General features: G+C 61.2%; 51 protein-coding genes and 1 other RNA gene (1 of these 52 cut by a window edge). 22 read left to right on the forward strand and 30 right to left on the reverse strand.

The window, feature by feature from the left end:
* From ftsZ to dksA, 16 genes are all read right to left on the reverse strand, one after another.
* Positions 1-1,024 carry the 5' portion of a cell division protein FtsZ gene (gene ftsZ / locus B9Z31_RS05800; protein ID WP_100118604.1) on the reverse strand. 191 nt of this gene lie to the left of the window's left edge, so 1,024 of the gene's 1,215 nt are visible here — the first part of the coding sequence; it begins with the start codon at positions 1,022-1,024; its stop codon lies off the left edge, out of view.
* Between the two features lie 135 nt (positions 1,025-1,159).
* A complete protein-coding gene (ftsA, locus tag B9Z31_RS05805; protein ID WP_100118605.1) occupies positions 1,160-2,389 on the reverse strand; it encodes a cell division protein FtsA in 1,230 nt (409 codons plus the stop codon).
* A gap of 40 nt (positions 2,390-2,429) precedes the next feature.
* Entirely contained in the window at positions 2,430-3,206 is a 777-nt protein-coding gene (locus tag B9Z31_RS05810) for a cell division protein FtsQ/DivIB (RefSeq protein WP_233200772.1), read from the reverse strand.
* An 8-nt stretch (positions 3,207-3,214) separates the two neighbouring features.
* Positions 3,215-4,180: a D-alanine--D-alanine ligase gene (locus B9Z31_RS05815; protein WP_100118607.1), complete on the reverse strand. Its 966-nt coding sequence runs from the start codon at positions 4,178-4,180 to the stop codon at positions 3,215-3,217.
* Positions 4,177-5,586 (reverse strand): UDP-N-acetylmuramate--L-alanine ligase, encoded by a 1,410-nt coding sequence (gene murC / locus B9Z31_RS05820; RefSeq protein ID WP_100118608.1) that lies wholly within the window; start codon positions 5,584-5,586, stop codon positions 4,177-4,179. Before murC ends, B9Z31_RS05815 begins: the two co-directional genes overlap by 4 nt.
* Positions 5,583-6,647, reverse strand: a complete 1,065-nt coding sequence (gene murG, locus B9Z31_RS05825; protein WP_100118609.1) for an undecaprenyldiphospho-muramoylpentapeptide beta-N-acetylglucosaminyltransferase — start codon at positions 6,645-6,647, stop codon at positions 5,583-5,585. The genes murC and murG overlap by 4 nt, the downstream gene beginning before the upstream one ends.
* Positions 6,644-7,894, reverse strand: coding sequence for a putative lipid II flippase FtsW (ftsW, locus tag B9Z31_RS05830; protein WP_100118765.1), 1,251 nt, complete (start codon positions 7,892-7,894; stop codon positions 6,644-6,646). The genes murG and ftsW overlap by 4 nt, the downstream gene beginning before the upstream one ends.
* 47 nt (positions 7,895-7,941) lie before the next feature.
* Positions 7,942-9,636 (reverse strand): UDP-N-acetylmuramoyl-L-alanine--D-glutamate ligase, encoded by a 1,695-nt coding sequence (murD, locus tag B9Z31_RS05835; protein ID WP_100118610.1) that lies wholly within the window; start codon positions 9,634-9,636, stop codon positions 7,942-7,944.
* Positions 9,637-9,639: 3 nt separating this feature from the next.
* The gene (gene mraY / locus B9Z31_RS05840) at positions 9,640-10,818 is read right to left on the reverse strand and encodes a phospho-N-acetylmuramoyl-pentapeptide-transferase (protein WP_100118611.1); all 1,179 of its coding nucleotides are present in this window, start codon (positions 10,816-10,818) and stop codon (positions 9,640-9,642) included.
* Positions 10,808-12,268 carry a UDP-N-acetylmuramoyl-tripeptide--D-alanyl-D-alanine ligase gene (murF, locus tag B9Z31_RS05845; RefSeq protein WP_100118612.1) on the reverse strand — a complete coding sequence of 487 codons (1,461 nt, stop codon included), beginning with the start codon at positions 12,266-12,268 and terminating at the stop codon, positions 10,808-10,810. The genes mraY and murF overlap by 11 nt, the downstream gene beginning before the upstream one ends.
* Positions 12,265-13,818, reverse strand: a complete 1,554-nt coding sequence (locus B9Z31_RS05850) for a UDP-N-acetylmuramoyl-L-alanyl-D-glutamate--2,6-diaminopimelate ligase (RefSeq protein WP_100118613.1) — start codon at positions 13,816-13,818, stop codon at positions 12,265-12,267. Before B9Z31_RS05850 ends, murF begins: the two co-directional genes overlap by 4 nt.
* Positions 13,818-15,551 (reverse strand): penicillin-binding protein 2, encoded by a 1,734-nt coding sequence (locus B9Z31_RS05855; protein WP_100118614.1) that lies wholly within the window; start codon positions 15,549-15,551, stop codon positions 13,818-13,820. Before B9Z31_RS05855 ends, B9Z31_RS05850 begins: the two co-directional genes overlap by 1 nt.
* Entirely contained in the window at positions 15,548-15,844 is a 297-nt protein-coding gene (ftsL, locus tag B9Z31_RS05860; protein ID WP_100118615.1) for a cell division protein FtsL, read from the reverse strand. The genes B9Z31_RS05855 and ftsL overlap by 4 nt, the downstream gene beginning before the upstream one ends.
* Positions 15,841-16,770: a 16S rRNA (cytosine(1402)-N(4))-methyltransferase RsmH gene (gene rsmH, locus B9Z31_RS05865; protein WP_100118616.1), complete on the reverse strand. Its 930-nt coding sequence runs from the start codon at positions 16,768-16,770 to the stop codon at positions 15,841-15,843. The genes ftsL and rsmH overlap by 4 nt, the downstream gene beginning before the upstream one ends.
* Before the next feature lie 5 nt (positions 16,771-16,775).
* Positions 16,776-17,204, reverse strand: a complete 429-nt coding sequence (gene mraZ / locus B9Z31_RS05870) for a division/cell wall cluster transcriptional repressor MraZ (RefSeq protein ID WP_100118766.1) — start codon at positions 17,202-17,204, stop codon at positions 16,776-16,778.
* Positions 17,205-17,552: 348 nt separating this feature from the next.
* On the reverse strand, positions 17,553-18,251 hold the full coding sequence (gene dksA, locus B9Z31_RS05875) for an RNA polymerase-binding protein DksA (RefSeq protein ID WP_100118617.1): 699 nt from the start codon (positions 18,249-18,251) through the stop codon (positions 17,553-17,555).
* 55 nt (positions 18,252-18,306) lie between these two features.
* On the opposite strand from dksA, the gene B9Z31_RS15725 reads away from it, so the two are divergent.
* Positions 18,307-18,729, forward strand: coding sequence for a hypothetical protein (locus B9Z31_RS15725; protein WP_100118618.1), 423 nt, complete (start codon positions 18,307-18,309; stop codon positions 18,727-18,729).
* A gap of 215 nt (positions 18,730-18,944) precedes the next feature.
* Here B9Z31_RS15725 and B9Z31_RS05885 read toward each other — a convergent pair whose 3' ends face one another.
* The 4 genes from B9Z31_RS05885 to dapF form a co-directional block, all read right to left on the reverse strand.
* Positions 18,945-20,042 (reverse strand): GTP-binding protein, encoded by a 1,098-nt coding sequence (locus B9Z31_RS05885; RefSeq protein ID WP_100118619.1) that lies wholly within the window; start codon positions 20,040-20,042, stop codon positions 18,945-18,947.
* Between the two features lie 119 nt (positions 20,043-20,161).
* Positions 20,162-21,151, reverse strand: a complete 990-nt coding sequence (locus B9Z31_RS05890) for a tyrosine recombinase XerC (RefSeq protein ID WP_369804644.1) — start codon at positions 21,149-21,151, stop codon at positions 20,162-20,164.
* Positions 21,152-21,169: 18 nt separating this feature from the next.
* The gene (locus B9Z31_RS05895; RefSeq protein ID WP_100118620.1) at positions 21,170-21,859 is read right to left on the reverse strand and encodes a DUF484 family protein; all 690 of its coding nucleotides are present in this window, start codon (positions 21,857-21,859) and stop codon (positions 21,170-21,172) included.
* Between the two features lie 24 nt (positions 21,860-21,883).
* Positions 21,884-22,753 (reverse strand): diaminopimelate epimerase, encoded by an 870-nt coding sequence (gene dapF / locus B9Z31_RS05900; protein ID WP_100118621.1) that lies wholly within the window; start codon positions 22,751-22,753, stop codon positions 21,884-21,886.
* Between the two features lie 50 nt (positions 22,754-22,803).
* Here dapF and B9Z31_RS05905 point away from each other — a divergent pair, with 50 nt between their 5' ends.
* The 3 genes from B9Z31_RS05905 (at position 22,804) to B9Z31_RS05915 (ending at position 25,865) form a co-directional block, all read left to right on the forward strand.
* Positions 22,804-24,450, forward strand: coding sequence for an MBL fold metallo-hydrolase (locus B9Z31_RS05905; RefSeq protein ID WP_100118622.1), 1,647 nt, complete (start codon positions 22,804-22,806; stop codon positions 24,448-24,450).
* A gap of 16 nt (positions 24,451-24,466) precedes the next feature.
* Positions 24,467-25,174 carry a S4 domain-containing protein gene (locus B9Z31_RS05910; RefSeq protein WP_100118623.1) on the forward strand — a complete coding sequence of 236 codons (708 nt, stop codon included), beginning with the start codon at positions 24,467-24,469 and terminating at the stop codon, positions 25,172-25,174.
* Positions 25,175-25,343: 169 nt separating this feature from the next.
* Complete coding sequence (locus B9Z31_RS05915) at positions 25,344-25,865, forward strand: Rrf2 family transcriptional regulator (protein WP_100118624.1); 522 nt, start codon at positions 25,344-25,346, stop codon at positions 25,863-25,865.
* Between the two features lie 242 nt (positions 25,866-26,107).
* Here the strand turns inward: B9Z31_RS05915 and rnpB are convergent.
* Positions 26,108-26,460: RNase P RNA component class A (rnpB, locus tag B9Z31_RS05920), an RNA gene on the reverse strand.
* A 106-nt stretch (positions 26,461-26,566) separates the two neighbouring features.
* On the opposite strand from rnpB, the gene B9Z31_RS05925 reads away from it, so the two are divergent.
* Both B9Z31_RS05925 and B9Z31_RS05930 read left to right on the forward strand, forming a co-directional pair.
* Positions 26,567-28,384 carry an NAD(P)/FAD-dependent oxidoreductase gene (locus tag B9Z31_RS05925; RefSeq protein ID WP_100118625.1) on the forward strand — a complete coding sequence of 606 codons (1,818 nt, stop codon included), beginning with the start codon at positions 26,567-26,569 and terminating at the stop codon, positions 28,382-28,384.
* A 45-nt stretch (positions 28,385-28,429) separates the two neighbouring features.
* Positions 28,430-28,684, forward strand: a complete 255-nt coding sequence (locus B9Z31_RS05930) for a VF530 family DNA-binding protein (RefSeq protein ID WP_100118626.1) — start codon at positions 28,430-28,432, stop codon at positions 28,682-28,684.
* A 23-nt stretch (positions 28,685-28,707) separates the two neighbouring features.
* On the opposite strand, the gene B9Z31_RS05935 is transcribed toward B9Z31_RS05930, so the two are convergent.
* Complete coding sequence (locus B9Z31_RS05935) at positions 28,708-29,163, reverse strand: SET domain-containing protein (protein ID WP_233200776.1); 456 nt, start codon at positions 29,161-29,163, stop codon at positions 28,708-28,710.
* 137 nt (positions 29,164-29,300) lie between these two features.
* Here B9Z31_RS05935 and B9Z31_RS05940 point away from each other — a divergent pair, with 137 nt between their 5' ends.
* Entirely contained in the window at positions 29,301-30,785 is a 1,485-nt protein-coding gene (locus B9Z31_RS05940; protein ID WP_100118628.1) for an amidase, read from the forward strand.
* A 35-nt stretch (positions 30,786-30,820) separates the two neighbouring features.
* On the opposite strand, the gene glmS is transcribed toward B9Z31_RS05940, so the two are convergent.
* Positions 30,821-32,683 (reverse strand): glutamine--fructose-6-phosphate transaminase (isomerizing), encoded by a 1,863-nt coding sequence (gene glmS, locus B9Z31_RS05945; protein ID WP_100118629.1) that lies wholly within the window; start codon positions 32,681-32,683, stop codon positions 30,821-30,823.
* 137 nt (positions 32,684-32,820) lie between these two features.
* Between glmS and B9Z31_RS05950 the strand changes: the two genes are divergently transcribed.
* Positions 32,821-33,318 carry an Lrp/AsnC family transcriptional regulator gene (locus B9Z31_RS05950; RefSeq protein WP_100118630.1) on the forward strand — a complete coding sequence of 166 codons (498 nt, stop codon included), beginning with the start codon at positions 32,821-32,823 and terminating at the stop codon, positions 33,316-33,318.
* Between the two features lie 605 nt (positions 33,319-33,923).
* Here the strand turns inward: B9Z31_RS05950 and glmU are convergent.
* On the reverse strand, positions 33,924-35,327 hold the full coding sequence (gene glmU, locus B9Z31_RS05955) for a bifunctional UDP-N-acetylglucosamine diphosphorylase/glucosamine-1-phosphate N-acetyltransferase GlmU (RefSeq protein WP_100118631.1): 1,404 nt from the start codon (positions 35,325-35,327) through the stop codon (positions 33,924-33,926).
* Between the two features lie 145 nt (positions 35,328-35,472).
* Between glmU and B9Z31_RS05960 the strand changes: the two genes are divergently transcribed.
* Both B9Z31_RS05960 and ilvA read left to right on the forward strand, forming a co-directional pair.
* Complete coding sequence (locus B9Z31_RS05960) at positions 35,473-36,501, forward strand: DUF6279 family lipoprotein (RefSeq protein ID WP_233200778.1); 1,029 nt, start codon at positions 35,473-35,475, stop codon at positions 36,499-36,501.
* A gap of 257 nt (positions 36,502-36,758) precedes the next feature.
* Positions 36,759-38,306, forward strand: coding sequence for a threonine ammonia-lyase, biosynthetic (gene ilvA / locus B9Z31_RS05965; RefSeq protein ID WP_100118632.1), 1,548 nt, complete (start codon positions 36,759-36,761; stop codon positions 38,304-38,306).
* A 93-nt stretch (positions 38,307-38,399) separates the two neighbouring features.
* On the opposite strand, the gene B9Z31_RS05970 is transcribed toward ilvA, so the two are convergent.
* Positions 38,400-41,258, reverse strand: a complete 2,859-nt coding sequence (locus B9Z31_RS05970) for a hypothetical protein (protein ID WP_143473815.1) — start codon at positions 41,256-41,258, stop codon at positions 38,400-38,402.
* 8 nt (positions 41,259-41,266) lie between these two features.
* On the reverse strand, positions 41,267-41,722 hold the full coding sequence (locus B9Z31_RS05975) for a type II secretion system protein N (RefSeq protein WP_100118634.1): 456 nt from the start codon (positions 41,720-41,722) through the stop codon (positions 41,267-41,269).
* 21 nt (positions 41,723-41,743) lie between these two features.
* Here B9Z31_RS05975 and gspG point away from each other — a divergent pair, with 21 nt between their 5' ends.
* Genes gspG through B9Z31_RS06035 form a run of 12 tightly spaced genes read left to right on the forward strand, consistent with a single transcriptional unit; the run spans position 41,744 to position 53,054 of the window.
* Positions 41,744-42,181, forward strand: a complete 438-nt coding sequence (gene gspG / locus B9Z31_RS05980; protein WP_100118769.1) for a type II secretion system major pseudopilin GspG — start codon at positions 41,744-41,746, stop codon at positions 42,179-42,181.
* On the forward strand, positions 42,156-42,638 hold the full coding sequence (locus tag B9Z31_RS05985) for a prepilin-type N-terminal cleavage/methylation domain-containing protein (RefSeq protein WP_100118635.1): 483 nt from the start codon (positions 42,156-42,158) through the stop codon (positions 42,636-42,638). Before gspG ends, B9Z31_RS05985 begins: the two co-directional genes overlap by 26 nt.
* Positions 42,635-42,988: a type II secretion system minor pseudopilin GspI gene (gene gspI, locus B9Z31_RS05990; protein WP_100118636.1), complete on the forward strand. Its 354-nt coding sequence runs from the start codon at positions 42,635-42,637 to the stop codon at positions 42,986-42,988. Before B9Z31_RS05985 ends, gspI begins: the two co-directional genes overlap by 4 nt.
* Positions 42,988-43,824: a type II secretion system protein J gene (locus tag B9Z31_RS05995; protein WP_233200780.1), complete on the forward strand. Its 837-nt coding sequence runs from the start codon at positions 42,988-42,990 to the stop codon at positions 43,822-43,824. Before gspI ends, B9Z31_RS05995 begins: the two co-directional genes overlap by 1 nt.
* Complete coding sequence (gene gspK, locus B9Z31_RS06000) at positions 43,821-44,819, forward strand: type II secretion system minor pseudopilin GspK (RefSeq protein ID WP_100118637.1); 999 nt, start codon at positions 43,821-43,823, stop codon at positions 44,817-44,819. Before B9Z31_RS05995 ends, gspK begins: the two co-directional genes overlap by 4 nt.
* 7 nt (positions 44,820-44,826) lie before the next feature.
* Entirely contained in the window at positions 44,827-46,089 is a 1,263-nt protein-coding gene (gene gspL, locus B9Z31_RS06005) for a type II secretion system protein GspL (protein ID WP_100118638.1), read from the forward strand.
* Positions 46,086-46,613: a type II secretion system protein GspM gene (gene gspM, locus B9Z31_RS06010; protein ID WP_158235657.1), complete on the forward strand. Its 528-nt coding sequence runs from the start codon at positions 46,086-46,088 to the stop codon at positions 46,611-46,613. The genes gspL and gspM overlap by 4 nt, the downstream gene beginning before the upstream one ends.
* Positions 46,610-47,404, forward strand: coding sequence for a type II secretion system protein N (gene gspN, locus B9Z31_RS06015; protein WP_100118640.1), 795 nt, complete (start codon positions 46,610-46,612; stop codon positions 47,402-47,404). The genes gspM and gspN overlap by 4 nt, the downstream gene beginning before the upstream one ends.
* A 3-nt stretch (positions 47,405-47,407) precedes the next feature.
* Positions 47,408-49,483 (forward strand): type II secretion system secretin GspD, encoded by a 2,076-nt coding sequence (gspD, locus tag B9Z31_RS06020; protein WP_100118641.1) that lies wholly within the window; start codon positions 47,408-47,410, stop codon positions 49,481-49,483.
* An 8-nt stretch (positions 49,484-49,491) separates the two neighbouring features.
* Positions 49,492-50,898, forward strand: a complete 1,407-nt coding sequence (locus B9Z31_RS06025; protein WP_100118642.1) for a GspE/PulE family protein — start codon at positions 49,492-49,494, stop codon at positions 50,896-50,898.
* 5 nt (positions 50,899-50,903) lie between these two features.
* On the forward strand, positions 50,904-52,139 hold the full coding sequence (gspF, locus tag B9Z31_RS06030) for a type II secretion system inner membrane protein GspF (protein ID WP_100118643.1): 1,236 nt from the start codon (positions 50,904-50,906) through the stop codon (positions 52,137-52,139).
* Between the two features lie 15 nt (positions 52,140-52,154).
* Positions 52,155-53,054: a 5'-nucleotidase gene (locus B9Z31_RS06035; protein ID WP_100118644.1), complete on the forward strand. Its 900-nt coding sequence runs from the start codon at positions 52,155-52,157 to the stop codon at positions 53,052-53,054.
* A gap of 261 nt (positions 53,055-53,315) precedes the next feature.
* Here B9Z31_RS06035 and B9Z31_RS06040 read toward each other — a convergent pair whose 3' ends face one another.
* From B9Z31_RS06040 to B9Z31_RS06055, 4 genes are read right to left on the reverse strand one after another with little or no spacing between them, the layout of a single operon-like run.
* Positions 53,316-53,939 carry a DUF3299 domain-containing protein gene (locus B9Z31_RS06040; RefSeq protein ID WP_100118645.1) on the reverse strand — a complete coding sequence of 208 codons (624 nt, stop codon included), beginning with the start codon at positions 53,937-53,939 and terminating at the stop codon, positions 53,316-53,318.
* Positions 53,940-53,955: 16 nt separating this feature from the next.
* Positions 53,956-55,263 carry an ABC transporter permease gene (locus B9Z31_RS06045; protein WP_100118646.1) on the reverse strand — a complete coding sequence of 436 codons (1,308 nt, stop codon included), beginning with the start codon at positions 55,261-55,263 and terminating at the stop codon, positions 53,956-53,958.
* A complete protein-coding gene (locus B9Z31_RS06050) occupies positions 55,260-55,940 on the reverse strand; it encodes an ABC transporter ATP-binding protein (protein ID WP_199174452.1) in 681 nt (226 codons plus the stop codon). The genes B9Z31_RS06045 and B9Z31_RS06050 overlap by 4 nt, the downstream gene beginning before the upstream one ends.
* A 44-nt stretch (positions 55,941-55,984) precedes the next feature.
* Positions 55,985-56,935 (reverse strand): DMT family transporter, encoded by a 951-nt coding sequence (locus B9Z31_RS06055; RefSeq protein ID WP_100118648.1) that lies wholly within the window; start codon positions 56,933-56,935, stop codon positions 55,985-55,987.
* Between the last annotated feature and the right edge of the window lie 202 nt (positions 56,936-57,137).

Raw genomic sequence — 57,137 nt, forward strand, 5'->3', positions numbered from 1 at the left:
AAGGCACGTTGTCCGTGCCGGTGCGCAGCACTTGCAGCGGAGGTGCCGTGCGGCGTGCACCGGCTTTGGACAAGCCTGTGGCCACCACGGTCACGCGGATCTCGTCGCCCAGGCTTTCGTCGTAAGCGGTGCCGTAAATCACGTGGGCATTTTCCGAAGCGTAAGCACGGATGGTGTTCATCGCTTGCTTAGACTCGGACAGCTTGAGCGAGCCCTTGGCGGCGCTGATCAGCACCAGCACGCCCTTGGCACCGGACAGGTCCACGCCTTCGAGCAAGGGGCAAGCCACAGCTTGCTCAGCAGCAATGCGGGCGCGGTCAGGACCGCTGGCTGCCGCTGTACCCATCATGGCTTTGCCGGGCTCACCCATCACAGTGCGCACGTCTTCAAAGTCGACGTTCACATGGCCGGGCACATTGATGATCTCGGCAATGCCACCCACGGCGTTTTTCAGCACGTCGTTGGCGTGGGCAAAGGCCTCGTCTTGGGTCATGTCTTCACCACCGGGCAACTCCAGCAGTTTTTCGTTCAACACCACGATCAGCGAATCCACATTGGCTTCGAGTTCCTGCATGCCCAGGTCGGCGTTGGACATGCGACGGCCGCCTTCAAACTCGAAGGGCTTGGTGACCACACCCACGGTGAGGATGCCCATCTCTTTGGCGATGCGGGCGATCACAGGGGCAGCACCTGTGCCCGTGCCACCGCCCATGCCGGCGGTGATGAACAACATGTGCGCGCCTTCGATGGCGGCGCGGATGTCGGCTTCTGCGCTTTCGGCGGCTTCACGGCCTTTTTCTGGCTTGCTGCCAGCGCCCAAACCCGTTTGACCCAGCTGGATGAATCGGTGAGCTGCGCTGCGGGCCAAGGCCTGCGCGTCGGTGTTGGCACAGACAAATTCCACGCCTTGCACTTGGCGCTCGATCATGTGTTCGACAGCGTTACCGCCGCCACCGCCGACGCCGATCACTTTGATTTGCGTGCCTTGGTTGAATTCTTCTGTCTGGATCATTTCGATGGTCATGGTGCTACTCCTAAAATTTGTTTGCAGTTGCCGGAATTTTTTACAGATACTTTTTGTTGAATGGAAGGTGTCAACATCGACACGGTCGTGAAAAAGGTGGGCTGCTTCGGGCCAAAAATCGTTTTTTCCAGTTCATCAGAAGTTTCCCACAATGAAGTCTTTGAAACGGCCAAAAGCGTTGTTCACAGAACTTTTCTTTTGAGTGACTTTGTAGCCACGCAGACGGGCCATGCGGGCCTCTTCCAAAAGGCCCATCACAGTGGCTGCGCGAGGTTGGCTGACCATGTCGGCCAAACCGCCCGAATATTTGGGCAAGCCACGGCGTACGGGCTTGAGGAAGATGTCTTCGCCCAACTCGACCATGCCCGGCATCACGGCACTGCCGCCGGTGAGCACAATGCCGGACGACAGCACTTCTTCGTAGCCCGATTCACGGATGACTTGGTGCACCAGCGAGAAGATTTCTTCGATGCGCGGCTCGATCACCCCCGCCAAGGCTTGGCGGCTGAGCATGCGTGGGCCGCGATCGCCCAAACCAGGCACCTCCACCTGCGCATCGGGATCGGCCAGCAGCTGCTTGGCATATCCGCTCTCGACCTTGATGTCTTCGGCATCTTTGGTGGGGGTGCGCAAGGCCATGGCGATGTCGCTGGTGATCAGGTCACCGGCGATCGGGATGACGGCGGTGTGGCGGATCGAACCGTTGGCAAAAATGGCCACGTCGGTGGTGCCTGCACCAATGTCCACGCACACCACGCCCAATTCGCGCTCGTCTTCTGACAGCACCGCCAAGCTCGAGGACTGCGGATTGAGCAGCAATTGGTCGACCTCGAGGCCGCAGCGGCGCACACACTTGATGATGTTTTCGGCGGCGCTCTGGGCGCCTGTGACGATGTGCACCTTGGCTTCCAAGCGCATGCCGCTCATGCCAATCGGCTCTTTGACCTCTTGGCCGTCGATCACAAATTCTTGCGGCGCCACCAGCAGCAAACGCTGATCGGTCGAGATGTTGATGGCGCGGGCCGTCTCCATCACGCGGGCCACATCGGCTTGCGTGACTTCCTTGTCCTTGATGGCCACCATGCCGCTGGAGTTGATGCCACGGATGTGGCTGCCGGTGATGCCCACGTTGACGCGGGTGATTTTGCAATCGGCCATCAACTCGGCTTCTTTCAAAGCCTGCTGGATGCTTTGCACGGTGGCATCGATGTTGACGACCACCCCGCGCTTGAGGCCGTTGCCAGGTGCGATGCCCAGACCCGCGATCTTGAGCTCACCATCGGGCATGACCTCGGCCACCACCGCCATGACTTTGGAGGTGCCGATGTCCAAGCCCACCACCAGATCTTTGTACTCTTTTGCCATTTGAATCACCGTTTCCGTTTCGTTTTTTTGCGCTGATCGCTCAGAGCTTGTTCTTACCATCTGTGTCAAGCGTGGTCACACCGCGCAAACGCAGGGCATAACCGTCTTTGTGACGCAAATCCGCACCCGCCAAGGCGGTGGGGGTCCGGCCATAGCGGGCCGTCACTTGCGACAAGGTTTTGAAAAAAATCTGCAGCTGAGCGCTCATCTCTGCTTCGCTTCCACGGCCCAGCTCGAGCAAGGCGCCACGATCGGTCAACACGCGCCAACTGCCGCGTGGCGTCAACTCCAACTGGTCGATGCCCATGTCCATCGTCTGAAAGATCGGCAAGAGGTGGCGGTACATCTGCACCACCGCCGCGGACTGGGCATCGGGGCCCTTCAAGCGAGGCAGCTTGTCAATGTCGACGTCCTCCACATTGGCCTCGAACACGCGGCTTTGCTGGTTCACCATCTTGTTGGCGCCCTCTTCGCCCCACAGTGCCATGGGCTCATGCTCCACCAAGACCGTGCGCAAGCGGTTGGGGAAATCACGGTGCACCACCGCACCCCGGACCCAAGGCACGGCTTCAAATGCTTCTTGGGTGCGGTTCAAATCCATCGTGAAAAAATTGCCCTGCAATTGCGGCACCACATTGGCCCTCAGGGTGATGGCGTTGTTGCGCGTGACGTCACCTTGCACGGTGATCGCCTGGATCGCAAAAAGAGGATGACGCAACAACCACCAAGCGCCGCCGCCCAGCACCAGCAACACAAACACGAGCAGCAACGAGGCGGCGGCCATGTTCATGAGGCGAACGTCCAGTGGCAATGGCATGGCAGCTTTCACCCTTGAGCCTCCTGCACATGGTCCAAGGTGGCCGATGCCAGCAACTGACAGCACAAGGCTTCATAACTGATGCCTGCGGCCTTGGCCGACATGGGCACCAAGGAGTGACCGGTCATGCCAGGCGAGGTGTTGATTTCCAACAAATAGGGCTGACGCGTGGCGGCATCGATCATCACGTCAATGCGCCCCCAGCCTCGGCAACCCAACACCTGGTAGGCCTTGACGATCAGCGCCTCAATGGCCGCTTCTTCGGCTGCGGGCAAACCGCAGGGCACCACATACTGGGTGTCGTCTGTGAAGTACTTGTTTTGGTAGTCGTAATTGCCCTCTGGCGCCACGATCCTGATCACAGGCAATGCGCGGGCCGAAGGGCCTTCGCCCAATACCGGGCAAGTCACCTCGTCACCCACGATGCATTGTTCGCACAGGATGTCGGCATCGCATTGCGCAGCCGCATTCAAAGCGGCCAGCAGATCTTGGACCTGCGTGACTTTGGTCACGCCAATCGATGAGCCTTCACGGGCAGGTTTGACGATCATGGGCAAACCCAGACTCGACACCAAGTCGCTCAAGGACACCGACTGCAACTGCGCACGGCGCACCAGCACATAACGCGGTGTGGGCAGACCCTCGGCCAGCCAGACCCGCTTGGTCATGGTTTTGTCCATGGCGATGCTCGAAGCCATCACGCCCGAGCCCGTGTAGGGCAAACCCATCAACTCCAAGGCTCCTTGCACGGTGCCATCTTCGCCATAACGGCCATGCAACGCAATGAAGCAACGCTCAAACCCCTCGCGCTTGAGTTCGCCCAAGTCGCGCTCTGCGGGGTCAAAGGCGTGCGCATCCACGCCTGAGGCGCGCAGTGCCTGCAAAACGCCTTGTCCGGACATCAAAGACACTTCGCGTTCGGCCGATTGCCCGCCCATGAGAACAGCCACTTTGCCTAAATTCAGCGTGTTCATGCAGCTCCCCCCAACTCGACCACTTGGGCTGGCACCGCACCAATGGAGCCTGCACCCATGCAAATGAGCACATCGCCATCGCGTGCATTGCTCAGCACGGCTTGGGGCATGTCGGCAATCGCATCGACAAAAATGGGCTCGACCTTGCCCGCCACGCGCAGTGCACGTGCCAGCGAACGGCCATCGGCCGCCACAATCGGCGCCTCGCCTGCGGCATACACCTCGGCCAACAACACGCTGTCGCAGCCTTGGCCGATCACTTTCACAAAATCTTCGAAGCAGTCACGGGTTCGGCTGAAGCGGTGCGGCTGGAAAGCCAAGACCAAGCGACGCCCTGGGAATGCGCCACGGGCAGCAGCCAAGGTGGCCGCCATTTCCACAGGGTGGTGGCCATAGTCGTCGATCACCGTAAAGGTACCCGAGCCGCCCTGAATCGCCACTTCGCCGTAGCGCTGAAAGCGCCGTCCCACCCCTTTGAAGTGGGCCAATGCACGCTGCACAGCAGCGTCCTCGACACCCAGCTCCACCGCAACCGCCACGGCGGCCAAGGCGTTCAACACGTTGTGGTGTCCGGGCAAATTCAGCACCAAAGGCAAATCAGGCAAGGTCACACCGTTGCGGCGTTGCACGGTGAAACGCATCTGACCTTGTGCGGCTTGCACATCGACGGCACGCACTTGCGCGCCTTCGTTCAAACCATAGGTGGTCACGGGCCTGGCGATGTCGTTCAGGATGGACTGCACGCCCGGATCGTCAGCGCAGACGATGGCCGTTCCGTAAAAAGGCATGCGGTGCAAAAACTCGACAAATGCGCCCTTGAGTTTGCCCAGGTCATGGCCATAGGTTTCCATGTGGTCCGCGTCGATGTTGGTCACAACAGCCATCACAGGGAGCAAGTTCAGGAACGACGCGTCGGACTCGTCGGCCTCCACCACGATGTAGTCGCCCGTGCCCAGTTTGGCATTGGCCCCGGCGCTGTTCAATCGGCCACCGATCACAAAGGTCGGATCCAGCCCCGCCTCGCCGAGCACACTGGCCACCAAACTGGTCGTGGTGGTTTTGCCATGCGTGCCGGCAATGGCCACGCCTTGCTTCATGCGCATCAACTCTGCCAGCATCACGGCACGGGGCACGATCGGGATATGGCGCTCACGGGCGGCCAACACCTCCGGATTGTCCGCTTTGACGGCGGTCGAAGTGACCACGGCATCGGCGTCTTTCACATGGGCCGCCGAATGCCCCACGTGGGTCGCAATGCCAAGGGCCGCCAAGCGGCCAAGCGTAGCGCTGTCGGACAAGTCTGAGCCCGAAATCTGATAACCCAAATTGAGCAAGACCTCGGCGATACCGCTCATGCCGGAGCCACCGATACCAATGAAGTGGATTTTTCGGATGGCGTGTTTCATGCAGCCAACTCCTCACAAGCCATCACGACCTCCCGAGTCGCATTTGTTTTTTTCTGACCATGTGCCATTTCGGCGGCAAGCAGCAGTTGCTCACGCGACATGCCCATCAAGAAGTTGGCCAAGGCCTGCGCTGACAGATCGGCTTGTGGCATGAGCCAGCCACCGCCTTGCGCCACCAGAAACTGTGCATTGGTGGTTTGGTGGTCATCCACGGCATAGGGGAATGGCACGTAGACGGCAGCCACGCCGACCGCGGCCAACTCGGTCACGGTACTGGCGCCGGCGCGGCAAATGACCAAATCAGCTTGCGCAAATGCCGACGCCGTGTCGTCAATGAAAGGCGTCAACTCGGCCTCAACACCGGCGGCTTGGTAGTTCGCGCGCAATGCGTCGATTTGTTTCGCGCCACTTTGGTGAACCACCACGGGACGGGACGCCATGGGCATCAAGGCCAGGGCCTGGGGCACGGTGTCGTTCAAAGCTTTGGCGCCGAGACTGCCGCCCACCACCAGCACGCGCAAGGGACCTGTGCGGCCCGCAAACCGATCGGCTGGTGCTGCTTGCTCGGTGAAAGCACGGCGCAGCGGATTACCCACCCAGTGCCCTTGCTTGAACACACCCGGAAACGCGGTGAACACGCGGTCGGCCACTTGGGCCAGCACTTTGTTGGCCATCCCGGCCACAGAGTTTTGTTCGTGCAACAGCACGGGCTTGCCGCTCAGCGTCGCCATCATGCCGCCAGGGAAAGTGATGTAACCACCCAAGCCCAGCACCACGTCGGGTTGGACACGGCGCACCACTTGCCAGCTTTGCCAAAAAGCCCGCAGCAGCTTCAAGGGCAAGACGGCCAGCGTTTTCAAACTCTTGCCACGCACGCCACCAAAGCTCACGGGCTCAAAGGCGAAGCCACGCGGCGGCACCAACTCGCTCTCCATGCTGTTGGGCGCACCCAACCAGTGGACGCGCCACCCGGCTTCGCGCAAGGCTTCGGCCACAGCCAGGCCCGGGAAAATGTGTCCCCCTGTTCCGCCGGCCATGACCAGTGCGCATTTGCTGCTCATGAACGGCCTCCGCGCATCATCTGTTTGTTTTCGGCATCGATGCGCAGCACCACCGCAATGGCGATCAGGTTCATCATGATGGCCGAACCGCCGTAACTCATCAATGGCAGCGTCAGACCCTTGGTGGGCAATGCGCCCAAATTCACGCCCATGTTGATGAAGGCTTGAAAACCAATCCAAATCCCCACGCCTTGCGCGACCAAGCCAGAGAACACCTTGTCCAATGCGATGGCCTGCCGACCGATGACCATGATGCGCCGGCTCAGCCACAAGAACAGGCAGATCACCAAAGTCACGCCGACCAAACCAAACTCTTCGCCAATCACGGCCAGCAAGAAGTCGGTGTGCGCTTCAGGCAACCAGTGCAGCTTTTCCACACTGCCGCCCAAGCCCACGCCCCAGACCTCGCCGCGGCCAATGGCGATCAAGGAGTGCGACAACTGGTAACCCTTGCCCAGGGCGTGCTCGGCGCTGAAGGGGTCCAGATAAGCAAAGATGCGGTCACGGCGCCATGGAGAAGCCGCAATCATGGCCACAAAAGCCCCCACCAAGACGGCAAAGATCAGGAAGAACATGCGGGCGTTCACGCCACCCAAAAACAAAATGCCCATGGCGATGATCGCGATCACCATGAATGCGCCCATGTCGGGTTCGGCCAACAAAAACACGCCGGCCAGTGCCACCGCAGCCCCCATGGGCAGCACCGCACGGAAGAAGCGCTCTTTGACCTCCATCTTGCGCACCATGTAATCGGCTGCATAAATGATGGTCGCGAATTTGGCCAACTCAGAGGGTTGGAAGTTCATGATGCCAAATGAAATCCAGCGTCGCGCTCCATTGACGCCTTTGCCAATGAATGGCAGCAGCACCATGGCCAACAAAATCAGCGACACCACAAACAAGGGCCGCGCCACCTTTTCCCAGGTTTCTGTGGGGACTTGGAATGCGAGCAGCGCCATGACGCCACCCACCACCATCGAGATCACATGCCGGGTCAAGAAATGTGTTTGCGAGTAACGGGCAAAACGCGGGTTGTCCGGCATGGCAATCGAGGCCGAATAGACCATGACCATGCCCCACATCATCAAAGCCACGACCACCCAGACCAGCGCTTGGTCGATGCTTTGCAAGCGTGCACCGGAGCCCACACCTTGACGGCTGGCGTCATAGCCACCCAAATTGACCGGCAAACTGGCCGATCCAGCCGCTGTGGCCTGCCAGCCCTGGCCTGAGAGCAATTGGCCCATGCGTGAAATGCCAGCTTGAAGGCGCTGCGAGAAAGTCAGTGCGTCACTCACAGTCCACCCTCCATGGCCACGCCTGCAGCTTCGGCCAATTCGGCCACCGCTTGGCAAAACACCTCAGCCCGATGGCCATAGTTTTCGAACATGTCAAAACTGGCGCAAGCGGGCGACATCAGCACCGCGTCGCCGCTTTGCGCCATCTGGGCCGCTTGCACAACGGCATCGGCCATGTCGGTGGCGTCCAGCAAGGTGACGCGGGTGTCCTGCAGCGCTTCGCGGATCAGCGGGGCATCACGACCGATCAAGACCACAGCACGGGTGTAGCGCGACACCGGGGCTGCCAAAGGCGAGAAATCTTGGCCTTTGCCTTCGCCGCCCAATATGACCACCACTCGCCGATCTGCGCCCAGGCCTTGCAAGGCGGCGACCGTGGCGCCCACGTTGGTGCCCTTGCTGTCGTCAAAAAATTCCACCTCGTTGATGATGGCCACCGGCGCCACGCGATGCGGCTCACCACGGTATTCACGCAGACCGTAGAGCATGGGGCCCAAGGCGCAACCTGCGCTGCTGGCCAATGCCAAAGCCGCCAGCGCATTGACGGCGTTGTGCCGCCCGCGAATGCGCAAGGCGTCAGCAGGGATGAGCCGCTGAAAGTGCAATTCTTCCGCTTCGTCTTTGCGGCGGCGGCGTGTTTCATCGGCTTCGAGCGCGCGCACCAACCATGTCATGCCGTGGGTCACTTCAATGCCGAAGTCGCCTGGATGCTGGGGCATGTCGCCACCAAAGGTCAAACAGGCTCTTTCAATGGGCTTTTGCAGTTTCACCTTGATGGGCGCAGGCCGCATGTTCATGACTTGTGCGTCATCTCGGTTCAACACCATCAAGGCTTGCGTGCCGAAGATGCGTGCTTTGGCTTGGCCGTAGGCGGCCATGTTGCCGTGCCAATCCAAGTGGTCTTGCGACAGGTTGAGGACGGTGGCGGCTGAAGGCTCAAAGCCTTCGCTGCTGTCCAGCTGGAAACTCGACAACTCCAGCACCCAAACCTGCGGCAGGGCTTGTGCCATGGGGTCTACGGGCACGGGAAGCACGGGCGCCAGCACGGCCTTGACGGCTTCTTCCTCGTCCAGAGCTGGCTCGCTTTCCTCTTCGGCATCCACGGCGTGCACCAATGCCTGCGGCGCTTCTGCCGTTTCGGCGCTCTGCGCCTGTTGCGCCTGCAGCTGAACTTGGGCTTGCGCTTGCAGCAGGGCTTGGGCCAAGGTGTCGAGCAAGGTGGGGCCAATGTTGCCGGCCACTTTCACGGTTTTGCCCGCACGCGCCACCAGCTGCCCGGTCAGGGACGTGACCGTGGTCTTGCCATTGGTGCCGGTGATGGCCAAGACCTGCGGGGCGTAGCCAAAGCGGGTTTTCAAATCCTCCAAACCTGCGGCGAACAAACTCAGTTCGCCGCCTTGCCACAAACCCATGGCTTGCGCGGCATCGACCACAGGGGCGACGGCCTCGGGTGTGAGGCCTGGACTGCGGAACACCGCTCGCACCGATGTGCCCTCGACCAGACCGGCCACGAATGCCCCCGGCACAAAGCGCACGGCAGGCCACTCGGCCTGCAAAACGGCCAACTGGGGCGGTGTTTCACGCGTATCCGCCACGGTCACGTCGGCTCCGGCATGCGCGCACCAACGGGCCATCGCCAGGCCCGAAGCACCCAAACCGAGAATCAGAACGTGTTGACCTTGGAGCTGCATGGTTTATCTCAGCTTCAGGGTCGACAAGCCGACCAGACACAGCAGCATGGTGATGATCCAGAAACGCACCACCACCTGCGTTTCCTTCCATCCGCTCTTTTCAAAATGGTGGTGCAAGGGCGCCATCTTCAAGATGCGTCGACCTTCACCGTATTTTTTCTTGGTGTATTTGAAGTAGGTCACTTGCGCCATCACCGACAAGGCTTCCACCACAAAGATGCCGCCCATGATGGCCAACACGATTTCCTGACGAACAATCACGGCAATGGTGCCCAGGGCTGCGCCCAGCGCCAGTGCCCCCACATCGCCCATGAACACCTGTGCTGGATGGGTGTTGAACCACAAGAAGGCCAGGCCTGCGCCCGCCATGGCGGCGCAGAAAATCATCAACTCACCCGAGCCCGGAATGTGGGGGAAGAACAGGTACTTGGAATACACCGAGCTGCCCGTGACATAGGCGAACACACCCAACGCGGAGCCCACCATGACGACCGGCATGATGGCCAGGCCATCCAAACCATCCGTGAGGTTGACCGCGTTGCTCGATCCCACGATCACCAGGTAGGTCAGCAACACAAAGCCCAGAACGCCCAGGGGGTAATTGATTTCCTTGAAGAAAGGCACCTGCAAACCCGCTTTGGGCGGCAGGCTCACATCAAAGCCCGACAGCACCCATTGGGTAAACAGGTCCAGGACGCGCAGGTTGGACACTTCGGAAATGCTGAACACCAAATACAGCGCGGCCAACAAGCCAATGACCGATTGCCAGAAATACTTTTCGCGCGAACGCATGCCCTCAGGGTCTTTGTTGACCACTTTGCGCCAGTCGTCGACCCAGCCAATCGCGCCAAAGCCCAGCGTCACAATCAGCACGATCCAGACAAAACGGTTGGACAGGTCAAACCACAACAGCGTGGAGATGGCGATCGACAACAAAATGAGCACCCCACCCATGGTGGGTGTGCCACTTTTGGACAGGTGCGACGCCATGCCGTAACCACGGATGGGTTGGCCAATTTTGAGCGAGGTCAAGCGGCGAATGACCCAAGGGCCCGCGGCCAAACCGATCAAAAGCGCCGTCATGGCCGCCATCACCGCACGGAAAGTGATGTACTGAAAGACACGCAAAAAGCCCCACTCAGGGGACAAACTTTGCAACCATTGGGCCAGGCTAAGCAGCATGGGGCTCCCCTTTTTTATTGTGGTGTTGTGCGTGGTGGGCAGCGCCAGTGGTCAAAAGGGCTTCGACGATGCGCTCCATCTTCATGAAACGCGAGCCTTTGACCAGCACACTTTGAAACGCCTCCACTTGGGCCGTGGTCACCGTCAAGAGCTTGTCCGTGTCGGAAAAGTGTTGCGCCGCACCAAAGGCCTGAGCCGCGTGCGCACACAAATCACCCACGGTGTAGAGCGCCTCGATCCCACTTTGGGCGGCATAAGCGCCCACTTCGGCGTGAAACTCAGCGCCTTGGTTGCCCACTTCACCCATGTCACCCAAAACCAGCAAACGCGGCGCAGGCAATTCGGCGAGCACATCGATGGCGGCGCGAACCGAATCGGGGTTGGCGTTGTAGGTGTCATCCACCAAAGTGATGTCATGGGCTGAGGTGTGCAACACCAGTGCACGCGAGCGGCCCTTGACAGGTTCAAATGCGATCAAGCCTTGCGCCACTGCGGCCAATGGCACGCCCGCTGCCAGGGCGCAAGCACTGGCGGCCAAGGCATTTTTCACGTTGTGTCGACCGGCAATGTGCAGATGCACCGGGGCGGTTCCCTGTGCTGTTTTGAGGGTGAACTGCCAAGCCCCCGATTGCCAGACCACCACCGCCGATCGGACATCTGCGGGCTTCAAAGCCGCATCTGCGGCCATCGAAAAAGTGCGCTGGACACGTTGATCCGCCAAAGACTGCCAGACAGCGGTGAAGGCGTCATCCGACGGGAACACAGCCACACCGCCTTCAGGCAAGGCTTGCAGCACGGCGCCGTTCTCATGCGCCACCGCCTCGACCGTGCCCATGAACTCCTGGTGTTCACGCTGTGCGTTGTTGACCAGTGCCACTGTCGGTTGGGCCAACTGCGCAAGGTAAGCGATTTCGCCAGGATGGTTCATGCCCAGCTCCACCACAGCCACGCGGTGGTGGGCACGTAAATTGAACAAGGTCAGCGGCACCCCGATGTCATTGTTCAAATTGCCCTGGGTTGACAACGCAGCGTCACCCGCATGGGCGCGCAAGATGCTGGCGATCATTTGCGTCACGGTGGTTTTTCCATTGCTACCGGTCACCGCAATCAAGGGAAGATCGAACTGCGAACGCCAGCCTGCGGCCAACTCGCCCAAAGCGATGCGCGCATCGGGCACCACTAGGGCGGGCAAACCGTGCGCAGCAGCTTGCCCCTCGCCAGACGCTTCGCACACCACCGCCACAGCACCTTGTGCTTTGGCTTGGGCCATGAACTGGTTGCCATCAAACCGCTCACCGCGCAAAGCGACAAACAAATCGCCAGGCTGCACGCTGCGGCTGTCGGTGTGCACGCGGTCGGCGACCACGCCCTGGAGGTTCACGCCTCGGGCTTGGCTGAGCCAGTTCAGGGCCAGCGCCAAGTTCAACCGCATCGACGTTGTGGCGTTCATGCAAGCACCCCTTGATGCTGGGCAGCGCGTTGTTGCAAGGCCATGCGGACATGCGCCTCGTCCGAGAACGGATGCCGCACACCCATGATCTCTTGCGTTGTTTCATGGCCCTTGCCTGCCACCAAGATCACATCTTGATCAGCCGCTTGGGCCAGTGTCTGGGCGATCGCCACAGCCCGGTCAAGCTGGACTTGGGCCTGCTGGGGGTTTCGCAAACCCGCCACCATGGCCGCCACAATGGCTTCGGCTTGCTCTGATCGGGGGTTGTCACTGGTCAACACCACTTGGTCAGCGGCTGCTTCGGCGGCGGCAGCCATCCATGGTCGTTTGCTGCCGTCGCGGTCCCCGCCGCAACCGAACACGCACCACAGACGCCCACCCCGGAGTTGAGCTTGTGAGCGCAAGGCGGCCAAGGCGTGCGCGATGGCATCGGGTGTGTGGGCATAGTCGACCACCACCAAGGGCAAATTCAGTTCTCCCTGTGCGTCCGTATGGGACACGCCAAGGCTCACACGCTGCATGCGTCCAGGCACAGCGCTCAGGTGCGCACAAGCACGGACACTGGCCAACAAATCAAAACCCAGCGCACGCAAACTGCCGATCACACCCAGCAGGTTGTCGATGTTGTACTCACCCATCAAGCGCGTGTGCAGGGTTTGCACCTCATCGCCTTCCATCACTTCAAAAGCCAAGCCATCGGCATGGGGCAAGGCCCGTGCCTGCAAACGCGCCGGTGAATGGCCTGCCGGGTTCTTGGAGCAGGTCCAGACCTGGAGGGGGCCTGCCTGCAGTTGTTGGGCCAACGCGGCCCCTTGCGCATCGTCGATGTTGATGACAGCGGCCTGCAAACCCGCCCAGTCAAACAGGGCCGCTTTGGCAGACCAATAAGTCTCCATGTCGCCGTGGTAATCGAGGTGGTCTTGGGTGAAGTTGGTGAACACCGCCACGCGAATCCGTGTACCGTCCAAGCGGTGCTCGGCCAAGCCGATGGATGAGGCTTCGATGGCGCAATGCGTCACGCCAGCGTCGGCAAAAGTTCGGAATTGCCGCTGCAGCAAAACCGGGTCGGGTGTGGTCATGCCGGTGCTCACCAAATGCGGCAACTGCCCCACACCCAAGGTGCCCACCAAACCACACGCTTGTTGCAAAACAGGCGATGACAGGGCTTGTGCCAACCACCACGCCGTGGAAGTTTTGCCGTTGGTCCCGGTCACGGCCAACACGTTCAAAGCCTGGCTGGGTTGCGCGTAATAAGCATCGGCCACCCAGCCGGTCTGCGCTTTGAGGCCTGTCATGCACGCCAACTTGCCCTCCACTTGGGGAGCTTGCAACCCTGCCAACCAAGGGCTGTGGTCAAGTTCCTCCATCAAACAAGCCGCGGCCCCTTGCGCCAAAGCTTGGGCCAGATAACGACGGCCATCGGTGGCAGCGCCTGGCCAGGCGATGAACCCGTCGCCCTCTTGAACCAAACGGCTGTCGGTGCGCAACTCCCCCTTGACCTGCGTGCGCAGCCAACGGGCGGCTTCAGGGACGTTGTGCAGCACCTGCATCAGAACGACTCCTCGACCGATTTGGCCACGATTTGGGGCTTGACCGCCATGTCGGGCTGCACACCCATCATGCGCAAAGTTTGCTGCACGGTTTGACTGAACACGGGCGCTGCGACGTCACCGCCGTAATAGCGGCCATTGCTGGGCTCGTCGATCATCACGGCCACCACGATGCGCGGCGCTTCGATGGGCGCCATACCGACAAAAAAACCGCGGTATTTTTTACCCGCATAGCCCTTGCCTTCTTGCTTGTGGGCTGTGCCGGTTTTACCGCCCACGGAGTAACCCATGGTTTGCGCTTTTTGTGCCGTACCACCAGGGCCTGCGGCCATTTGCAGCATCTTGCGCATGGATTTGGCGTTCTCTGCGCTGAAGACCCGCACGCCTTGCACCTGCTGCTCGGCCTTCATGAGGGTGGCAGGAACAACTTCACCGTCGCGTGCAAAAACGGTGTACGCCCGCGCCACTTGGAACAAGCTGCCCGAAATGCCGTAGCCGTAGCTCATGGTGGCCTGCTCAATCGGACGCCATGTTTTGTAAGGCCGCAAACGGCCACTCACCACACCCGGGAAAGGCAGCTGCGGTTTTTGCCCAAAGCCCACTTGCGCAAACATTTCCCACATTTCGCGAGGCTGCAACTGCATCGCCATTTTCACGGTGCCCACGTTGCTCGATTTCTGAATCACCTCATTGACCGTCAACACGCCGTGCGGGTGGGCATCGGAAATGGTCGAGCCCGTGATGGTGATGCGACCAGGGGCCGTCTGAATGGGCGTTTCGGGTTTGACCAAGCCTTTTTCCAAAGCCAGCGCCACCGCAAAGGGCTTCATGGTCGAGCCGGGCTCAAAGGTGTCGGTCAAGGCACGGTTACGCAACTGCTCACCGCTCAGGTTGACACGTTTGTCGGGCGAATAGCTGGGGTAATTGGCCAGCGCCAAGACTTCGCCTGACTGGGCGTCCAGCACCACCACGCTGCCCGCCTTGGCCTTGTGTTCCAGGACCGCTTCACGCAATTTTTGGTAAGCAAAGAACTGGACCTTGCTGTCGATGCTCAGTTGCAAGTCTTCACCATCCACGGGCGGCACGGTCTCACCCACGTCTTCAACGACACGGCCCAAACGGTCCTTGATCACACGGCGCGAACCCGCCTTGCCCGACAGTTGTTTTTGAAACACCAACTCCACGCCTTCTTGGCCTTGGTCTTCCACGTTGGTGAAGCCCACAATGTGTGCAGCCGCCTCGCCCTCGGGGTACAAGCGCTTGTACTCCTTGATGTCGTACACGCCCTTGATGCCCAGTGCCAAAATTTGCTTGACCACAGGCTCATCCATTTGCCGGCGCAGCCAGACAAAGGTTTTTTCATCGTCCTTGAGCTTCTTGTCCAGATCGGCGGGCGACATGTCGAGCAAGCGGGCCAATTCACGCAGCTTGGCAGGGTCGCGCTCGATGTCCTCTGGGTTGGCCCAGATGCTGGGCGCAGGCACGCTGGAGGCCAACAACATGCCATTGCGGTCGAGCACACGGCCCCTGTTGGCCGGCAAGGTCAGGGTACGGGCAAAACGCACCTCGCCCTGGCGCAGGAAAAAATCGTTGGCAAACACCTGCACATAGGCCGCGCGGGCGATCAAACCCGTGAAACCCAGGGCAATGGCCGCCACAATGAATTTGCTGCGCCACACGGGCGTCTTGCTGGCCAGCAATGGGCTGGACGAGAGCTGGACGCTGCGGCTCATGGACGCGCCTCCTGCACGGCAGGTGCAGCACCGGGCCGGCTCACGTACTGGGTGATGCCGGGAGAGGCTGGGCGCATTTGCAATTGCTGCCGCGCAATTTGTTCAACCCGCAAAGGCGTGGCCTGTGCGCGCCGCTCGACCTGCAGGCGGTCGTGATCGACTTCCAGCCGTTTGGCTTCTTTGTTGGCCGACTCGAGCGCCATGAACAAACGGCGTGTTTCATACTGGCTGTGCACCAAAGCCAGCGCACTGACCAGCACGGCCAGCAACAAAAAGATGCTCAAGCGGGTCATGCGGGCACCTCGGTGCGCTCGGCCATGCGCATGATGGCGCTGCGCGAGCGGGGGTTGCCTCGGACCTCGGCTTCGCTGGGACGGATGCGGCCATGGGTCTTCAAGCGCATCTTGACCGGCTCGGCAAAAGGCACACGGCGATCGACCACTTCTTTGGAGTGCTTGGCCATGAACTGTTTGACGATGCGGTCCTCCAGCGAATGGAAGCTGATGACCACCAAACGGCCACCCGGCGTCAAGACCTGCAAACTCGCGTCTAACGCTTGTTCGAGCTCCGCAAGCTCTGCGTTGATGAAAATCCGAAAAGCCTGAAATGTCCGCGTTGCAGGGTTCTGGCCCGGCTCGCGAGTTTTGACCGTGTCAGCCACGAGCTGGGCCAAATCGGTGGTGGTTGAAATTGGGCCCCGCTCTTGTCGGCGAGCCACAAGCGCCTTTGCAATCTGAAAAGCAAACCGTTCTTCGCCATAGTCACGTATCACCTCCGTGATTTGATCCACCTCAGCGGTGGCCAGCCAATCGGCCACACTTTGACCGCGCGTGGTGTCCATGCGCATGTCCAGCGGGCCGTCAAAACGAAAAGAAAAACCCCTCTCGGGGCTGTCAATTTGGGGGGAGCTGATGCCCAGATCCATCAAGACACCATCGACACTGCCGGGGGGCAGTTCACCCAGGTTCGAAAAGCCTTCATGGCGGATCGAAAAACGGCTGTCTGCCAGGCGCTCAGCTGCCGCAATCGCCTCGGGGTCTTTGTCAAAAGCTTGCAAGCGCCCTTGGGCCGACAAGCGCGAAAGGATCAGGCGGGAGTGCCCACCGCGGCCAAACGTGGCGTCCACGTAAGTCCCGTCGAGCCCAGCAGATGCTTGCAGCAGTTCGTCCACAGCCTCATTCAAGAGCACGGTGGTGTGGGTCAATACGGCGTCGGTCATGGCATTCAGAACGAAAAGTCCTTGAACACATCGGGCATGTCGCCCTGCATGGCCTGCGCTTCTTGCGCGTCGTAAGTGGCTTTGTCCCACAACTCAAAGTGGTTGCCCATGCCCAGCAGCATGGTGTCTTTGGCAATGCCTGCGGCCTGACGCAACTCCGGGGAAATCAACACACGCCCTGTGCCGTCCATCTCGACATCCATGGCATTGCCCAGAAAGATCCGTTTCCACCACTGCGCAGACATGGGCAGCTGAGCAATGCGCTCACGGAACTTTTCCCACTCGGGGCGGGGGAACACCATCAGGCAGCCGTGGGGGTGCTTGGTGATCGTCAGCTGACCCTGCGCGTTGGCGCTCAGGACGTCACGGTGCCGGGTCGGTACAGACAACCGCCCTTTGGCATCCAGACTCAGCGATGAAGCCCCTTGAAACACAGAAATGACCTTTTTCAGTTGAAAAGCACCAGCAGAGACACTTTTCCCCACTTAATTGCACTTTTTTGCACTGTATCAGGAATTCAGCGCAACTCAACCGGTGTAGATCGTTTTTTTTCAATGAAATCAATGGCTTAGCGTTGAAATTGAAGCCAGCTACAAGCGAATTTTCTTTGTAAATTAGGCACTTACGGAGGGCAATGAAAGTAACCTGTGAAGGATTTAAAAAAACGAAAAATAAGCCATCCAACAAATCTGTCAGCGTTTTTCCGACGCACCCGCCCGTCTGCGGTCGTAAAAAAACCCCTGGGAAGGGGCTTTTTTACGAATGCGCCAACCCGTGTGCACTCAATCACCAAACATTTTCTGCTTCAACTCTCGACGCTGCTGGGCTTCCAGGGACAAGGTGGCGGTGGGACGGGCCAACAAACGGCCGACGCCAATGGGCTCACCCGTCTCGTCGCAATAGCCGTATTCGCCACCGTCAATCAAAGCGATGGATTGCTCGATCTTTTTCAGCAACTTGCGCTCGCGGTCACGGGTGCGCAGTTCAAGCGCATGCTCTTCCTCGATCGTGGCGCGGTCTGCCGGATCGGGCACGACCACCGTGTCTTCTCGCAAATGTTCGGTGGTGGCGCCCGCACTGTTCAAGATGTCCTGCTTCAAAACCGACAGCTTGCGTCGGAAGTAGGCCATCTGAACGTGGTTCATGTACTCATCGTCGGACATGGCCAAGATTTCGGCATCGGTCAATGCCTCCACGGGCTTGTTTTTCCAGTTGTTGGCCAGTTTGGGGTCTTTCTTGATGGGCACGAAAGGCATGGAAACGACGGCCACAGGCGTGGTCGGCATGAAACTGGATTTGGCCGCGGTGGAGGCCACCGCTGGCGGCAAGGAAGGCACCGTGATTTGGGCCAAACGCGCCGAAGGCCGTGTCGCACGGACCAATTGATCGGGCGCTGCGGGAGACGGTGCGGCAGGTGCTGCCATCGTTTCGACCACTGGGGCTGGCGCAGGCGTCGGCGCCGCCACTTTTTTAACTGTCATAGATTTCGCTTCAGGTACGGGGGTCGCCTTTTTAAGAGACGACGCGGGAGCCACCTTGCCCTTGGCGGCAGGTGTTGGCTTGGAGGCTGCAGCAACCGGTTTGGAAGCGGGCGCAGCAGCTTTTGTTTTGGCAGCAGGCAACTTGGAAGTGGCCGCAGATGTCTTGGTTTTGCTTGGGGACTTGGCAGCTGGAGGCGCCGCTTTGGGTTTGGACACCGCGAGAGGCTTTGCTTTGGCCTGGCTCACCGCTTTCACGGCGGGTTTGGCTTTGACAACGACGGGCTTTTTGGCGGGCGCGGCTTTCACAGCCACTGCTTTTTTAGCCGGGGCAGTTTTGGCTGGCGCAGACTTCTTGGCTGGCACAGCCTTCTTGGCTGGCACTGCCTTCTTGGCTGCCGCCGCTTTGGCCGAGGTGTTTTTCACAGGGGCCGCCACTTTTTTCTTCGGGGTCGTCACGTCTTGTCTCCTAGCCGCGTGAAAAGGCAGGCCCAAACCTTTTGAATTGCAATTCAAACCCCTGCGCAGACCTGTTGGGGTTCAGAAACCGCCCGAAAAGGGGGAGGCTTCAGGCGGGCGATTGTAGCGATAAGAACGGTTGAAAAATGCCCCACCCAAGATTAAAGAGGGGATCACTGTGCATGGGCGCACCGAAATGGCCGTGCACACCTTGGCCAGAACAAGACCCGAGCCCGGTCACACCAGGCACTGCTCCAGGCCCTGGAGCAAGATGTCTTTGGGCAAATCGATGCCAATGAACACCATTTTGCTGGTTTTGACTTCGCCATCGGCCCACATGGGGCCCAAATCGCTGCCCATCAGCTGGTGGACGCCCTGGAAAATCACCTTGCGCTCGGTGCCACGCATGTTCAACACCCCTTTGTAGCGCAGCATGCGTGGGCCGTAAATGTTGACGATGGCCCCCAGAAAGTCTTCCAGCTTGGCCGGATCAAAGGCCTTGTCCGAGCGGAACACGAAGCTTTTCACGTCGTCATCGTGGTGATGGTGGTGGCCTTGCCCGTGGGCTGGGTCGTGCTGGTGAGAGGGGTGGTCGCAGTGCTCGCCGTGCGCATGGTCGTGGTCGTGCTGGTGGGACGGGTGGTCGCAGTGCTCGCCGTGGGCATGGTCGTGACCGTCTTCTTTGAGGAAGTCCGGGTCGATGTCCAGCTTGGCATTCAGGTTGAAGCCTTTGAGGTCAAACACCTCAGACAGGGCCACCTCACCGAAATGCACCACTTTTTGCGGGGCACGCGGGTTCATGTGCTTCAAGCGGTGTTGCAGGGCGTCCAGCTCTTGGGGCGAGACCAAGTCGGCCTTGCTGATGAAAATCTGGTCGGCAAAGCCCACCTGACGACGCGCTTCCTGGCGGTCGTTGAGCTGTTGGGCCGCGTGCTTGGCGTCCACCAGGGTCAAAATCGAATCCAGCAGGAAGGTCTCGGCAATCTCATCGTCCATGAAGAAGGTCTGCGCCACCGGGCCGGGGTCGGCCAAGCCGGTGGTCTCGATGACTATGCGGTCAAAGTTGAGCAAACCCTTGCGGCGCTTGGCGGCCAGCAGTTGCAAGGTCACGCGCAGGTCTTCTCGGATGGTGCAGCAGATGCAGCCATTGCTCATCTGGATGATCTGCTCGTCGGTGTCCGAGACCAGGATGTCGTTGTCGATGTTTTCTTCGCCAAACTCGTTCTCGATCACGGCTATTTTTTGGCCGTGGGCTTCGGTCAGCACGCGCTTGAGCAAGGTGGTTTTACCCGAGCCCAGAAAGCCGGTCAGGATGGTGGTGGGGATCAGGGACATGGCGCGGTTCCAGTTCAGGACAAAAAAACAAGAGTTGGGGAGTGTAGCGACGAATTCAAACGCCGAACGCGCTCCACCGTCATGGCCTTACAGCGCGCCCATCGGGCCTGACCGAACGCTCACTTGCGCTTGGCGCGGGGGTGGGCGGCGTCGTAGGTTTTGGCCAGATGCTGAAAATCCAGCCGCGTGTAGACCTGGGTGGTGCTGATGTTGGCGTGGCCCAACAACTCTTGCACGGCCCGCAAGTCGCCACTGGACTGCAACACATGGCTGGCAAAAGAGTGGCGCAGCATGTGGGGGTGCACCGGGGTGGCCAGACCCGCGAGCAGGCTGCGGCGCTTGAGGCGCTGCGCCACACCGCGGGGCGTGAGGCGCGTGCCATGCCGCCCAGGAAAGAGTGCCAAGGCCAAAGGCGATGCCCCTTTGACGGGCTGCGCCAGCATGCCGGTCAACTGCGGGCGCACGGCCAGCCAATGCGTCAGCGCTTCCATGGCCGCACGCCCCAAAGGCACGGTGCGGCGCTTGCTGCCTTTGCCTTGCACCTGCACCTCGGCATTGGGCAAATCGATCCAGCCGCGCCCCGCACGGGCCGCCTCGGTGCTGGCCACCACGTCCAGCCCGGTCAGCTCGGCAATGCGCAGGCCGCAGCCGTAGAGCAACTCGACCATGGCCGAGTCCCGGGCTTCCAGCCAGGGGTCGTCGTTGTCCTCTTCGTGCTCGGCCAATTGCACCGCTTCGTCCACGCCCAGCGCTTTGGGCAGGGGCTTGGCCACGCGCGGGGCACGCACATCGGCCACCGGGTTGTGCGGGACCAGGCCTTCGCGCCCCAGCCAGGTATAAAAGCCACGCCAACCCGACAAGATGAGGGCAATGCCCCGCCCGCTGCGCCCAGCGCTGTGCATCTGCGCCACCCAGCGGCGCACATGGCCACTTTGCACTTGCAGCAAAGGCACTTGGGAGGCCAAAGCCATCTCGGCCAGGCGCATCAAATCGAGCTGGTACAAGGTGCAGGTGCGTTGGGCCAAGCGCTTTTCAAAGCGCACGTGGTCCAGATAACGGGACACCAGCGGGTCGGTGGCCGCCTCATCGGCCATGGCAGCGTTGGACATGGCCGCGTCCGGCACCGTTCAAGCCTGTGGCTTTTGCAGGACCGACAAAGCCGCGCCCGCCAGCTCGGCCAGGCGCTCGAGCAGATCGGTGCCCATTTGGCTGTTGAAGCGCTGCGCATCCGGCGAAGCCAGGACCAGCAAGCCGAAAGCGGGCTGACCGGGTGCCGCACGCAAAGCGAGCAGCGCAACAGAAGCCGCCTGCGTCGGTTGGTCCAGCCACTGCACGGCTTCGTAACCCGAGTTCGGTCCCACATAAGGACGGTCCAGTGAGGTGGCCAGCACCTGCACCGCCTCGGTCACGCCCTGTGCATAAGCCGACTGCGCATGCTCGCCTTGCAGCGACCACAGGCGCAAAGCCACCTGCGGCACCTGAAACAGCTCGCGGATGTTGTCCACAGAGGACGCCGCCAGTTGGTCATGCGGCGTCACCAGCAACTCACAAGACCAGCGGTGCAGCTTGTCGGTGAGGATCATGTTCTCGTTGCCGTGCCGAATCATGTCCATGATGCGGTGCTCCAGGCCCTTGATCTTGTCACGCAACATTTGCGCTTGGCGCTCTTGCAAGCCCACCGTGCGGTGGCTTTGCGGGTGCGTCAGCTGCACCGTGGCCAACAGCGAGGCATGGCGCTCAAAAAAGTCCGGGGTGTTGACCAAATAGTCGGCGATGTCGTCTTCGGTGATCGGGCTCATGGGTTCAGGCGTCGTCATGGGAGGCTCCAGAAATTCAGTGGGTCAAAGTGAGTCAGGCACATCGATGCTGCCCTCAAAAACAGAAGTGGCCGGACCGGTCATCAACACCGAGCTGTCGGCCTGACCCGCCCACTCGATGGTGAGCACGCCGCCGTGGGTCTGCACATCCACAAGTGGCTCAAGCCAGCCCTGACGGATGCCGGCCACGACGGCTGCGCAGGCGCCCGTGCCGCAAGCCAAGGTCTCGCCCGCGCCGCGCTCGAACACCCGCAGCTTGATTTGGCTGGGCGAGACGATCTGCATGAAGCCCGCATTCACCCGGTTGGGGAAAGCGGGGTGATGTTCGATCAACGGCCCTTGGGCCAGCACCGGGAACGTGTCCACGTTGTCCACGCGCTGCACCGCATGCGGGTTGCCCATGGACACCACGCCCACGCGGGCGATGCCCCAATCACCCAAGGCCAAATCGAACACGGGCCAGCCATTGACTTGGTCGCTGATCAGTCCGATGGGGTTGAAAGGCACGCGGTCCCAATCAAACACAGGGGGGCCCATGTCCACCGTGACGCGGCCGTCGGGGTTCATGCGCAGCTCGATCTCGCCATGCTGCACCTTCACGCGCACGGTGTTTTTGTCGGTCAGATTTTTGTCGCGCACATAGCGCACAAAGCAACGGGCCCCGTTGCCGCAGTGCTCCACCTCGCCGCCGTCGGCGTTGTGGATCACGTATTCAAAATCCAGTCCAGGTGCAGGCGAAGGCCGCACGCTCAGGATCTGGTCGGCCCCCACGCCAAAGTGGCGGTCGGCCAAAAAGCGGTACTGGGCTGTGCTCAGGCCCAAGCGGCCGCGCGTCTCGTCGAGCACGACAAAATCGTTGCCGGCGCCTTGCATCTTGGTAAAACGGATGTGCATGTCTGGGATTATCGCCCGGGGATGGGGCGCCAGCCGCCTGATAATGGGGCATGGCACGCACATCCCAACTCCTACACCCCCAACGTGAACCTGCGCCCCTGCGCCCCGCGGCCACCGTGCTGCTGCTGCGCGATGGGCCGCAAGGCATCGAAGTGCTGATGACACGCCGCTCCATGACGGCCAGTTTCGCGCCTGGGGCCTATGTGTTCCCGGGCGGCGGGATCGACCCGGCCGACGCACAGGCGCACAACATGGCCACTCGCCGCCCCAAGCAAAGCGACTTGCACCTGACGCAAGCGATTGCCGCCATCCGCGAGAGCTTTGAAGAACTGGGCATTTTGTTCGCCCGCCATGCCGACGGCCGCTGGGCCAACAACAGCGACATTGCGCACATTGACCGCAAAGCCGCTTTCGCGCCACAGTGCCAGGCCCGGGGTCTGACACTGGCCGCCGATCAGGTCTTCGTGCTGGCCCACTGGATCACCGACCGTGACCTGCCGCGCCGCTTTGATGTGCCCTTTTTGGTGGCCCGCATGCCCGAAGGCCAAACCCCGGTGGCCGACGAGTCCGAACAGTTCGAGCCGGTCTGGGTGCGCCCGGCCGACGCGCTGGCCCGGCACGAAGCGGGAGATTTTTTCATGGTCTACCCGACCATCCGCACGCTCGATCGCCTCAAAGCCTTTGCCAGCGTGGACGCGGTGCTGCAAGCCTGCGCCGTGAACGACGAGCCCCTGTGGACCAGCTGCCCCCGCGCAGGCTGGCTGGCGGGCAACGAAGCGCGTTACATGGAGCACGAAGCCCCGTTTGGCGAGCTGGCCCTGGTCACGCCCGACGGGCAAATCCACCACCACCTGGACTGGCAGACCGACCATCCCGTCCCGTTGCTGAAGAACGTGCAGCGCCTCACCGCCCCCAACCCCGGCGTGATGACGGGCCCCGGCACCAACAGTTATTTGGTGGGCGACCCGGACACGGGTTACATCGCCATCGACCCCGGCCCGGCCGACAACGAGCACCTGCAGCGCCTTTGGCGTGCCGCAGGCGGTCAAATCAAAGCCATTGTCTGCACCCACTCACACCCCGACCACTCCCCCGGCGCCGCCCCGCTGCAGGCGCTGTGCACCCTCAAGCCGCCCATTCTCGGCCTGGCCTCCAAGCCCACGGCCCGCGTCAACAGCCGCTTCACACCGGAGCGCGAGCTGGCCGATGGCGAAAAACTGGTGCTGCAAGGCATGGGGGTGGACGGTGCAATCACCCACACCCTGCGGGTGGTGCACACCCCTGGCCACGCGGCCAACCACCTGTGTTTGGTGCTGGAAGAAGACGGCCTGCTGTTTTCGGGCGACCACGTGCTCAACGGCAGCACCACGGTGATTGACCCACCCGACGGCCACATGGGCGACTATTTGGACTCGCTGGACAAACTGGCATCGGCCTGTGAGGCCGGAAACATCGAGTTCATCTTGCCCGCGCATGGCCATGTGCTGGGCTTTGCGCACCAGGCCATCACGCACCTGAAAGCGCACCGACTCAAGCGCGAGGCCAAAATTGCCGCCGCCATGCAGGCCCTGCCCCAGGGCAGCCTGCAGGAATGGGTGGAAAAAGCCTACGACGACGTGCCCTCCCGGCTTTGGCCCGTCGCGGCCCGATCGCTCCAAGCACATGTGGACCACATCCGCGAACAAGCCATGTCTTGATTCGTTTTGAGATTGAATGAAAGCATTGATGATTTCCTCTGAAGAAGGCATCCGCCTGGCCAAACGCGTGGCCGCGGAGCAAAACTGCTCACGCCGCGAAGCCGAAGCCTTGATCGTGGCGGGTGGCGTGCGCGTGGCCAACCAAGTGGTGACCGATCCGGCCCGGCGTGTCCGCGAAGAACAAACCGTGTTGGTGAACCGCCTGGTCTCCATGGCCGCCCTGGCGCCCATGACCTTGGTGCTGTTCAAACCTGCGCACCGGGTGGCCAACCTGGCCTGGCTGCAAGACACCGCAGGCCTCAAAGCCGCCCAGCCCGGCATGTGGGGGCCTGAACGCTTGGCCAAAATGCAAATGCCTTTGCCATTGGCCAAACCCGCCAGCGGGCTGTGCATCTTCACGGACGATGTGGCCGTGCTGCGCCACTTGGAAGACCGCCGCAGCCCGATGGAACAGGAGTGGATGGCGACGGTGGGCGGTGAAGTGCCCGAGCGCCTGATCAAGGCCCTGAACGGGCCGGGTATCCGCGCCAGCATCAACCGCCAGACAGACACCCTCACGGTGCTGCGCATCGCGGGCAAAGACATTGACGGGCTGGAATTGGGCCGATGGCTGGACGAACAATGCCCACTGCAGGACTTGCGCCGCCAACGGGTGGGCCGTTTGGGCTTGGCGCCCTTGGCGTCTGGCCAGTGGCGGCAGCTGGAAGGCTATGAGCGGTTTTAGTTGATTTCCGACAAAAACACACAGGATTTACCCTTGAAATCCAACGGGCAATCCCCATTTGTGTCAAGACTCTGAGAAAATTACCGTTCAGTCACACTCTTGCGATCGCCGCAAGCCGTGACCAGGGTCATGCCCCAGAGGGCCTGTCCAAAGAAACAAGGAAACCACCATGCGTTTGAGCACCAAAAGCCGATTTGCCGTCACCGCAATGATCGACGTGGCACTGCGCGAAGACCGCGGTCCTGTCTCGCTGGCTGCCATCAGCGTCAGGCATCAAATTTCGCTGTCCTATCTGGAGCAGCTGTTCAGCAAGCTGCGCCAGCATGGCTTGGTCGAAAGCACCCGCGGCCCCGGCGGCGGTTACTCGCTGTCACGGCATGCTGAAAAAATCACCATGGCCGACATTGTGGGCGCTGTCGATGCGCCCTCTGAAGAGGAAGTTGCCGCCGAAGGCGGTTGGATGAACAGCGATCTGTGGGCCAGCCTGAATGAAAAAATGCTGACCCATTTGCAATCGATCAGCCTGCGCCAATTGGTGGCCGAGCAACGCACCAAAGGCGTCACGGTCGAGCCAGCGCCTGCGCCTGCCGTCAAACGCGGCGTGTTTGCCAAACCGAAAAGCACCCTCAAAATCACGGCGCCCAATTCGGTGTTTGCCCTGGGGGCGAGCCTGATGCCATCTCGCGGTTGATGGGCTTTTGAGCCACCCACCCCAAAACCCGCTTCGGCGGGTTTTTTGTGGCCTGAACTCGCTTGCGGTGGAAAGCTGCCCCTGCAGCCGAATGCCTGCAACACTGCCACAGCCACGATTCGCGAGCGGGGGCTCGCTCCCACTTGGACACAAGCATGGCCTGCAGCTGGGCTTTGTGGGAGGCTGCCCCTGCGGGAGAATCTTTGTGGAAGGCTGCCCCTGCAGCCGAATGGGTTTGAAAAGTGTGAAGCTCGCCGATAAGCCGGATTCTGTGCACAGCGGTGACCCGCTGCGTGACCGCCATTACTCTGGGCCGGGGGTCGCCCACCCGGCTCGATGCTACCTACCCGCCAACTCACCCCGCGGAACCACAGGGAGAAGGGATGCGGCGAACCGCGCCCCTTCAGGAAGGCCTACTTGGTATTGCTGCGCGTAGAGATTGCCCGTTTCACCCGAACTCAATCGGCTCGTCTCTGTTGCTCTGATCCTCACCTCACGGTGGAGAGGCGTTGCCTCCTACGCTGTCCTGTGCAGTCCGGACGTTCCTCCAGTGCTTCCTTTCGGAAATTGCACCAGCGACGGTCTGGCGAGCTTCACGCCCCGATTATCGCCCAGCCCATGCTTTTTAGCTCAGAAGGCGCCTGAGCTGCCTGAGATAATGGCGGCTTCTTGCTTGATAACCACAAGCCACAGAGGTAGCCATGATCCGGATTTCAGAACTCAAACTTCCCTTGTCGGCTTTGCCGATGGAAGTGCGCCGCGCCGCCGATGCACCCTCCGAGACCGACGAAGACCGTCTGCCCACGCCACACCCCATCGCAGCCTTGCGCCAATTGGCCGCTCAAGCACTGGGCGTGGCCACCACCGACATCGCCACGCTGCACGTGTTCAAGCGCAGCTTTGACGCCCGCAAAGCCGATTTGCGTGCGGTCTACATCGTGGACCTCTCGCTCTCCGACGCGCAGAGCGAAAAGCGCTTGTTACAACAGTTTGAAAAGCACCCCCACATTCAGCCCACGCCCGACATGGCCTGGCAAGCCCCCTGTCAGGCGCCGGCCCATTTCGGCGCTGCGCAAGGCGAACGCCCAGTGGTGGTGGGCTTTGGGCCGTGCGGCATGTTCGCAGCCCTGGCTTTGGCGCAAATGGGCTTCAAACCCATCGTGCTCGAGCGCGGCAAACCCGTGCGTGAACGCACCCAAGACACCTGGGGCCTGTGGCGCAAGAAAGTGCTCAACCCCGAGAGCAATGTGCAGTTTGGCGAGGGCGGTGCTGGCACTTTTTCTGACGGCAAGCTCTACAGCCAGATCAAGGACCCGCGCCATCTGGGCCGCAAGGTGATGGACGAATTCGTCAAAGCCGGAGCGCCAGCCGACATCCTGTACGCGGCGCACCCGCACATCGGCACCTTCAAGCTGGTCAAAGTGGTGGAGCACATCCGCGAGCAAATCATCGCGCTGGGTGGCGAAATCCGCTTTGAGCAGCGCGTGAGCGATGTGCTGCTCGCGCCCACTGCTGAGGGGCAGCAGCTCACAGGACTGCAGGTGCAAGACCTGCGCACAGGCCAAATCCAGACCCTGCACACGCGTCACGCGGTCATGGCCTTGGGCCACAGTTCGCGCGACACCTTTGTCATGCTGCACCGACGGGGTGTGGCCATGCAAGCCAAAGCGTTTTCGATTGGCGTGCGCATCGAGCACCCCCAAAGCGTGATCGACCAAGCCCGTTGGGGGCGGCACGCGGGTCATCCGCTGCTCGGTGCAGCCGACTACAAACTGGTGCACCACGCCCAAAACGGCCGTGCGGTTTACAGCTTTTGCATGTGTCCTGGCGGGACGGTGGTGGCGGCCACCAGCGAACCAGGCCGTGTGGTCACCAACGGCATGAGCCAGTATTCGCGCAACGAACGCAACGCCAACGCAGGCATGGTGGTGGCCATTGACCCACCCGACTACCCGCTGGACACCACCGCTTGGCAAGCCGCCTTTGGCCCAGCAGAGGGCTTGGCCTTGGCCCAAGAGGCCCAGGCCTTGGCCAAACTGCAGCCGCCCCAAGCACACCCCTTGGCCGGCATCGTGCTGCAGCGCCAACTCGAGACCCGCGCCTTTGAAGTGGGCGGCAGCAACTACGAAGCACCCGGCCAATTGGTGGGCGACTTTTTGGCGCAACGCCCCTCCACCGCCTGGGGCAGCGTGCAGCCGTCCTACAAACCCGGCGTGAAACTCGTCGACTTGGCGCAAGTGTTGCCGGGCTACGCGGTGGCCGCCATGCGCGAAGCACTGCCCGTGTTTGGCCGCAAGATCAAAGGCTACGACATGGCCGATGCCGTCATGACTGGGGTGGAAACACGCACCTCATCGCCCCTGCGCATCCCGCGCGGGCAAGACCACCAAAGCACCAACACCCAAGGACTCTACCCCGCAGGAGAAGGGGCCAGTTACGCAGGCGGCATCTTGTCTGCTGGGGTGGACGGCATCAAGGTGGCCGAGTCTTTGGCCCGCCACATCACCGGCTTGGCCTGAGCCGCCCCAGACCGCGTCTTTCAAGTCCAATCCAACGATCACCTCATGTCCACCACACCGCCACCCAACCCCCAAGCACGCAACCCTCTGCACGGCCTGACCTTGGAGACCATCGTCACCCAACTGGCCGATTTCTATGGTTGGGACGATCTGGGTCAACGCATCCAGATCCGTTGCTTCACCCACGAGCCCAGCGTGGGCTCCAGTCTCAAGTTTTTACGCAAAACCCCTTGGGCCCGTGAGAAGGTCGAAAGCCTTTACCTGTTCATGCTGCGCGAGCAAAAGAGACAAGCCTTGTGAAAGTCAGGGACTGGGCACGCGGCTCAATCCGACAACATCGTGCCCCGACACTTGGGCGCACCACAGCGGCACACATAACGCGCTTTCAGGGCCTCGGTCATGGGCTCGTCGCTGAACAGGCCATAGTCAAACGTCAGCTCTTCGCCTTTGAAAACAGGCCTGCGCGTCTGGATGAAAATTCGCCCTTTTCGCTCATCGGGCACGCAATTGGGCCGGCACGAATGGTTGATCCATTTGGAGTCGTTGCCGCCATACAGCGCATCGATCACCCGACCATCATTGAGGTGAAAGTAAAAGGTGTGGTCCGGGTTGCTGGCGTCATGCGGATGGCGGCGGATCGCCTCCGCCATGCTGATGACCTCGCCCACGTATTCGATCACCCGCTCGCCTGCAGCGATGTGGCGGGTCGCGAACACACCTTTGCCGTGCACGTCTGAAGAATGCACATGGATCGGGCTGGGGGCAGGCAGTGGGCTCAAAGTGACTTGTTTAGCAGGGTTCAATGCGGCAGGGCCTGACTATAAAGTCTTTGCGCAGCATCACGACAGCGACAGGCCCGCCAACGGGGCTCTGCTTTAATTTACCCACAGCGAAGCAAACACAAAGGCAAACAGCGATGTCACTTGTCATGGGTTGGGATGAATGGGCCAGTCACGATGCCGTGGGCCTGGCCGAACGGGTCAAGCGTGGCGAGCTGACGCCCACCGAGTTGGCCCGCCAGACGGCCGAGGGCATCGCCCTCGTCAACCCGACGCTGAGCGCCGTGGTCGAGGTGTTTGACGATCTGGTGAGCGCGCCCACACGCGACGGCATGAACCCCGAGGGGCCGTTTGCAGGCGTGCCCTACCTGATGAAAGATCTGGGCCCCACGCTCAAGGGCCGTTTGCAAGAGATGGGCTCGCGCTTGATGCGCGGCAACCGCTCGAGCGCCGACAGCTACCTGGCCGCTCGCATCAAGCAGGCCGGACTGAACGTGATCGGCCGCACCACCACGCCCGAGTTTGGCGTGTGCAGCTCGGCCGAAAACCCAGCCGTGTATGTGACGCGCAACCCTTGGGATGTGCAGTACACCACCTGTGGCTCGTCGGCAGGCACCGCGGCGGCTGTGGCAGCGGGTGTATTGCCCTTGTCGCACGCCACCGATGGCGGCGGCTCGATCCGCATCCCGGCAGGCTTCAACGGCAACATTGGCCTCAAGGCCTCGCGCGGCGTGTTCTCGATCGCGCCCGCGGCCTCAGACCTCACGGGTTTGGTCTCCACCCAAGGCTGCCACAGCCGCAGCGTGCGCGACACCGCCGCGTTTGTGGACCACTGCCGAGGCGGCGCACCAGGGGAGTTCATGCCTTATTGGTCGCCCGCCGAGCCCTACAGCCAGCTCATCCAGCGCGACCCGGGACGCCTGCGCATCGCCTTGTCACACGAATGGGGACACTACCGCGCCGTGCCGCACTTTGTGGCCGAGCTCGAAAAGGCCGGCCGTTTCTTGGAAAGCCTGGGCCACCACGTCGAATGGGCCCTGCCCCAAGTGGACCTGGAAGCCGCCTTTGCGGCGCAGACCACCTGCTACATCAGCAACTTTGCGCAAACCATCACCCACCTGATCAAGCCCCTGGGGCTGGAGCGGCCACCTGCAGACTTGGTGGAGCCGATCAACATCAAAATCTGGGAGGAAGGCCTCAAAACCAGCTACGCCGAACGCGCCCGCATGCAGGCCGTGTTCAACACCACCTCGCGCGGCTTTGGCGCGTTCTTCGAAAACTGGGACATCATCCTCACGCCCATCACCGCGCTGCCCACGCCCAAGCTGGGCACCACCGAGTACCTGACACTCAGCGACAACCCCTCGGTGTACGACTGGTTTGAGAACCTCTGGCAAAACTTTGCCTACACCCCGCTGTCGAACCTGTGCGGCATCCCCGGCATCTCACTGCCCATGGCCCAGCAGGACAACGGCCTGCCCCTGGGCATTCAGGCCCAAGCGCGGCAAGCCAACGACGGACTGCTGCTGCAACTGGCGGCGCAGATCGAACGGGCACTGGGAGGGAAGTGGAACGATGGGCGCAGACCGGGCGTGCATGTGACGCTGACCAGTCGGCCATAACCACAAGTCAAGCTTGCCCCACTGTCGTGGGCGACTTATTCCACCGTGACCGACTTGGCCAAATTCCTCGGCTTGTCCACATCCGTCCCGCGCGCACACGCAGTGTGGTACGACAACAACTGCAGCGGCACCACATGCAAGATGGGCGAGAGCACGCCGTAGTGCTCGGGCATGCGGATGACATTCACGCCTTCGCTGCTTTCTATTCTTGTGTCACCGTCGGCCAGCACATACAGCACACCGCCACGGGCACGAACTTCCTGCATATTGCTTTTCAGCTTTTCCAGCAGCTGGTCGTTGGGGGCCACCGTCACCACGGGCATGGCACTGGTCACCAGCGCCAGCGGGCCGTGTTTCAACTCACCCGCCGCATAGGCTTCGGCGTGGATGTAGGTGATCTCTTTGAGCTTGAGCGCGCCTTCGAGGGCGATGGGGTAGTGCGTACCCCGGCCGAGGAACAGCGCGTTTTCTTTGCTGGCAAATTCTTGTGACCAAGCGATGATTTGTGGCTCCAGCGCCAGCACGGCTTGCAGCGCGGCGGGCAGGTGGCGCATGGCTTTGATGTGCCCGGCCTCTTCTTCGTCGCTGAGGCGCCCTTTGGTCTGTGCCAGCGCCAGCGTCAGCAAAAACAGTCCGGCCAATTGGGTGGTGAAAGCCTTGGTGGAGGCCACCCCGATCTCGGCCCCGGCGCGGGTCACATACGCGTGTTTGCACTCGCGCACCATGGCGCTGGTGGACACGTTGCAAATGGTGAGCGTGTGCGCCATGCCCAGGCTTTGCGCGTGGCGCAAAGCGGCCAGGGTGTCGGCGGTCTCGCCGCTTTGGGTGATGGTGACGATGAGGGTGTTGGGGTTGGGCACCGATTCGCGGTAGCGGTATTCGCTGGCGATCTCGACCTGGCAGGGCACTTTGGCAATCGCCTCGATCCAGTACTTGGCCACGCAGCCGCTGTAGTAACTGGTGCCGCAAGCCAGGATCAACACGTTGTCAATGGCTTTGAATGTGGAATAAGCACCATCGCCAAACAGCTCGGGCGTGATGCCCTCCACGCCTTCGAGCGTGTCGGCAATCGCACGGGGCTGCTCGAAGATTTCCTTTTGCATGTAATGGCGGTAGGGACCGAGTTCGGCCGCGCCGCTGTGGGCGTGCACGGTCTTCACGGCGCGGGTCACGGCCTTGTGCTCGCGGTCCACCACCCAGTATTTGCCCAGCTGGATGTCAACCACATCGCCCTCTTCCAGGTACACGATCTGGTCGGTCACACCCGCCAATGCCATCGCGTCGCTGGCGAGGAATGTTTCGCCCTGACCCACGCCCAAGATGAGCGGCGAGCCTGCACGCGCACCGATCACGCGCTGCGGCTCGTCCTTGTGGAAGACGGCAATCGCGTAAGCGCCGTGCAACTGCCGGATGGCGGTTTTGACGGCTTCAAACAGGTCGCCGTCGTACACACTGTCGACCAGGTGGGCAATGACTTCGGTGTCGGTTTGGCTCAAAAACACATAGCCCTTGGCTTGCAGGGCGGCGCGCAGTTCTTCGTGGTTTTCGATGATGCCGTTGTGCACCAAGGCCACCTTGCCTGGCTTGGCGTCTGCCGCGCCCGTGCCGTGGCTGAAGTGCGGGTGCGCGTTGTGCACGGCGGGCACGCCGTGTGTGGCCCAGCGGGTGTGGGCAATGCCGGTGCCGCCTTCGATGTGATCGGCGCTGACCTGGTCCATCAGCTCGGCCACCCGCGCGGTGCTGCGGGCGCGCTGCAGGCCACCGGTGCCGCCGCTCAGGCTGGCCGCGTGAACGGCCACACCGCAGGAGTCATAACCCCGGTATTCGAGCCGTTGCAGGCCCTGCACGAGGATGGGAACGATGTTGCGGGAAGAAACTGCGCCGACGATGCCACACATGAGGGGCTCCTTCAAAGGGGGAATGGCGACGATGGTAGGCAAGCCACCAAAAAATATCCGATCAATTTTTTATTTATTGTGGTTTTTTATTTCACAAACCATGCATTGTGGAATTTAATTTCATTAAAATCTGTTTTATGGAATCCAATGAACTCGACGCCATCGACCTGCAGCTGCTGGACAGCCTGCAGCGCGACGCCAGCCTGAGCAATGTGGCGCTGGCCGAGAAAGTCAATGTCTCCCCCCCCACCTGCCTGCGCCGCGTCAAGCGCCTGGTGGAAGGCGGCTGGGTGGAGCGGCAGGTGGCCGTGCTCAGCAACGACCGACTCGCCGCCACGCTGGGGCATGGGATCACCGCCCTGGTTGAGGTGTCACTCGACCAACAAGGCAGCGAACACCTGGACGCCTTTGAAGCCCGCGCTGTGGCCAATGACGCGGTGCAACAGTGTTGGCGCGTCTCGCCTGGGCCGGACTTCATGCTGGTGGTGCAGACGCGCGATATGCCGCACTACTTGGCCCTCAGCCAAACCTTGTTCACGCAGGATGCCAATGTCCGCAATGTCAAAGCCTTCTTTGCAACCAAGCGGGCCAAGTTCACGACGACTTGGCCTGTGCTGAAACTGGCTGCGGTCTGAGTCCCCCAACAGGCCTTGGTGGGCGCGTGCGTCAGTGCGCGAATTTCAGCCGGGGCCACAGCGGGCATTCGGCCGCGGGGGCGGCCTCCCACGAAGACCGAGCACGGCGCTCATTCGGCCGCGGGGGCGGCCTCCCACAAAAAAGCGCCCTGGGGGATAAGGCCACGCCTGTGGGAGCGAGCCCCTGCTCGCGAATGCATGCTGCGAATGCCAGCCTCGAATGCAAGCAGCAGTAGGCCAAGCCTTCGGCGGCAGGGGCGGCCTCCCACAAAACCCGGGCACAGCGGGCATTCGGCCGCGGGGGCGGCCTCCCACAAAAAAGCGCCCTGGGGGATAAGGCCACTCCTGTGGGAGCGAGCCCCTGCTCGCGAATGCATGCTGCGAATGCCAGCCTCGAATGCAAGCAGCAGCAGGTCAAGCCTTCGGCCGCGGGGGCGGCCTCCTACAAAGTCGGAGCCACAGGACACATTCGGCCGCGGGGGCGGCCTCCCACAAAACCCGGGCACGGCGCTCATTCGGCCGCGGGGGCGGCCTCCCACAAAACCCGGGCACAGCGGGCATTCGGCCGCGGGGGCGGGCTCCCACATATTCTGGGGCGGGGTTGCTTATTTTTTCTTTTGTGGCCGCGCCCAGTTGGCGATGCTGACCTGCTTGCCGCGGGCCACGCTGAGCGCGCCCGGTTCGGTGCTCTTGGTGATGGTGGAGCCGCCGCCCACGGTGCCGCCTGCGCCAATCGTCACCGGGGCCACCAGCACGCAGTTGCTGCCAATGTGCACGTCGGACTCGATCACGGTGCGGTGCTTGTTGGCCCCGTCGTAGTTGGCGGTGATGCTGCCAGCCCCATAGTTCACGCGCTCGCCCACGGTGGCGTCGCCCAGATACGCCAAGTGGTTGGCCTTGGCCCCTTGGGCCATCGTGGCATTTTTCACTTCGACAAAGTTGCCGATGTGCACTTCGGCCCCCAGCTGTGCGCCGGGGCGCAGACGGGCAAAAGGCCCGATCAGGGCGCCCTCGCCCACCGACACGCCGAGTTTTTCACCGTCGATGTGGGTGAAGGGGTGGACCACTGCACCCGCAGCGATAGTGCAGTTGGCGATGACGCAGTTGGCGCCGATCTTCACGCCTTCGCCCAATGACACGCGGCCTTCAAAAATGCAGTTCACATCGATCTCGACGTCTTGCGCGCCATCGAGCTGGCCACGCAGATCAAAGCGTGCGGGGTCTTTCAGGCGCACGCCTTGTTCCATCAGGTGATGCGCCTGGCGCAACTGGTGCGCACGCTCCAACTCGGCCAGTTGCACCGGGCTGTTGATGCCCGCCACTTGCAGTGCGTCGGAGATTTTGTGTGCCACCACGGGCACGCCGTCGGCGACGGCCAACTTGACCACATCGGTCAGGTAGTACTCGCCCTGGGCGTTTTGGTTGTCAATGCGACTTAGCCAAACTTTGAGCTGTTTGGCGGGCACGGCCATAATGCCGCTGTACACCTCTTGGATCTGGCGCTGCGCCGGGCTCGCGTCTTTGTGTTCGACGATGGCTTGCACCTGCTCGCCTTGGCGCACGATGCGGCCATAACCCGTTGGGTCGGCCAAGTCGATGGTCAGCAGCGCCAGCTGCTGGCCGCCACACTGGGCGATCAAGGCTTGCAGCGTGTCAGGCTGGGTCAAAGGCACATCACCCGACAAAATCACCACCACGCCATCGTCGGCCAATGCGGGCACGGCCTGCTGCACGGCGTGCCCTGTGCCCAGCTGCGGCTCTTGGCGCACACATTGCACCGCCAAAGCCTGGCCGGGGGCCAGCAGCAGCGGCTCCACCTGTTCAGCCCCGTGTCCGGTGATGACCACGGCCGAGCGTGCATTCAAGCGAGCCGCCGTGTTCAGCACATGCTGAACCAAGGGCACGCCGGCCAAGCGCTGCAAAACTTTGGGCAAGCGGCTTTTCATGCGGGTGCCTTTGCCAGCGGCCATCACGACGACATCGACAGGAATCGGGGCATTCAGACTCATGGTTCTCTTTCTTTCGCTGTCCCAAGTTCGGTGCAGCGCTCAAGCCTGAATTATCACCAGACTCCGTCCATCCGAGCGCAGGCGATGGGCGGGGTCTGCGGGAGGATTTGGCAAACGGTAGAGAATGGAGCGCTTGTGGCTTGGCTTGGCCACCACCCCAACCCCGGACCGGGGCTTGAAGACCGAACTTGACGGACACTGGCATGCCACCCACCTTGGGGACCTTCTTCTTGTTTGCACGCACCATGCTTTTGGCGAACTGTGGCTGCGGGGGCGCCACGTTGAACCCGTGCCGCCGGCTTTGGATGGGCTGCCGTTGATGCGCGCTTGTCTGACACTTCTGGCACTCCTGCTGTTGCAAGGCTGCAGCGCCATCAAGCTGGGATACCAGCAACTGCCCACCTTGTCTTATTGGTGGCTGGACAGCACGGTGTCATTCAACACCACCCAAACTGCGGCGACCAAACAGGCGCTCGAGCACCTGCACCAATGGCACCGCAGTGAAGAGTTGCCTGCGTATGCGGATCTGCTGCAACGCGTTCAGGCTTTGTCTGCGGGACCGGTTCAGACCGAACAGGTCTGCCGGGTCTGGGCGGATGTACAAATTCGACTGGACGTGCTGATGCGCGAGGCCGTGGTGCAGGCCGCCCCCGTTGCCATGGCGCTGGGGCCTCAGCAACTGAGCCACATGGCACGCCGTTGGGAGAGCCAAAACGAAGACTGGGAAAAAGAATGGCTGCAGGGAAGCGCCAGCGATCGGCTAGAGCGCCGTCTGGACAAAACACTCGAGCGTTACCGCTCTTTTTATGGCGAGTTGACGCCTGCCCAAATCGTTTTGGTCAAGACGCAATTGGCGCAGTCCCCCTGGACCGCCGAGTGGGGCAGGCGAGACCGCCAGCGCAGGCAACAAGATTTGCTGTCCACCTTGCAGGGCATCGGCCAAAACAAACTGTCGCAGACCGAAACAGAAGCGCAACTTTGGGGGGTTTGGCAACGCTGGCTCAAGCCGCCTGACGCGGCTCAGCGCGCGGTGGTGCAAAGCTTGTCGCAACGCGCGTGCGAGAACTTGGCCCAACTGCACAACTCGGCTTCAGCCGAGCAGCGGCAACAGGCCATTCGCCGCTTGCGGGCTTACGAAAGAGACATCAAAGACTTGGTCAAACCGAGACCCTGAAGAGGGTCCTCTTCGTGTTTTTTTGTTGCGTTGCAGCAAAAAACACGTACAATTGCGAACAAGCGTGCTTTTTTGCATGCACCCTTTGTCTCCTCCACCCTCTGAAAAGGTGGATTTGCCCCAAGTCGCAAGACTTGGGGCATTTTTTTGCCTGAATTTGTGCCGACTTGGCCCACGGCAGAGTGACCCCGCAGCGCTGCGCTCGCACGCTATGATCAAAAGCTTCACCCCCTGCACCGACCCCTGTCACCGCTCACATGACCTCTTTTCACCTCAAACCCGCTGACTACCTGATCAAAATCTTGAATGCCAAGGTTTATGACGTGGCGACCGAATCGGAACTGGAAACGGCCAAGAATTTGTCTCAGCGCCTGGGCAACCAGGTGCTTTTGAAGCGTGAAGACCAGCAACCCGTGCACAGTTTCAAGCTGCGCGGCGCTTACAACAAGATGGCCCACCTCACCGCCGAGCAACTGAAAAAAGGCGTCATCTGCGCCTCTGCCGGCAACCACGCGCAAGGCGTGGCCCTGAGCGCCAGCCGACTGGGCACGCGCGCCATCATCGTCATGCCCACCACCACCCCCCAGGTCAAGATTGACGCGGTCAAGGGCTTTGGTGGCGATGTGGTGTTGTTTGGCGACAGCTATTCGGACGCCTACAACCACGCCCTGACCTTGCAAAAAAAGCAAGGGCTGACTTTTGTTCACCCTTTTGACGACCCTGATGTCATCGCAGGCCAAGGCACCATCGCCATGGAAATGCTGAGCCAGCACCAAGGCCGGCTCGATGCGGTGTTCGTGGCCATTGGCGGAGGCGGCTTGATCAGCGGCGTGGCCAACTACATCAAAGCCGTGCGCCCAGACGTGAAGGTGATCGGCGTGCAAATGAACGACTCGAACGCCATGATGCAGTCGGTCGCCGCCAAGAAACGCCTGACGCTGACCGATGTGGGTTTGTTTTCAGACGGCACAGCCGTGAAACTGGTGGGCGAAGAAACCTTCCGCGTGGCCAGCAATTTGGTGGACGAGTACATGACGGTGGACACCGATGCGGTGTGCGCAGCCATCAAAGACGTGTTCGTGGACACGCGCTCGATCGTGGAGCCTGCAGGCGCCCTGGCCGTTGCCGCCATCAAACAGTACGTGGCCAAGCACAAGACCAAAGGCCAGACCTATGCGGCCATTTTGTGCGGCGCCAACATGAACTTTGACCGCCTGCGCTTTGTGGCCGAGCGTGCTGACGTGGGCGAAGAAAAAGAAGCCCTGTTTGCCGTCACCATCCCCGAAGAGCGCGGCAGCTTCAAGCGCTTTTTAGAGCTGATCGGCAACCTGCCCGGTGGGCCGCGCAATGTGACCGAATTCAATTACCGCATGAGCGACTCGAACAAAGCCCATGTGTTTTTGGGCCTGAGCACGCACGGCAAGGGCGAGAGCTCCAAGATCGCGGCCACCTTCAACAAGCAAAAGTTCAAGGCGATTGACCTGACGCACGACGAACTGGCCAAAGAACACATCCGCCACATGGTGGGAGGGCACTCGGCGCTGTCGCAAGACGAACGCCTGTTGCGCTTTGAGTTCCCCGAGCGCCCAGGCGCCTTGCTGAAATTTTTGAGCCTCATGCGCCCGGGCTGGAACATCAGCCTGTTCCATTACCGCAACCAAGGCGCCGACTACGGCCGCATTCTGGTCGGCATCCAAGTGCCGCCCAAGGACGACAAAGCGTTTGAGAAATTCCTCAAGACGCTGGGTTATCCGTATGCGGAAGAGACGGACAACCCGGTTTATCGCTTGTTTTTGCGGGCATAAAAAAAGGCCATCTTTCGATGGCCATTTTTTTAGACTAATCAATAGGCAATCAACAACCACACACCTGTTGAAATGTGGTGGTTGTCAATTTAATTACCAGACCTTAGGAATGCACTGGGTTCCCTGCTTGGCCTGTACCGCATGAACAAAGCCTCGCTCGCCGTTGTAACCCGTTTTGCCCACAGAGGTATTGGTCAAATACAACGGGTCATCAACCTGGTTAGGGCGGTCAGATGCGGTCGCGCCAGGGTAGGGTTGTTTGTTGGGGAAATCCCACCAAACTTCTCGCATCTCCATCAATTGACGGCCGTTCACATCACTCAATTGAACGTAAACCTGACGGGACTGAACAAAGCCTTTATAAGCTGAGCAGAAGTTCAAATCGTTGTTTTTCTCACGGCTGATCAAGTCGCTGAATCGCAACACTTGCGCTTTGTCACTGGTGGCAACCAAACGGCCACGGTCAGACACATACTGCTTGCGTGCGCGCTGATTGGAATAAACAATCCGCGCATTTGCATCTGAAGTTTGGGCCGTCACCAAGTCCGCATCTTTTGCCGAACATGTGGTTGACGTATATGTAAAGGTTGGACTGGTGCCTTTACGAATCAAGGGTATTGTCACCACAGAACCTCCTCTGTATTTTTGTGCTGCAACCTTTCCGCAATTGCTAGCGGTATAAACATCTTCTTCCCTGTAGCTACCGTTAAGCCCTGTTGCTGTGCCACCATGGTTATAGAGCGTGAAATTCGCATAATTCTCACTTTGCGCCACAACACCATTGACTTCGTCATAGTTAAACAAGGGACTGGCCGTACTTTGATAAGTACCCCACTGGTCATAACTGCTCATATAACGACCTGCATAAAAGCTGCCAAATACAGCACCATCGGCCAGTGTGGATTTGTTGCGACTCCACGTCACATCCAAATTCTGACCCACTTCCAGTTGCGCCAAGTTGGTTCTGGTGGCATCGGACACACCAGGAAAGCCAAAGGTGGCAGGGTTGAAGTTGCTGTTGGGCAGATCAAATGCATCAGCCGGTAAGGCATAACTGAATGTGTATGGCAAAACTGATTTGGTCACACCATCGCTGTTTTTCTTGCTGACAGCAGCCAATGCACCCGCTGGAGGTTGCACGCTGGTATTGGGTGCAAACTTAGCAGCATCCAGATACAGGGTCACCGAATACAAGTCACCCTTCTTCGGCAGCACATAAGCGTTATCACGTTGCACGTCATATCGCAACAGATCGAATAATGGATTACATGTCGTTGAGTCAGGCCTCCAGCGGTGTCCTCCGTTGGCATCGGGCACGCCATTGGTGGGCCAGCGTGCCGTATTTCTTTCAACGTAAACAGAGGGGTCAATCGCATAGGCAGAGCAGCCGAATGAGCGGCGATCAAAGACCTCAACCCCAGCGGTCAAGCGGTTTCTGTTGACGTCGGTGCCACCAGTTAGGGCATTGACCACAACGCCATTGGCTTGACGCGAAGTGGGCAACCCAGGGCCTGTGATGTGCGCACCAAAAATCACATCATTTTGAGCGCCGAACCAAGGCCTCAGCATCATGGAGACACCTTGTTCATATTTGGGGTAATAGGGATACGAACCACTGGCATCGGCTTTATGGTTAAAACGCATGGCCATGTAGAAAAAGAAATTTTTCTGGTTGCCATACGCTTTCACATTAGTCCCATCATCCATCACTAAAATTTGACGCATCACGACGTCAGAATCTTTAGTGAATTTCAGCAATACGCGGTGTACTCGTTGACCATCGTCGGCAACAAATGACCCCAATGTTGTTGATACCACGGAAACAGCAACACCTGTAAGGTCAGTTGTTTCAAAAGCGTCCGAAAGCCAACCGCGAATCCATCGCCAAGAGCTCATGCCCTTGTCTTTGAAGTTGGCATGGAAAATATTGCTGGACGGATTTGTCACGCCGTCACACAGGCCTATAGCGAGTGATGTTGGTTCAGAAGTCACATCGCAACCGTCAGCCAATTTGGTGGTAAATCTTTGCGCGAATGCGTTGGCTTTTTCGGACTCAATTGCAGGGACTTTGGCTGAAATAGCACCAGAAGGTGTTGCAACAGTGCGCGTGTTGGCCACAATTTCAACTCGGGGTCCATTGGCGTAATTTGAATCATCTTGGTTGCGGTCAGCCAAAATGATCTTGCCGCTGGACACCGAAACAGACAATTGATCTAGCGTGGCGTCGTGTTTGCGCGCGTTGCCAGTCTTGGCCGCTCCGGGCGTAGCATCCAATGGGTCTGAAACAAAATTGGGGTTGGCGCTGAAATCAGCCACGCTGGACAACGCGCCCACAAGCGTTGTGTTGGCTTGAGCCAGTCGTGTGCTTGTCACCGCCTGCATGGCTGAGGAGCTGCCATAAGCCAAGGAGGGTTGTGCACCCAATGTCAAGGCGGCATGCGCTTCCGTCAAAGGCGTCACGTTAACCGTGGCTGCAGCACCTGAGGCGGGGCCGGCCGTGACTGCGTGAAAAACCGCTGGGCCCATATCGCCCGATTCGGTCAACATCTGACCCACAACGCGCACCATGAACGGACCACTCAGGCCGCTCAACATGGTATTTGTCAATGCATATTGACCATTGGCATCTGTAGTCACGAGAGCTATGCCTGCAGATTCATCCTGTCCTGTGGGAACCCTGCCGGCACTGTCAACGATATAAACCTTGGCATTTGCTATGGGCGCCCCAGTCGCGGCGGTCCCACTCAGCACTGTTGAGGCGGTATTCCCCCCCCCACCACCACAAGCCACCAAAACCGCTGCAGCTGCAGGCAGCAACATCAACCTCAACGTTTGCTTCAACATAAATACCTTTCGGGTAAAGAAAATACTGTTCAGTTCATTATGGACAGTAAAAATATTTATTAGAAGAAATTTGTGATTGGTGTTTACCCTAACCACCAAAACCGTCAAAACCGAGATCAGGGTTGGGTTGGGGCCGGCAGTTCAAGCAAAAGCTCGGCCGTGGGCGACTTCAGATGGGCCTGGCGGCCTGTCAAAGAGAAGAGGGTCCAGTCGTCCTGCACGGTTTGGCCCACCCGATAAGCTTTGGCAGGCTGGCCGTCTGCTGCAATCAAGGCGCTGCCTTGGCCGGAACCGCTGGCAATGACACCCATCAATTTGTAGGCTGTGCTGCTGGGCGCTGGCGTGCTGACCGCCGCGGTGGCGGCTTGGCCCAGCGCTTTGGCCATGAAGGCCCCCATGGGGTCATTGGGCTGCTGGGCTGTCACCAAGGGCGCGCCCACCGTCACGGCATCGGACTTGGGCATGTGCAACACCCAAAACACGAAGCCCCCAGCGGCCAAGCTCCAGACGGCTGCTGTGGCGAGCGCCAAAACGGTCTTGGAGGAAGGGCGTGGCGGTGAACTTGGCAACATGGGGCGATTATGATGGACGGCATGCAAACACATTCGACCCACCCATTTCGCCGCCAAAAAGGTTTTACCTTGATCGAACTGATGGTGGTGCTGGCCATCATTGGCGTGTTGGCAGCGCTGATCGTGCCCAATGTGTTGGGCAGGGCAGACGATGCACGCATCACCGCTGCGCGCACCGATGTGGGCAACCTGATGCAGGCCCTCAAGCTCTACAAGCTGGACAACCAGCGCTTCCCAACGGGCGAGCAAGGGCTGAACGCCCTCACGCTCAAGCCCACCACAGAGCCCGTGCCAGGCAACTGGAAGCCTTACCTCGACAAACTGCCCAATGACCCTTGGGGCCGCCCCTACCAATACATGAACCCCGGCATCAAAGGCGAGGTGGATGTCTTGTCTTTCGGCGCCGACGGACAAGCCGGGGGTGAGGGCAACAATGCGGACGTTGGCAGCTGGCAGTAAACGCCTGCTGAACCCAGCCTGCGGCTTCACGCTGCTGGAGTTGCTGGTGGTGGTGGCCTTGATCGCGGTGGCCACGGCGGGCGTGAGTTTGTCGCTGAGGGACAGCGCAGACAGCGCACTCGAACGCGATGCCGAACGCCTGGCGGCTTTGCTCGAAACCGGCCGAGCCCAAGCCCGCGCCAACGGTGCGCCCGTGGTGTGGCGGGTCATGCCCCAAGGGGCCGCTTCAGATTTTGTGTTCGAAGGTTTACCGCCCCCAGGTTTGCCAAGGCAATGGCTGGCGGCCAGCACCCGCGCGGCTTCCGGTGCCAGCGTGACCTTGGGACCTGAGCCTTTGATCGAGCCCAGAGCCATTGCATTGTCCAGCGCGAACCGCCCCGAACGACAAGTCTGGGTGGTCACCGATGGCCTACGGCCTTTCAAGGTGCAAAACAACCCCGAGTTGGCACGCCCATGAGGCAGAGCGGCTTCACCCTGATCGAGGTGTTGGTGGCGCTCAGCATCACGGCTGTGGCCTTGATGGCGGGCTTGAAGGCCACAGGCTCTCTCAGCCGCAATGCCGATCGGCAGACCTTGAGCCTACTGGGGCAAATTTGCGCGGACAACGAACTCATTGCGCTGCGTCTGCGCAGGCAATTGCCAGACACGGGCAACCGCAGCGTCGAGTGTCTGCAGGCTGGGCGTGCGCTGCTGGTTGAAGTGTCGGTGCGGCCCACGCCCAACCCCAACTTCAGGCGGGTCGATGCGCGGGTGCTGGACCAGGGCGAGTACGTGCTGCAGGTCTCTACCGTGATGGGGCGCAACTGATGGTTGCCCACAAACCATGGTGTGTGGCATCGCGCAGCGGCAGGGTGAATGGCGCCCATGTGGGCGCGAGCCCTTGCGCGCGGATGGCCGTGGGCCACAAGCCTTCGCGAGCGGGGGCTCGCTCCCACAAAGTCAAAACAGGGGCAAGCCCACCCAGCGGTGGGTTCACACTGATTGAAGTGTTGGTGGCCATCAGCGTGATGGCTTTGATGGCCTTGATGGCTTGGCGCGGCTTAGACGGCATGCTGCGCCAGCAAAGCAGCCTGCAAAAGCGCGCCGATGAGGTTCGGACCTTGCAAGCGGGCTTGGCCCAATGGCAAACCGACTTGGACCAAATGGCCGAATTGCCCGGCACCCCCAGTTGGGATTGGGACGGCCAAGTGCTGCGCCTGACGCGCCGCACGGCACAAGAACCCCCTTCCTCCTTGGGGGCACCCGCCAGCGTGCGGGTGGTGGCGTGGACTTGGCGTCGGGATCCTGGCCGCCCGGGCGGCGGGGATTGGCAGCGTTGGCAATCGGACCCCTTGAACCAAAGGCCAGCATGGCAAAACGCCTGGGTCTTGGCCCAGCAGTGGGGGCAGACGCCCAGCAATGCCACGCTGGGAGGGCAAGTGCAAATTCACCCCTTGGCGGGTTGGCAATTGTTCGTTCACAGGGGGGGCAGCTGGACCAACCCCTTGTCGAGCGATGCGGTGACGCCCGGCAACGCCCCCAGCGGTCGGGGCCTTCCCCCCGACGGCGTGCGCTTGGTGCTGACCTTGCCGCCCGGCCCTTCGGGTGCCGGGGTGCTCAGCATGGACTGGGTGCGCCCCACCTTGACGGGGGCAGCGCCATGACCACACGCTTGTACCGCTCTGCGTCTAGACAACAAGGCGGAGCCGCCTTGCTCTTGGCCATGCTGACCGTGGCCTTGGTGGCCACCCTGGCCAGCGCGGCCCTGTGGGAGCAGTGGCGGCAAGTCGAAATTGAAACCGCGCAGCGCGGGCGCAGCCAAACCGCCTGGATGATGACGGGTGCGCTGGATTGGGCCCGCCTGATCTTGCGTGAAGACGCCATGTCGGCCCAGGGCATGGGCGTAGACCACTTGGGGGAGCCGTGGGCTTTGCCTGTGCAAGAGTCCAAGTTGTCGACCTTTTTGTCGCAAGACCAGCAATGGCGCGAAGGCGATGCCGAAGTGTTTTTATCTGGCCAGATCACCGATGCGCAATCACGCATGAACGTGATGAACCTGATCGAGGACAACAAGGTGTCGCCCAAAATGCTGGCGCGTTTTGCCGCCTTGTTTGAACGCCTGAACCTGCCCCTGGGTGAATTGCAGAGTTTGGCAACTCAGCTGCAGGCGGCCATGCAAGCCAAGGTGGAGAAAAGCACCCCACCCAATGCAGCACCGCCCAAGGCCTTCTTGGTGCCCCAGCAAACGGCACAACTGGCCTGGCTGGGGCTGAGCCCCAGCACCTTGGCCGCCTTGCAGCCGCACATCACCTTGCTGCCCGAGCCCACGCCTGTGAACCTGAACACCGCATCGGCGGAGGTGCTGTCGGCCAGTTTGCCCGGTTTGGACTTGGCCTCTGCCCGCCAAGCGGTGGAAAAGCGCCAGCGTGGGCATTGGGCCAGCCTGGACGCGGCCCGCGAAACATTGGGGGCACCGGGCCGCCAGTTGGACGACAAACAGCACAGCATCCAGAGCCGATTCTTCGAAATCAATGGGCGCATGCGCATCGACGACGTGGTGCAACAAGAACAAACGCTGGTGCGGCGCGATGGGAACCAGGTCAGCATGGTGTGGCGGCTCCAAAGCCCCCTGCAACGCTTGAACACCCCTCTACAATGAGCCGCTCATGCGCACCCTGATCATTCAATTGCCGCTTGGCCTGCCCAGCCCCAGTCTGACGTACCCCCACATGGTCGTTGACGCGGAGCCCGGCACGCCGCACGGGTCCTTGCAATGGGCCACAGGCAGCCTGCTGCCCGCGGCCGACCGGCAAACCGAAGTGGTCGCTTTGCTGCCTGCCGCCATGCTCTCATGGCACGCCGTGGCCTTGCCGCCCGGTCTGCACAAACAAGCCGCGCGCCTGCAGTCGGCCTTGCATGGGCTGCTGGAAGACCGTCTGCTGGACGATCCGGCGCAGCTGCACATGGCCTTGCAGCCCGACTGGCGCAACGCGCCTCGCCCCTGGGTGTGCGTGTGCGATCGCCACTGGCTCAGCGCCCATTTGCAGGCGCTGGAGCAAGCGGGCCTGACCGTGCACCGCATCGTGCCCGAGTTCCATCCCGCCTCTGCCGAGTCGTCAGGGGCGCCACTGCAACTGACCGCCTTGGGCGATACCGAGACAGGTTGGCTGTGGATGACCCACCCCGAGCGTGGCGTTTGGGGGCAAGCCCTGCAAAGCCTGGCGGGAAAGGGCATGGGCCTTGGACTTTCTGAACAAGACAAACAAAACATCGACATCCAAGCCGAACCCGGTGTGGTGGCTTGGGCCAGCGAGTGGGTGGGCCGCCCTGCGCGGCTGATGCCGCCGGGCCATCACTGGCGTGCAGCGGTGGCGGCCGACTGGGACTTGGCGCAATTTGAGTTCAAGGCCAACACGCGTTCACGCCAAATCAAAATCTGGCAAAAAGCCGCCAGCACGTTTTGGCACAGCGCCGCTTGGCGCCCTGTGCGTTGGGGGGTGTGGGCTGTGTTGGCAAGTCAGCTGATCGGGCTCAATGCTTGGGCCTGGAAAACACGCGCCGACTGGCAAGCACAGCAGCAAAGCTGGGCGCAAATTTTGCGCGAGACCTTTCCCAAAACCCAGGTCGTGGTGGACGCGCCCTTGCAAATGGCCAAAGAGGTCGAGCGGCTGCTTCAGTCTTCGGGCCAGCTCAGCCCGAGCGACCTGGAATCCATGTTGGGCCAACTGGGGCAAGCCATGCCTTCGGGCCTGACGCCTGCGGGTCCCTGGGTTTACCAGCCAGGTCAGTTGCGTCTGAAGAACTTCAAAATGGGCAACGCCGAACAACAAGCGCTGCAACAGTCCCTGCAAACGCGCGGCTACCGATGGCAAGCCGAAGGCGATGCCTGGGTGATGACCGTGGTCCCAACTGCCCCGGCCAAGCCATGAACGCCCGTGTGTTCCTCCAACCGTTCAGGGCTGCTTTGCAGCAGGCTTGGGCACAACGCCCACCGCGCGAGCAGCAACTTCTGCGCTGGGGTGGGGGCTTCTTGGTCTTGCTGGCCTTGTGGAGCTTGGCCATTGAACCGGCTTGGCGCACCTGGCAATCCGCCCCTGCGCAGCAAGCGCTGCTGGACGCCCAAACCCAAACCATGCGCCAGTTGCAAGCACAAGCCCAAAGACTGCAAAAGCCCAACCCCATCAGCCGCAGCGAATCGGTGCAATGGCTGCAAAACAACCTCGCCAATTTGGGGCCCGATGCGCAAGTGAGTTTTCAAGGCGAAAGTGCCACCTTGAACTTGAACGCGGCGCCGCCTGAGGCCTTGGCACGTTGGATGACCCAGGCGCGCGAGCGCGCGCTGGCCATGCCGCTGCAGGCCCAACTTCAGCCCGCACCGGCAGCGGGCCCTGACAACAACGCCGCCCCAAAAACGCCCTTGTTGCGCGGCACGATGGTGTTGCGACTGCCATGAAACCGAGCGCGACACGGCCAAGCTGGGCCAGTGCCCTGTGGGGGACACTGCTGGGCCTGGCCTTGGCTTTGACCGTCTGGGCGCCTGCGCGTTGGCTGGCCTGGAGCGTGGGGCAAGCGAGCCAAGGTCAAGTGCAGTGGCTCGATGCGCGTGGCACGGTGTGGTCGGGTTCGGCACAACTGGTGTTGACGGGTGGCGCTCAAAGCCGCGACGCACAGGCCTTGCCCGGGCGTCTTCAATGGCGCATCGCGCCCAGTTGGCGCGGCATGCAAGTGGCGTGGCAAGCCGACTGCTGCATGCGCGAGGACGCCCATTTTGAATTTCGGGTGGGTTGGGCCACTGGGCGCCTCACCATCCAAGATCACAGCTCCGTCTGGCCCGCTGCCTTGCTCCAAGGCTTGGGTGCCCCGTGGAACACCTTGCAGCCCGAAGGCCAGCTTCAGTTGCGCACCCAGGCCCTGCAGTTGTCTTGGGCACAGGGGCGCATGCAACTGCAAGGCCAAGCCGATGTGCGCTTGCTCCATCTTTCCTCTCGCCTGAGCACCCTCCAACCCATCGGCAGTTATTCGTTACAGGTGCGGGGCACTGCAGAAGGCACCCCCACCCCGAGCTTGCAACTGAACACCGAAAAAGGGCCCTTGCAACTGACCGGTCAAGGCCAATGGGTGGGGGCCCGCTTGCGTTTCACAGGCGAAGCCAGCGCCGAAGAGGGCAGCGAAAACGCCCTGAACAATTTGCTCAACATCATTGGCCGCCGCCAAGGCGGCAAAAGCCTGCTTTCATTGGGATAAGCCATGCACACGCCTCATTATTTGACCGCTTCTCGCCTCTCCACCTGGGCGTTGGCATGGGCCGTGGCCTTCTTGAGCCCCATGGCCATGGCCCAAAGCAGCCACACCAAATCCACCACCAGCAAAGAGCCCGTCACGCTGAATTTCGTCAACGCCGACATTGACGCCGTGGCGCGCACCTTGGCCACCCTGTCGGGCCACAACGTGGTGGTGGACCCCCGCGTCAAAGGCACCATGACCCTGTCCAGCACCGTGGCGGTGCCACCTGCACAAGCGCTGCGCTTGTTTGCCTCCCAGCTCAGAACCCAAGGTTTTGCACTGGTCGAGTCGGCGGGTCTGTACACCGTCATTCCGGAGGCTGAAGCCAAGCTGCAAAGCAGTGCGGTATCGGCAGGCGCCGTGCCCGCCGGCAGCGGCCAAATCGTGACGCAAATTTTCAAGCTCAACCACGAGAGCGCCAACAACCTGGTGCCAGTGCTGCGTCCGCTCATCAGCCCCAACAACACCATCAACGTGAACCCTGGCACGAACGCACTGGTCATCACGGATTACAGCGACAACCTGCAAAGGCTGGGGCGCATCATCGCTGCGATCGATGTGGCCAACGCCACCGGGGTGGAAGTCATTCGCCTGAAACATGGCATCGCAGGCGAAATCGCACCCATGCTGCAGCGCCTGATCGATTCTGGCGCCGCTGCAGGTGCGCCCGCGGCCCAAGGCCAAACCGACAATGGCTTCAAAACCACCGTGCTGGCAGAGGTGCGCACCAATTCACTGATCGTGCGGGCCGCCAACCCGGCCCGCTTGGCCCTGACCCGCTCTTTGGCCGATCAGTTGGACCAACCCAACGCCACGGGTTCAGGCGCGGCCAGTGGCAACATCCATGTGGTGTATTTGAAAAACGCCGATGCCACCAAATTGGCCGGGACTTTGCGCGCCGCCATGAGTGGCCAAGGGGGCACGGCCAACTCGGCTTCCAGTGCATCACCCACCGCCCCACCCAACGCGGCGAACAATGCCGCCGCGAACACCTCGGCGCCCGCCACAGGCGGTCAAGTGCAGGCGGACACCGCGACCAATTCGCTCATCATCACCGCGCCTGAGCCGCAGTACCGCCAACTGCGTGCGGTGATCGACATGCTCGACCACCGCCGCGCCCAGGTGTTCGTGGAAAGCCTGATCGCCGAAGTCAGCGCCGACAAAGCCGCCGAGTTTGGCGTGCAGTGGATGAGCGGTACGGGCACTGGCAGCAACACCGTGGGTTTGCTGGGGACCAACTTCTCGGCGGGGGGCGGTGTGGGCCAAAACTTGTTCACCTTGTCCGCAGGCGCAGCTTCCGGGCAAGCCACCCCGTCCGTCGGGCTGAATATTGCCATTGGGCAACAGCGCAACGGGGGTTTGGCCTTCGGTGCACTGGCCCGGTTTTTACAGTCCAACGGCGAAGCCAACGTGCTGTCCACGCCCAATTTGCTGACCCTGGACAACGAAGAGGCCAAAATCGTGATCGGTCAAAACGTGCCTTTTGTGACGGGCCAATACACCGCCAACAACAGCAACGGTGGCAGCGTGAACCCTTTCCAAACCATTGAGCGCAAAGATGTGGGCCTGACCTTGCGCGTCAAACCCCAAATCAGCGAAAACGGCACCGTCAAAATGCAAATCTTCCAAGAAGTCAGCAGCATCGACACCAAAAGTTTCACCACCGCCGGCCTGATCACCAACAAGCGCTCCATCGAATCGAGTGTGCTGGTCGAAGACGGCTCCATCGTGGTGCTGGGCGGGCTGCTGCAAGACGACACCACCAACAGCCAAGAAAAAGTGCCGGGCTTGGGCGACTTGCCCTTTTTTGGCAACCTGTTCAAGTCCGAATCGCGCAGCCGCAAAAAAACCAACCTGATGGTGTTTTTGCGTCCCATGGTCGTGCGCGATGGCGCGGCCATCGAAGCGTTGTCCGCGGGCCGTTACGAGCAAATGCGCCTGAACCAGCTCAACTTCCAGCCCGCAGCCACAGGCAATTTGCCTTTGGAAGGTTCTGCTGTCTTGCCACCTTTGACGGCGCCCACCCCCAGCAAGCCCTGATCCTGACCATGCGCTACCCCCTGCCCTACGCTTTTGCCCGCGCCAGCCGCTTGCTGCTGGAGGACGATGGCGAGCGCCTGACTTTGTGCTGGTGCGACGAGAGCGACCGCTCGGCCCTGTCCGAAGTCACGCGCAAATTTGTCGCTCAAGGGCTTGCGATGCAGCCCCTCGCAGCGGGCGAGTTGGCGCAGCGCATCAACCAAGCCTATTCGGGCGGGCAGGCCAACAGCGCGTCGACGGCGGCGGCCGTGGTCAGCGAGGTCGAGTCCGAGGCCGACCTGTCGCGCATGATGCAAGAGCTGCCCGCCGTAGAAGACCTGCTGGAAGCGAGCGACGACGCGCCCATCATCCGCATGCTCAACGCTTTGCTCACGCAAGCGGCGCGCGACGGCGCCAGCGACATCCACATCGAACCTTATGAGCGCCACAGCAGCGTGCGTTTTCGGGTCGATGGCACGCTGCGCGAGGTGGTGCAACCCAACCGTGCCCTGCACGCCGCGCTGATTTCGCGCCTGAAAATCATGGCCGAGCTCGACATTGCCGAAAAACGTCTGCCGCAAGACGGACGCATCAGCCTGCGTCTGGGTACCCGGGCGGTGGATGTGCGGGTGTCCACCTTGCCCAGCGCGCATGGCGAGCGCGCCGTGCTGCGCTTGCTGGACAAAAGCGAAGCCCGTCTGACCTTGGAAGCCGTGGGCATGCAAGGGCGCGTTTTGCAGCAGGTGGACCAGCTGATTGCCCAGCCGCACGGCATTTTGTTGGTGACGGGCCCGACGGGCTCAGGCAAAACCACCAGCTTGTATGCGGCGCTGCAGCGACTGGACGCCACACGCAACAACATCATGACGGTGGAAGACCCGATCGAGTACGAGTTGCCCGGCGTTGGCCAGACGCAGGTCAACGCCAAGATCGAGCTGAGCTTTGCCAAGGCCCTGCGCGCCATCCTGCGGCAAGACCCGGACGTGATCATGATCGGCGAGATCCGGGACTTCGAGACCGCACAAATTGCCATCCAAGCCTCGCTCACAGGCCACTTGGTTCTGGCCACGCTGCACACCAACGATGCGGCCAGTGCCGTGACGCGCTTGACCGACATGGGTGTTGAGCCGTTCTTGCTGAGTTCCTCCTTGCTGGGCGTGCTGGCGCAGCGCTTGGTTCGCAAACGTTGCATGGCCTGCCAAGGCGCCGGCTGCGAAGTCTGTGGCCATACCGGCTATGCCGGCCGCACCGGGGTGTTTGAATTGCTGGTGGCCAGTGACGAGATCCGCGCCCAGATCCACAACCGCGCCGCCGAATCCGAATTGCGTGCCACGGCCTTGGCGCAAGGCATGGTGTTGATGCGCGACGACGGGAAACGCCTGGTGCAAGCAGGCATCACCAGCGCCGAAGAACTCTTGCGCGTCACGCGCGACTGACCCCCATGCCCGCTTACCGCTTTGAAGCCCTGCAAGCCGATGGCGCCTCGCGCAAGGGCACGGTGGAAGCGGACAGCCTGAAATCGGCCCGCACACAACTGCGCGCGCAGTCCTTGGTGCCTTTGGTGGTCGAAGCCATCGCAGCAGGCACGTCAGACGCTGACGCCCAGCTGCCTTGGTGGCAGCGCCCGTTGGGCCAAAGGCGTGCGTTCAGTGCCAGCCAACGCGCGGTCTGGACACGCCAACTGGCCGGCTTGGTGAGCAGTGGCTTGCCGATTGAACGGGCCCTCTCCGCTCTGGCCGAAGAATCCGAACACGATCGGCAACGGCAACTCATGGCGGCGATCCGCGCCGAAGTCAACTCCGGCAGCAGCTTAGGCCGCGCCTTGGGCATGCACCCCGGCGAGTTCCCGGCGATTGACCGCGCCGTGATCGCGGCAGGCGAAGAAAGCGGGCATTTGGGCGATGTGTTGAACCAATTGGCCAATGACCTGGAAGACCAGCAGGTGCTGCGCTCCAAATTGCTGTCGGCTTCTTTGTATCCGGCCATCGTCAGTATGGTGGCCTTGGCCATTGTGATTTTTTTGGTCACCTCGGTGGTGCCACAGGTGGCGGGGGTGTTTGCGGGCACCAAGCGCCAACTGCCACTGCTCACGCTGGCCATGCTGGCCATCAGTGACTTTGTGCGCGCTTGGGGATGGCTGGTTTTGCTGGGTTTGGCCCTGGGGGCTTGGGGCTTGCGCCTGGCCTTGCAGCAAAGCGCATTTCGCTTGAAGTTTGACGCCGCCTGGCTGCGTTTGCCCCTGATCGGCCGACTGGCCCGTGGCTACAACAGCGCCCGCTTTGCATCGACCCTGGCCATGCTCACCGCTGCGGGCGTACCCATTCTGAAAGCCTTGCAGGCCGCGGCCGATACGCTGTCGAACCAAGCCTTGCGGGCCGACGCCTTGGAAGCCTTGGTGCGTGTGCGGGAAGGGGCACCGCTGGGCACAGCATTGGCTCAAAATGCCCGCTTTCCGGGTCTGCTGTCCATGTTTGCCCGCTTGGGCGAACAAACCGGCCAGCTGCCGGTGATGCTGCAACGGGCCGCCGCGCAGCTGTCATCCGAAGTGCAGCGCCGTGCCATGGCCCTGGCCACCGTGCTCGAGCCCTTGTTGATTGTGGGCATGGGCGGTATGGTGATGCTGATCGTGCTGGCGGTGCTGATGCCGATCATGGAACTCAACCAATGGGTGAAGTAAGCCCGAGGAGCAAGCATGCCCGCATCCCTTGAAGGCCAACTCGTCGTCGCCATCTCGTCTCGCGCCCTGTTCGACTTTGAAGAAGAGAACCGTTTGTTCGAGCAAGGCGACGACCGGGCTTACATGAAGTTGCAGCTCGATCGCTTGGAGGCACCCGCCAAACCCGGCGTGGCTTTTTCGCTGGTGCGCAAGCTGCTGGCCTTCAATGACGCCGACGCCCAAAGGGTCGAGGTCGTGATCCTGTCGCGCAACGACCCGGTTTCGGGCATGCGGGTGTTCCGCTCGGCGCAGCATTACGGCTTGCCGATCCAGCGCGGCAGTTTCACCCGGGGCCAACCACCGTGGCGTTACCTCAAACCACTGAACGCCAACTTGTTTTTGTCGACCCACTTGTCCGATGTGCGTGCGGCATTGGGCGCTGGTGTGCCCGCCGCGCAGGTCTACCCCCACTCGGCCTTGGCCTCAGAGGCTCACCCCACCGAAGTGCGCATTGCTTTTGACGGTGATGCGGTGCTGTTTTCCGACGAGGCTGAGCGGGTTTTTCAGGCCCAAGGGCTGTCAGCGTTTCAAGCCCATGAGCGCGACAAGGCCGCGCAGCCCTTGCTGGCAGGGCCTTTCAAGCCATTGCTGGCCGCCCTGCAACGCTTGCAGCAAGAGGGCACCCCCGCCATGCGGATTCGCACCGCCTTGGTCACAGCCCGCAGCGCCCCAGCCCACGAGCGCGCCATCCGCACGCTGATGGATTGGAACATCGAGGTGGACGAAGCCATGTTTCTGGGCGGCTTGCCCAAAGGCGAATTTCTGCGTGAGTTCGAACCCGACTTCTTCTTTGATGACCAAACCGGCCACATCGAATCGGCCGCCCGGCATGTGCCCTCAGGCCATGTGGCGTCGGGGGTGTCGAATCCGGATTGAACGGCGAAAACTCAACTTTGTGGGAGGCCGCCCCTGCGGCCGAAGTGTTGTGAGGCCAGTGCCAACAGTCTCAGTTGGAAGACATTCGCGAGCAGGGGCTCGCTCCTACACAGAAACCATTCGCGAGCAGGGACTCGCTCCTACACAGAAACCATTCGCGAGCGGGGGCTCGCTCCCACTTAGAAAACGCCTCTTTCGTCCTCATGCCCGGTCCCCCTGTGGGAGGCCGCCCCTGCGGCCGAATGGCTGCCAGGGCCCCGCTCACTTTTTGTTTGAAAACGGCGCGATCTGCTGGGCATCAATCCGGTAGCCGGACATGCCCATGTGGGAGTCGGTTTGGGTGCCGCTCAAAGTGCCTGTGACCCACAAGGTGTCCATCAGGCGAAAGCGTTTGGTGGGTTTGGCCAACACCACATGCACGATCTGGTTGGCTGGTGGGGGGGGCGAATGCACGCAAGCGCCAAAGTAAGGCACGAGCAAAAACTCCTTGCTGCCTTCGGGCAAGTCCTCCAGCGGCACCATGTACCCCGGCAACCGCACGCTTTGCCCCAGGATCAGCGGGTTGATGGGCGCGTTGTCCCACATCTTGCGCATTTTCTTGAGCGCCTCTTCGGCCCTGGGGTCGTTGTCCTTGAGCTTGTCCAGATTCAGCGCCTTGAGGTCTTTGTAAGGGTCCCAGCCTGCGGGAATCAGCTGCTCCCAAGTGAGGGTGCGCGTCGGACTGGACACGCTGGCGCCCGGTGGTGGCGCTTCGCCCGACAAGGCGGGCTGCACTTGCGGCACCGTTTCGCGCACCGTCTCGCGCACGCTTTGGGCCACAGCCTGGCCCGCGAGCCACAGGCCCCAAACACAGACGCCGCACTGGAGCAGGGCATGGCGCTTCATTCCTGTTCCTTCTTGTTCAGGCGCGGGGCGACAAGCCATCGGCCAAAGACAAACGGTAAGCCCGCCAGGCCGGCCCCAAACTGGCCAACAAACCCGCCAGGAAGACCGCTCCCGCCAAAGCCAGCTGCGTAGGCAAAGGCGCAGCCAGTTGCAAGCGGATGCCCAGCGACTGCTGCAACCACGGCGTGGCCAGCGCCATGCCCACATGGGCCAACAGCACACCCAACACAACCCCAGCACCCGTGATCCACACCCCTTCGAGCGTGAGCAGGCTCAGCACATGGCGTGGCGCAGCCCCCACGGCGCGGAGCACCGCCAATTCGCGGCGGCGCTCGTTCAAGCCTGCCAACACCACGGCCACGAGCGAGACCACACTCACCAAAGCCACCAAGGCCGAGATGGCCAGCAAGGCGTTCTCACCCAGACCCAGTACCGACCACAGCTCCCCCAGGGCGACGCCGGGCAACACGCCCATCAGCGCTTCGGCTTCGTACACATTCACAAAGCGCTGCACATTGAACACCGCGGCCCGGCTTTTCAGGCCCACCAGGGCGGCGGTGACCTCTTCGGGCTCCAGGTTGAATTTGCGCGCCTGATCGGCCGGAATTTGCCCACCCGGCAAAGGGGCACCCGCCACCCAGCCCAGGTGCAGGGCTTCCAAGGCCTGCAGGCTGACATGCACGGTGCGGTCCACTGGCGTGCCTGTGGGGGCCAAAATACCCACCACTTTGAAAGGCTTGTCGGCGTGTTCATCTGCGGCATCGACTTCATGCCCGTGGTCCTGCCCATGGTCGTGGTCATGCAGCCCATGGCCCAAGGTGATGCTTTGGCCCAGGCCATAACCCCAATGGCGCGCCACTTCGGCCCCTATCACCGCCTCGTACAAGCCGTCCAGCGTGTCGGCAAACACCGCGCCTTGCTGCAAGACCAGCGGCTGTTTGTCGCCATAGGCAAAGTGTTGAAAGTAAGCGGGCGTGGTGCCCAGCACCGGAAAGCCTCGGTGCGAGTCACCCAAGCTCAAGGGCACCACCCAGGACACCGAGCGGTGCTGCGCCAGCTTGTGCACACTGTCCATGGACATGCTTTGCGGCACGCTGCCGATGTGGAACACCGAAAACAACAAGAGCTGCACCGGGCTGCTGCGGGCGCCCACAATCAAATCGACCCCGCTGACCGATTGCGAAAAACTTTGGCGGATGTCGTGCCGCAAACGCTCCAGCGTCCACAGCAAGGCGGTGGCCAGCGCCAGCGACACCACCACCCACACCAGGGTACTGCGGCGGCTCCAAGCGCTTTGCCGGGCGATGTGGGGCAAGCTGTTCATGCGCTCACCCCGGCTTGCTGCAAGGCGGGCAAAGACCACTGCAGGTCAAAGCGCACGGCCTGCTGCTCGTCGTGGCTCACACACACCAAAGTGCTGCCCGCGTCGCGTGCGGCTTGCAGCAACAAGTCCATGAAGTCCTGGCGCAGGGCGGCGTCGAGGGCCGAAGTGGGCTCATCGGCCAGAATCAATTCGGGCTGGCCCATGAGGGCGCGGGCGGCGGCCACGCGCTGCTGCTGCCCCACCGACAAGGCACCGGCGCGGCGGCTCCACAGGGCCTCAGGCAAACCCATGCGCTGCAACCAATTTTGCGCGGTGGCCTCTGGGCCCCCTGCGGCCTGGCAGCGCTCGCGGCGCAGCTTGGAAAAGCGGCACGGCAGGGTCACGTTGTCCAGCACGCTTAAGAACGGCAGCAAATTGAACTGCTGGAACACCACGCCCACATGGTCGGCCCGAAAGGCGTCGCGCTGACCGGGCTTCAAAGCGGCCCAGTCTTGCCCCAGCAAAGCCACACGCCCTTGGCTGGGCGTCAAAACGCCTGCCAACAAGCCCAACAAGGTGCTTTTGCCGCAGCCACTGGGGCCGTGCAAAAAAACGGTCTGACCGCGGTCGATGTGCAAGCGGCCCAGCACCAAGGTGTCAGGCCCGCTCCGGGTCCAGGCAAAGCGCAATGGCTCCATGTCGATCACAGACTTCTCCCTGTTGAGCGGGGGAATATACCCCGTCAGTCGGGCACAACGGTCTTTCTCCGGCTTTCCCTGCGGGCAATCCAGACGGTAGAGCCGAGGATGACCAAGGCACCGGCCCAAGTCCATTGGCTGGGCACGTCGCCAAACACCCACCAGCCCAAAACCGAAGCCCATACCAGGTCGAGAAAGCGCAGCGACTGGGTGGCCGAAATATCGGACAAGGCAAAGGCCCGCGTGAGGCAGTAATGGGCCAGTGTGCCCAGCACACCCGTGGCAGCAAAGCCCACCCACTGCATCGGCGTGGGCATTTGCCAATGGGGCAAGGCCATGGGCAAGCTGAGCACCGACACGGTCAGCGCCTGCCACAACACGATCACGCCCGGTTTTTCATAGCGGGTCAGGGCTTTGGTGATGAGAAAAGAAGCCGCAAACACCGGTGAAGACGCCAACATGACGAGGTTGAACCAACCGCCCTCCCCCGACATCTTGGGCAAAACCACCACCAACACCCCGGCAAAACCGACGATGGCGGCCACCCAGCGGTCTTTGCGCATCGGTTCGCCCAAAAACCAAGCCGCGCCGAGCATGATGAAAATCGGCCCGGTAAAGCCAATGGCGGTCATGTCGGCCAAGGGGATTTTGGGCAAAGCGGTGAACCACAAAACAAGGCCCAGCGTGTGCACACCTCCGCGCCAGAACTGACCCACCATGTTCACGGGCATGTAAGCACGCCAGCCATCGCGAAAGACCCAAGGCAAGATCACCAACAAACCAAACACATAGCGCAAGAACTGTGACTGGTAGACGTCCAACTGCAAGGTCAGTTCGCGGGCAATGGTGTTGAGCAAGGAAAACAAAAATCCGCCCAGAACCATCCACACCATGCCTTGCACGGCCAAGGGCCAAGACGAAAAAGCACGGCCAGTGCGGTGCTGCACCAGTCGCCAAGCGCGGGGGGGGGAGAAAAAGGCTTTGCGCGGTTTCATGCGCAAACACCATGGAAAAGATGAATCACCCGTTCATCTTAAGGCGATGGAGCGGGTCAGCCGGTCACGTCGGTTACCCCCCATTCGACGCTTGCGCTGCAGCCATTCGACTCGTGCTCTGCACCCATTCGCGAGCAGGGGCTCGCTCCCACAAGGGGGGACTGGCTTGGCCCGGTTTTTTGTGGGAGGCCGCCCCTGCGGC

It is taken from the genome of Limnohabitans sp. G3-2 (genome assembly GCF_002778275.1).
Taxonomy (GTDB): Bacteria; Pseudomonadota; Gammaproteobacteria; order Burkholderiales; family Burkholderiaceae_C; genus Limnohabitans_A.

Excerpts from the sequence above, each read along its gene's own strand:
- B9Z31_RS05985 (WP_100118635.1), top strand. The coding sequence starts at position 42,156 with ATGCGGACGTTGGCAGCTGGCAGTAAACGCCTGCTGAACCCAGCCTGC.
- B9Z31_RS05890 (WP_369804644.1), bottom strand. The coding sequence starts at position 21,151 with ATGTCCAACGCTGCCATGGCCGATGAGGCGGCCACCGACCCGCTGGTG.
- B9Z31_RS05810 (WP_233200772.1), bottom strand. The coding sequence starts at position 3,206 with ATGCCATTGCCACTGGACGTTCGCCTCATGAACATGGCCGCCGCCTCG.
- ftsL (WP_100118615.1), bottom strand. The coding sequence starts at position 15,844 with ATGACCCGCTTGAGCATCTTTTTGTTGCTGGCCGTGCTGGTCAGTGCG.
- mraY (WP_100118611.1), bottom strand. The coding sequence starts at position 10,818 with ATGCTGCTTAGCCTGGCCCAATGGTTGCAAAGTTTGTCCCCTGAGTGG.
- gspL (WP_100118638.1), top strand. The coding sequence starts at position 44,827 with ATGCGCACCCTGATCATTCAATTGCCGCTTGGCCTGCCCAGCCCCAGT.
- B9Z31_RS05925 (WP_100118625.1), top strand. The coding sequence starts at position 26,567 with ATGATCCGGATTTCAGAACTCAAACTTCCCTTGTCGGCTTTGCCGATG.
- B9Z31_RS06025 (WP_100118642.1), top strand. The coding sequence starts at position 49,492 with ATGCGCTACCCCCTGCCCTACGCTTTTGCCCGCGCCAGCCGCTTGCTG.
- ftsA (WP_100118605.1), bottom strand. The coding sequence starts at position 2,389 with ATGGCAAAAGAGTACAAAGATCTGGTGGTGGGCTTGGACATCGGCACC.
- B9Z31_RS05930 (WP_100118626.1), top strand. The coding sequence starts at position 28,430 with ATGTCCACCACACCGCCACCCAACCCCCAAGCACGCAACCCTCTGCAC.
- B9Z31_RS05850 (WP_100118613.1), bottom strand. The coding sequence starts at position 13,818 with ATGCAGGTGCTGCACAACGTCCCTGAAGCCGCCCGTTGGCTGCGCACG.
- ilvA (WP_100118632.1), top strand. The coding sequence starts at position 36,759 with ATGACCTCTTTTCACCTCAAACCCGCTGACTACCTGATCAAAATCTTG.
- B9Z31_RS05815 (WP_100118607.1), bottom strand. The coding sequence starts at position 4,180 with ATGAACACGCTGAATTTAGGCAAAGTGGCTGTTCTCATGGGCGGGCAA.
- gspM (WP_158235657.1), top strand. The coding sequence starts at position 46,086 with ATGAACGCCCGTGTGTTCCTCCAACCGTTCAGGGCTGCTTTGCAGCAG.
- B9Z31_RS06055 (WP_100118648.1), bottom strand. The coding sequence starts at position 56,935 with ATGAAACCGCGCAAAGCCTTTTTCTCCCCCCCCCGCGCTTGGCGACTG.
- B9Z31_RS05995 (WP_233200780.1), top strand. The coding sequence starts at position 42,988 with ATGGTTGCCCACAAACCATGGTGTGTGGCATCGCGCAGCGGCAGGGTG.
- B9Z31_RS05895 (WP_100118620.1), bottom strand. The coding sequence starts at position 21,859 with ATGACGACGCCTGAACCCATGAGCCCGATCACCGAAGACGACATCGCC.
- B9Z31_RS06040 (WP_100118645.1), bottom strand. The coding sequence starts at position 53,939 with ATGAAGCGCCATGCCCTGCTCCAGTGCGGCGTCTGTGTTTGGGGCCTG.
- gspD (WP_100118641.1), top strand. The coding sequence starts at position 47,408 with ATGCACACGCCTCATTATTTGACCGCTTCTCGCCTCTCCACCTGGGCG.
- B9Z31_RS05855 (WP_100118614.1), bottom strand. The coding sequence starts at position 15,551 with ATGAGCCGCAGCGTCCAGCTCTCGTCCAGCCCATTGCTGGCCAGCAAG.
- B9Z31_RS05910 (WP_100118623.1), top strand. The coding sequence starts at position 24,467 with ATGAAAGCATTGATGATTTCCTCTGAAGAAGGCATCCGCCTGGCCAAA.
- B9Z31_RS05885 (WP_100118619.1), bottom strand. The coding sequence starts at position 20,042 with ATGTCCCTGATCCCCACCACCATCCTGACCGGCTTTCTGGGCTCGGGT.
- rsmH (WP_100118616.1), bottom strand. The coding sequence starts at position 16,770 with ATGACCGACGCCGTATTGACCCACACCACCGTGCTCTTGAATGAGGCT.
- B9Z31_RS06050 (WP_199174452.1), bottom strand. The coding sequence starts at position 55,940 with ATGGAGCCATTGCGCTTTGCCTGGACCCGGAGCGGGCCTGACACCTTG.
- glmS (WP_100118629.1), bottom strand. The coding sequence starts at position 32,683 with ATGTGTGGCATCGTCGGCGCAGTTTCTTCCCGCAACATCGTTCCCATC.
- B9Z31_RS05905 (WP_100118622.1), top strand. The coding sequence starts at position 22,804 with ATGGCACGCACATCCCAACTCCTACACCCCCAACGTGAACCTGCGCCC.
- gspI (WP_100118636.1), top strand. The coding sequence starts at position 42,635 with ATGAGGCAGAGCGGCTTCACCCTGATCGAGGTGTTGGTGGCGCTCAGC.
- murF (WP_100118612.1), bottom strand. The coding sequence starts at position 12,268 with ATGAACGCCACAACGTCGATGCGGTTGAACTTGGCGCTGGCCCTGAAC.
- B9Z31_RS05940 (WP_100118628.1), top strand. The coding sequence starts at position 29,301 with ATGTCACTTGTCATGGGTTGGGATGAATGGGCCAGTCACGATGCCGTG.
- murC (WP_100118608.1), bottom strand. The coding sequence starts at position 5,586 with ATGAAACACGCCATCCGAAAAATCCACTTCATTGGTATCGGTGGCTCC.
- dksA (WP_100118617.1), bottom strand. The coding sequence starts at position 18,251 with ATGACAGTTAAAAAAGTGGCGGCGCCGACGCCTGCGCCAGCCCCAGTG.
- glmU (WP_100118631.1), bottom strand. The coding sequence starts at position 35,327 with ATGAGTCTGAATGCCCCGATTCCTGTCGATGTCGTCGTGATGGCCGCT.
- B9Z31_RS05915 (WP_100118624.1), top strand. The coding sequence starts at position 25,344 with ATGCGTTTGAGCACCAAAAGCCGATTTGCCGTCACCGCAATGATCGAC.
- murD (WP_100118610.1), bottom strand. The coding sequence starts at position 9,636 with ATGCAGCTCCAAGGTCAACACGTTCTGATTCTCGGTTTGGGTGCTTCG.
- murG (WP_100118609.1), bottom strand. The coding sequence starts at position 6,647 with ATGAGCAGCAAATGCGCACTGGTCATGGCCGGCGGAACAGGGGGACAC.
- B9Z31_RS05975 (WP_100118634.1), bottom strand. The coding sequence starts at position 41,722 with ATGTTGCCAAGTTCACCGCCACGCCCTTCCTCCAAGACCGTTTTGGCG.
- gspN (WP_100118640.1), top strand. The coding sequence starts at position 46,610 with ATGAAACCGAGCGCGACACGGCCAAGCTGGGCCAGTGCCCTGTGGGGG.
- B9Z31_RS06035 (WP_100118644.1), top strand. The coding sequence starts at position 52,155 with ATGCCCGCATCCCTTGAAGGCCAACTCGTCGTCGCCATCTCGTCTCGC.
- gspG (WP_100118769.1), top strand. The coding sequence starts at position 41,744 with ATGCAAACACATTCGACCCACCCATTTCGCCGCCAAAAAGGTTTTACC.
- B9Z31_RS06045 (WP_100118646.1), bottom strand. The coding sequence starts at position 55,263 with ATGAACAGCTTGCCCCACATCGCCCGGCAAAGCGCTTGGAGCCGCCGC.
- ftsW (WP_100118765.1), bottom strand. The coding sequence starts at position 7,894 with ATGGGCCAATTGCTCTCAGGCCAGGGCTGGCAGGCCACAGCGGCTGGA.
- B9Z31_RS05950 (WP_100118630.1), top strand. The coding sequence starts at position 32,821 with ATGGAATCCAATGAACTCGACGCCATCGACCTGCAGCTGCTGGACAGC.
- gspK (WP_100118637.1), top strand. The coding sequence starts at position 43,821 with ATGACCACACGCTTGTACCGCTCTGCGTCTAGACAACAAGGCGGAGCC.
- dapF (WP_100118621.1), bottom strand. The coding sequence starts at position 22,753 with ATGCACATCCGTTTTACCAAGATGCAAGGCGCCGGCAACGATTTTGTC.
- gspF (WP_100118643.1), top strand. The coding sequence starts at position 50,904 with ATGCCCGCTTACCGCTTTGAAGCCCTGCAAGCCGATGGCGCCTCGCGC.